General features: G+C 70.7%; 48 protein-coding genes (2 of these 48 cut by a window edge). 18 read left to right on the forward strand and 30 right to left on the reverse strand.

Annotated elements, in window-relative coordinates; genetic code table 11:
• From sufD to ABD224_RS03300, 3 genes are all read right to left on the reverse strand, one after another.
• A protein-coding gene (sufD, locus tag ABD224_RS03290) for a Fe-S cluster assembly protein SufD (RefSeq protein ID WP_344046529.1) crosses the window boundary here: on the reverse strand, positions 1–521 show its 5' end (the start). The gene continues 700 nt to the left of window position 1, outside the view; 521 of the gene's 1,221 nt are visible here — the first part of the coding sequence; the start codon lies at positions 519–521; the stop codon falls past the left edge of the window.
• Between the two features lie 84 nt (positions 522–605).
• On the reverse strand, positions 606–2,027 hold the full coding sequence (sufB, locus tag ABD224_RS03295) for a Fe-S cluster assembly protein SufB (RefSeq protein ID WP_344046531.1): 1,422 nt from the start codon (positions 2,025–2,027) through the stop codon (positions 606–608).
• Positions 2,024–2,782 carry a helix-turn-helix transcriptional regulator gene (locus ABD224_RS03300; RefSeq protein WP_344046533.1) on the reverse strand — a complete coding sequence of 253 codons (759 nt, stop codon included), beginning with the start codon at positions 2,780–2,782 and terminating at the stop codon, positions 2,024–2,026. Before ABD224_RS03300 ends, sufB begins: the two co-directional genes overlap by 4 nt.
• 281 nt (positions 2,783–3,063) lie before the next feature.
• On the opposite strand from ABD224_RS03300, the gene ABD224_RS03305 reads away from it, so the two are divergent.
• From ABD224_RS03305 to ABD224_RS03315, 3 genes are all read left to right on the forward strand, one after another.
• Positions 3,064–3,987, forward strand: a complete 924-nt coding sequence (locus ABD224_RS03305) for an ABC transporter ATP-binding protein (protein WP_344046535.1) — start codon at positions 3,064–3,066, stop codon at positions 3,985–3,987.
• Entirely contained in the window at positions 3,984–4,763 is a 780-nt protein-coding gene (locus ABD224_RS03310) for an ABC transporter permease (protein WP_344046537.1), read from the forward strand. Before ABD224_RS03305 ends, ABD224_RS03310 begins: the two co-directional genes overlap by 4 nt.
• A gap of 66 nt (positions 4,764–4,829) precedes the next feature.
• Positions 4,830–5,837 (forward strand): COX15/CtaA family protein, encoded by a 1,008-nt coding sequence (locus ABD224_RS03315; protein ID WP_344046727.1) that lies wholly within the window; start codon positions 4,830–4,832, stop codon positions 5,835–5,837.
• Between the two features lie 206 nt (positions 5,838–6,043).
• Here the strand turns inward: ABD224_RS03315 and ABD224_RS03320 are convergent, their stop codons facing one another.
• Positions 6,044–6,376 carry a hypothetical protein gene (locus ABD224_RS03320; protein ID WP_344046539.1) on the reverse strand — a complete coding sequence of 111 codons (333 nt, stop codon included), beginning with the start codon at positions 6,374–6,376 and terminating at the stop codon, positions 6,044–6,046.
• Between the two features lie 109 nt (positions 6,377–6,485).
• Positions 6,486–7,439, reverse strand: a complete 954-nt coding sequence (locus ABD224_RS03325) for a heme o synthase (protein ID WP_344046729.1) — start codon at positions 7,437–7,439, stop codon at positions 6,486–6,488.
• Positions 7,440–7,800: 361 nt separating this feature from the next.
• Between ABD224_RS03325 and tkt the strand changes: the two genes are divergently transcribed.
• Genes tkt through pgl form a run of 5 tightly spaced genes read left to right on the forward strand, consistent with a single transcriptional unit; the run spans position 7,801 to position 14,384 of the window.
• A complete protein-coding gene (gene tkt / locus ABD224_RS03330; protein WP_344046541.1) occupies positions 7,801–9,888 on the forward strand; it encodes a transketolase in 2,088 nt (695 codons plus the stop codon).
• Positions 9,889–9,922: 34 nt separating this feature from the next.
• Positions 9,923–11,041, forward strand: coding sequence for a transaldolase (tal, locus tag ABD224_RS03335; RefSeq protein ID WP_344046543.1), 1,119 nt, complete (start codon positions 9,923–9,925; stop codon positions 11,039–11,041).
• Between the two features lie 6 nt (positions 11,042–11,047).
• A complete protein-coding gene (gene zwf / locus ABD224_RS03340) occupies positions 11,048–12,586 on the forward strand; it encodes a glucose-6-phosphate dehydrogenase (RefSeq protein ID WP_344046545.1) in 1,539 nt (512 codons plus the stop codon).
• Positions 12,583–13,605 carry a glucose-6-phosphate dehydrogenase assembly protein OpcA gene (gene opcA, locus ABD224_RS03345; RefSeq protein ID WP_344046547.1) on the forward strand — a complete coding sequence of 341 codons (1,023 nt, stop codon included), beginning with the start codon at positions 12,583–12,585 and terminating at the stop codon, positions 13,603–13,605. Before zwf ends, opcA begins: the two co-directional genes overlap by 4 nt.
• A 38-nt stretch (positions 13,606–13,643) precedes the next feature.
• A complete protein-coding gene (pgl, locus tag ABD224_RS03350) occupies positions 13,644–14,384 on the forward strand; it encodes a 6-phosphogluconolactonase (RefSeq protein WP_425580907.1) in 741 nt (246 codons plus the stop codon).
• A 204-nt stretch (positions 14,385–14,588) separates the two neighbouring features.
• Here pgl and ABD224_RS03355 read toward each other — a convergent pair whose 3' ends face one another.
• The 5 genes from ABD224_RS03355 to ABD224_RS03375 all read right to left on the reverse strand — a co-directional run bounded on the left by ABD224_RS03355 (position 14,589) and on the right by ABD224_RS03375 (position 21,293).
• Positions 14,589–15,428, reverse strand: a complete 840-nt coding sequence (locus ABD224_RS03355; RefSeq protein ID WP_344046551.1) for a carbohydrate ABC transporter permease — start codon at positions 15,426–15,428, stop codon at positions 14,589–14,591.
• Entirely contained in the window at positions 15,425–16,795 is a 1,371-nt protein-coding gene (locus ABD224_RS03360) for an ABC transporter permease (RefSeq protein ID WP_344046553.1), read from the reverse strand. Before ABD224_RS03360 ends, ABD224_RS03355 begins: the two co-directional genes overlap by 4 nt.
• A 6-nt stretch (positions 16,796–16,801) precedes the next feature.
• On the reverse strand, positions 16,802–18,142 hold the full coding sequence (locus tag ABD224_RS03365; protein ID WP_344046555.1) for an ABC transporter substrate-binding protein: 1,341 nt from the start codon (positions 18,140–18,142) through the stop codon (positions 16,802–16,804).
• 56 nt (positions 18,143–18,198) lie between these two features.
• Complete coding sequence (locus ABD224_RS03370) at positions 18,199–19,830, reverse strand: glycoside hydrolase family 13 protein (protein WP_344046557.1); 1,632 nt, start codon at positions 19,828–19,830, stop codon at positions 18,199–18,201.
• A gap of 191 nt (positions 19,831–20,021) precedes the next feature.
• The gene (locus ABD224_RS03375; protein ID WP_344046559.1) at positions 20,022–21,293 is read right to left on the reverse strand and encodes an ABC transporter substrate-binding protein; all 1,272 of its coding nucleotides are present in this window, start codon (positions 21,291–21,293) and stop codon (positions 20,022–20,024) included.
• A 135-nt stretch (positions 21,294–21,428) separates the two neighbouring features.
• Between ABD224_RS03375 and ABD224_RS03380 the strand changes: the two genes are divergently transcribed.
• Genes ABD224_RS03380 through ABD224_RS03390 form a run of 3 tightly spaced genes read left to right on the forward strand, consistent with a single transcriptional unit; the run spans position 21,429 to position 25,031 of the window.
• Positions 21,429–21,944 (forward strand): PadR family transcriptional regulator, encoded by a 516-nt coding sequence (locus ABD224_RS03380; protein WP_344046561.1) that lies wholly within the window; start codon positions 21,429–21,431, stop codon positions 21,942–21,944.
• The gene (locus ABD224_RS03385) at positions 21,941–22,696 is read left to right on the forward strand and encodes an ABC transporter ATP-binding protein (protein WP_344046563.1); all 756 of its coding nucleotides are present in this window, start codon (positions 21,941–21,943) and stop codon (positions 22,694–22,696) included. The genes ABD224_RS03380 and ABD224_RS03385 overlap by 4 nt, the downstream gene beginning before the upstream one ends.
• 52 nt (positions 22,697–22,748) lie before the next feature.
• Entirely contained in the window at positions 22,749–25,031 is a 2,283-nt protein-coding gene (locus ABD224_RS03390; protein WP_344046731.1) for an ABC transporter permease, read from the forward strand.
• Between the two features lie 158 nt (positions 25,032–25,189).
• Here ABD224_RS03390 and pgi read toward each other — a convergent pair whose 3' ends face one another.
• From pgi to uvrC, 11 genes are all read right to left on the reverse strand, one after another.
• Entirely contained in the window at positions 25,190–26,845 is a 1,656-nt protein-coding gene (pgi, locus tag ABD224_RS03395) for a glucose-6-phosphate isomerase (protein WP_344046565.1), read from the reverse strand.
• Between the two features lie 58 nt (positions 26,846–26,903).
• A complete protein-coding gene (locus ABD224_RS03400) occupies positions 26,904–28,172 on the reverse strand; it encodes an MFS transporter (protein ID WP_344046567.1) in 1,269 nt (422 codons plus the stop codon).
• A 151-nt stretch (positions 28,173–28,323) separates the two neighbouring features.
• Positions 28,324–28,611 (reverse strand): RNA polymerase-binding protein RbpA, encoded by a 288-nt coding sequence (locus ABD224_RS03405; protein WP_344046733.1) that lies wholly within the window; start codon positions 28,609–28,611, stop codon positions 28,324–28,326.
• Positions 28,612–28,862: 251 nt separating this feature from the next.
• The gene (secG, locus tag ABD224_RS03410; protein WP_344046569.1) at positions 28,863–29,099 is read right to left on the reverse strand and encodes a preprotein translocase subunit SecG; all 237 of its coding nucleotides are present in this window, start codon (positions 29,097–29,099) and stop codon (positions 28,863–28,865) included.
• A gap of 118 nt (positions 29,100–29,217) precedes the next feature.
• A complete protein-coding gene (gene tpiA / locus ABD224_RS03415) occupies positions 29,218–29,994 on the reverse strand; it encodes a triose-phosphate isomerase (RefSeq protein ID WP_344046572.1) in 777 nt (258 codons plus the stop codon).
• Between the two features lie 6 nt (positions 29,995–30,000).
• Positions 30,001–31,212 carry a phosphoglycerate kinase gene (locus tag ABD224_RS03420; RefSeq protein WP_344046574.1) on the reverse strand — a complete coding sequence of 404 codons (1,212 nt, stop codon included), beginning with the start codon at positions 31,210–31,212 and terminating at the stop codon, positions 30,001–30,003.
• Between the two features lie 174 nt (positions 31,213–31,386).
• Entirely contained in the window at positions 31,387–32,394 is a 1,008-nt protein-coding gene (gene gap / locus ABD224_RS03425; protein WP_344046576.1) for a type I glyceraldehyde-3-phosphate dehydrogenase, read from the reverse strand.
• A 537-nt stretch (positions 32,395–32,931) separates the two neighbouring features.
• Positions 32,932–33,921, reverse strand: coding sequence for a DNA-binding protein WhiA (gene whiA / locus ABD224_RS03430; protein WP_344046578.1), 990 nt, complete (start codon positions 33,919–33,921; stop codon positions 32,932–32,934).
• Complete coding sequence (locus ABD224_RS03435; RefSeq protein WP_344046580.1) at positions 33,912–35,009, reverse strand: gluconeogenesis factor YvcK family protein; 1,098 nt, start codon at positions 35,007–35,009, stop codon at positions 33,912–33,914. The genes whiA and ABD224_RS03435 overlap by 10 nt, the downstream gene beginning before the upstream one ends.
• The gene (rapZ, locus tag ABD224_RS03440; protein WP_344046582.1) at positions 35,006–36,028 is read right to left on the reverse strand and encodes an RNase adapter RapZ; all 1,023 of its coding nucleotides are present in this window, start codon (positions 36,026–36,028) and stop codon (positions 35,006–35,008) included. Before rapZ ends, ABD224_RS03435 begins: the two co-directional genes overlap by 4 nt.
• Positions 36,025–38,094, reverse strand: a complete 2,070-nt coding sequence (uvrC, locus tag ABD224_RS03445; RefSeq protein ID WP_344046584.1) for an excinuclease ABC subunit UvrC — start codon at positions 38,092–38,094, stop codon at positions 36,025–36,027. The genes rapZ and uvrC overlap by 4 nt, the downstream gene beginning before the upstream one ends.
• A gap of 308 nt (positions 38,095–38,402) precedes the next feature.
• On the opposite strand from uvrC, the gene ABD224_RS03450 reads away from it, so the two are divergent.
• On the forward strand, positions 38,403–39,350 hold the full coding sequence (locus tag ABD224_RS03450) for a hypothetical protein (protein ID WP_344046586.1): 948 nt from the start codon (positions 38,403–38,405) through the stop codon (positions 39,348–39,350).
• Between the two features lie 25 nt (positions 39,351–39,375).
• On the opposite strand, the gene ABD224_RS03455 is transcribed toward ABD224_RS03450, so the two are convergent.
• On the reverse strand, positions 39,376–39,804 hold the full coding sequence (locus ABD224_RS03455) for a Rieske (2Fe-2S) protein (RefSeq protein ID WP_344046588.1): 429 nt from the start codon (positions 39,802–39,804) through the stop codon (positions 39,376–39,378).
• A gap of 165 nt (positions 39,805–39,969) precedes the next feature.
• Between ABD224_RS03455 and ABD224_RS03460 the strand changes: the two genes are divergently transcribed.
• Positions 39,970–40,878, forward strand: coding sequence for a carbohydrate kinase family protein (locus tag ABD224_RS03460; RefSeq protein ID WP_344046590.1), 909 nt, complete (start codon positions 39,970–39,972; stop codon positions 40,876–40,878).
• 42 nt (positions 40,879–40,920) lie between these two features.
• On the opposite strand, the gene uvrA is transcribed toward ABD224_RS03460, so the two are convergent.
• Positions 40,921–43,860, reverse strand: a complete 2,940-nt coding sequence (gene uvrA, locus ABD224_RS03465) for an excinuclease ABC subunit UvrA (protein WP_344046592.1) — start codon at positions 43,858–43,860, stop codon at positions 40,921–40,923.
• Positions 43,861–44,093: 233 nt separating this feature from the next.
• On the opposite strand from uvrA, the gene ABD224_RS03470 reads away from it, so the two are divergent.
• Together ABD224_RS03470 and ABD224_RS03475 are read left to right on the forward strand one after the other, a co-directional pair.
• A complete protein-coding gene (locus ABD224_RS03470; RefSeq protein WP_344046594.1) occupies positions 44,094–44,780 on the forward strand; it encodes a maleylpyruvate isomerase family mycothiol-dependent enzyme in 687 nt (228 codons plus the stop codon).
• A gap of 80 nt (positions 44,781–44,860) precedes the next feature.
• Positions 44,861–45,517 (forward strand): MBL fold metallo-hydrolase, encoded by a 657-nt coding sequence (locus ABD224_RS03475; protein ID WP_344046596.1) that lies wholly within the window; start codon positions 44,861–44,863, stop codon positions 45,515–45,517.
• Between the two features lie 69 nt (positions 45,518–45,586).
• On the opposite strand, the gene aroQ is transcribed toward ABD224_RS03475, so the two are convergent.
• From aroQ to ABD224_RS03510, 7 genes are all read right to left on the reverse strand, one after another.
• The gene (aroQ, locus tag ABD224_RS03480) at positions 45,587–46,069 is read right to left on the reverse strand and encodes a type II 3-dehydroquinate dehydratase (protein ID WP_344046598.1); all 483 of its coding nucleotides are present in this window, start codon (positions 46,067–46,069) and stop codon (positions 45,587–45,589) included.
• Positions 46,070–46,135: 66 nt separating this feature from the next.
• Entirely contained in the window at positions 46,136–47,236 is a 1,101-nt protein-coding gene (locus ABD224_RS03485) for a calcium:cation antiporter (RefSeq protein ID WP_344046735.1), read from the reverse strand.
• A gap of 67 nt (positions 47,237–47,303) precedes the next feature.
• Entirely contained in the window at positions 47,304–48,302 is a 999-nt protein-coding gene (locus ABD224_RS03490; protein ID WP_344046600.1) for a TerC family protein, read from the reverse strand.
• A gap of 285 nt (positions 48,303–48,587) precedes the next feature.
• Positions 48,588–50,684 carry a TerD family protein gene (locus ABD224_RS03495; protein ID WP_344046602.1) on the reverse strand — a complete coding sequence of 699 codons (2,097 nt, stop codon included), beginning with the start codon at positions 50,682–50,684 and terminating at the stop codon, positions 48,588–48,590.
• Positions 50,685–50,710: 26 nt separating this feature from the next.
• Complete coding sequence (locus ABD224_RS03500; protein ID WP_344046604.1) at positions 50,711–51,289, reverse strand: TerD family protein; 579 nt, start codon at positions 51,287–51,289, stop codon at positions 50,711–50,713.
• Positions 51,290–51,463: 174 nt separating this feature from the next.
• On the reverse strand, positions 51,464–53,635 hold the full coding sequence (gene uvrB, locus ABD224_RS03505) for an excinuclease ABC subunit UvrB (RefSeq protein WP_344046606.1): 2,172 nt from the start codon (positions 53,633–53,635) through the stop codon (positions 51,464–51,466).
• Positions 53,636–53,675: 40 nt separating this feature from the next.
• Positions 53,676–54,569 (reverse strand): MHYT domain-containing protein, encoded by an 894-nt coding sequence (locus ABD224_RS03510; protein ID WP_344046608.1) that lies wholly within the window; start codon positions 54,567–54,569, stop codon positions 53,676–53,678.
• A gap of 319 nt (positions 54,570–54,888) precedes the next feature.
• On the opposite strand from ABD224_RS03510, the gene ABD224_RS03515 reads away from it, so the two are divergent.
• The 3 genes from ABD224_RS03515 to ABD224_RS03525 form a co-directional block, all read left to right on the forward strand.
• Entirely contained in the window at positions 54,889–55,764 is an 876-nt protein-coding gene (locus ABD224_RS03515) for a glycerophosphodiester phosphodiesterase (RefSeq protein WP_344046610.1), read from the forward strand.
• Positions 55,765–55,864: 100 nt separating this feature from the next.
• Positions 55,865–56,416, forward strand: a complete 552-nt coding sequence (locus ABD224_RS03520; RefSeq protein WP_344046612.1) for a methylated-DNA--[protein]-cysteine S-methyltransferase — start codon at positions 55,865–55,867, stop codon at positions 56,414–56,416.
• A gap of 736 nt (positions 56,417–57,152) precedes the next feature.
• Positions 57,153–57,671: the 5' end (the start) of a GMC family oxidoreductase gene (locus tag ABD224_RS03525; protein WP_344046614.1), read on the forward strand. Its footprint extends 1,068 nt past the window's final position; 519 of the gene's 1,587 nt are visible here — the first part of the coding sequence; its start codon is at positions 57,153–57,155; the stop codon falls past the right edge of the window.

A 57,671-nucleotide genomic window follows, 5' to 3' on the forward strand; every position in this document is an offset into this window, starting at 1 on the left:
TGGTCGATGACGACGACGGCCTCGGCGAAGGCACCGAGTTCCACCACCTGGTGGCCGTAGGCGACCCCGCCCTCACCGTGCACCGTGATGCGGATCGGCTCGGTCAGGACGGTCTCCTTCGGGACGGTCACGACCGAGGCCTTCTCGAAGGAGGAGTAGGCCTGGGCGGCGACACGGTCCACCGGGGTTCCCGCCCTGCCGACCCGCGCGTCGTCGCGGCCGACGGTCTCCACGGTGACGCCCTCGGGGGCCTGGATGTCCACCTTCACGCCCTCGCCGGTGGCGACCGCGGTGCCGTCGTGCAGCCCGCGCAGCCGCTCCAGCGGTGTGAAGCGCCATTCCTCCTCACGGCCGTGCGGGACCGGGAAGTCCGCCACGTCGTAGGAGGGCGGCGCGCTCATGCGGGTGGCGACGGTCGACTCGGCGGCCACCGCGATCGCGCCGGTGGTCGCGGAGCCCACCGGTGGGGGGCCTCCCGCCCGAGCGGCGTCGGGGGCGGGAGAGTTCTGAGCCTCGGCCATGGCTGTCGTAATGCTCGCTTTCCGTTCGGGTAGGGGGCTTGACGGAGGCGGCGGGCCGGAGTCGCCTCCGGCCCGGGTCGGTGCTCAGCCGACCGCGCCCTCCATCTGCAGCTCGATCAGCCGGTTGAGCTCCAGCGCGTACTCCATGGGCAGTTCCTTGGCGATCGGCTCGACGAAGCCGCGCACGATCATCGCCATCGCCTCGTCCTCGCTCAGACCGCGGCTCATCAGGTAGAAGAGCTGGTCCTCGGAGACCTTGGAGACCGTGGCCTCGTGGCCCATGGACACGTCGTCCTCGCGGACGTCGACGTAGGGGTAGGTGTCCGACCGGGAGACGGTGTCGACGAGCAGCGCGTCGCACAGCACGTTCGACTTGGAGCCGGCCGCGCCCTCGGCGATCTCGACCAGACCGCGGTACGAGGTACGGCCGCCGCCGCGCGCCACGGACTTCGACACGATGTTGGACGAGGTGTTCGGCGCCATGTGGACCATCTTGGAACCGGCGTCCTGGTGCTGCCCCTCGCCCGCGAAGGCGATGGAGAGGGTCTCGCCCTTGGCGTGCTCGCCCATCAGGTAGACGGCCGGGTACTTCATCGTCACCTTGGAGCCGATGTTGCCGTCGATCCACTCCATGGTCGCGCCCTCGTAGGCCACGGCGCGCTTGGTGACCAGGTTGTAGACGTTGTTCGACCAGTTCTGGATGGTCGTGTACCGGCAGCGGGCGTTCTTCTTGACGATGATCTCGACGACCGCGCTGTGCAGGGAGTCGCTCTTGTAGATCGGGGCGGTGCAGCCCTCGACGTAGTGCACGTAGGCACCCTCGTCGACGATGATCAGGGTCCGCTCGAACTGGCCCATGTTCTCGGTGTTGATGCGGAAGTAGGCCTGGAGCGGGATCTCCACGTGGACGCCCGGCGGGACGTAGATGAAGGAGCCTCCGGACCACACGGCGGTGTTCAGAGAGGCGAACTTGTTGTCACCGACCGGGACGACGGTGCCGAAGTACTCCTTGAAGAGGTCCGGGTGCTCCTTCAGCGCGGTGTCGGTGTCGAGGAAGATGACGCCCTGCGCCTCCAGGTCCTCGCGGATCTGGTGGTAGACGACCTCCGACTCGTACTGGGCCGCGACACCGGCGACGAGGCGCTTCTTCTCGGCCTCGGGGATGCCCAGCTTGTCGTAGGTGTTCCTGATGTCCTCGGGCAGGTCCTCCCAGGACTGCGCCTGCTTCTCCGTGGAGCGCACGAAGTACTTGATGTTGTCGAAGTCGATCCCCGACAGGTCCGAGCCCCAGTTCGGCATGGGCTTCTTCTCGAAGAGCCGCAGGCCCTTCAGGCGCAGCTTGGTCATCCACTCCGGCTCGGACTTCTTCGCCGAGATGTCGCGGACGACCTCCTCGTTGAGACCGCGCCTGGCCGAGGCACCCGCCTCGTCGGGATCGGCCCAGCCGTATTCGTACGTGCCCAGGCCCTCGAGCTCGGGGTGGGCAGTCTCCGTGGGGAGAGTCATGCGGGGTTCCTCCCGGCGGTGCTTGCGGATGCGTTGGTGCTTCGGTCGTCGTTCTGGGACAGCTTGGGAATGAACGTCGTGCAGACGCCGTCGCCGTGCGCGATGGTCGCCAGCCGCTGGACGTGCGTCCCCAGCAGCTCGGCGAAGATCTCCGTCTCCGCCTCGCACAGCTGCGGGAACTGCTCCGCGACATGGACCACCGGGCAGTGGTGCTGGCAGAGCTGCTCACCCTTGTGCGGGAGGGGCGCGCTGCGTGCCGTAGCAGCGTACCCGTCCGCGCTCAGGGCCTTCGCCAGTGCTTCCGTCCGTTTGCCGGGACCGGCTGCCTCGATGGCCTTGCGGTAGGCGTGCGCCTGCGCGGCCACACGGGCCCGGGCGAAGGCGGCGACCGCCTGCCCGCCCTCCCGCTCGGCGATCCAGCGGAGCGCGTCCACGGCGAGCTTGTCGTAGGACTGTTCGAAGGCGTCCCGGCCGCAGTCGGTGAGCGCGAAGACCTTGGCGGGACGGCCGCGTGTCCGCGCACCGTAGACCCGCTGCTTGCGCGCTTCCACCACGTCGTCGGCGACCAGGGCGTCCAGGTGGCGCCGTACGGCCGCCTGGGTGAGCCCGAGCCGGCCGGCCAGCTCGGCGACGGTCGACGGGCCGTGGTCCAGGATGGACCGCGCGACCCGGTTACGCGTGGAGCGCTCCCCGGCCACGAACTCCTCCTGCGGGGCCCCGGCGGGGGACTCCCGAGACTCGCCGACTTTTTTCACAACGCCATTGTTGCGTAATTCCTGGAGGGGTGACAAGCGACGTCGGGCCGGACGGGCGTGCACTGCGTCACTTAGGGTTACCTAATCCGACCTGCGGAAACGATTCCTCGGACGGCGCCCGGGGAACGCCTCCGGCCCTGTTCACCGCACCCGTCGCACCGCCCTGGGCAGGGAGCGGGCACGGAGAGGGAGGGGAAGGGGAGGGAGGGGAGAAGGAGGGGAGAAGGACTTCGCGCACCCGCCCGCAGGGGACACACGGCGCGTCCCTAGACTCTGGGTCCATGCGAAGCGAGCCCGTGGTGCAGGTGCAGGCTCTGGTCAAGCGGTACGGCACGAAGACCGCGGTGGACGGCCTCGACCTGGTGGCCCAGGCGGGTGTGACCGCCATCCTCGGCCCCAATGGCGCGGGCAAGACGACGACGGTCGAGATCTGCGAGGGGTACCGGCGGCCGGACTCCGGCACGGTGCGCGTCCTGGGCCTCGACCCCGTCGGGCAGTCGGCCGAGCTGCGGCCCCGGATCGGCGTGATGCTGCAGTCCGGGGGGGTGTACTCGGGGGCGCGGGCGGACGAGATGCTGCGGCACATCGCCGCGCTGCACGCCCATCCGCTGGACGTGGACGCCCTCATCGAACGGCTCGGGCTCGGCAGCTGCGGACGGACCCCCTACCGCCGGCTGTCCGGCGGGCAGCAGCAGCGGCTGGCCCTGGCCATGGCCGTCGTCGGACGGCCGGAGCTGGTGTTCCTGGACGAGCCGACCGCGGGACTCGACCCGCAGGCCCGCCGGGCCACCTGGGACCTCGTGCGCGATCTGCGCGCGGACGGCGTGTCCGTGATCCTCACCACCCATTACATGGAGGAGGCCGAGCAGCTCGCCGACGACGTCGCCATCATCGACGCGGGCCGGGTCATCGCCCAGGGCTCCCCGGAGGAGCTGTGCCGCGGCGGCGCCGAGAACACCCTGCGCTTCACCGGCCGCCCCGGGCTCGACATGGGCTCGCTGCTCAAGGCGCTGCCCTCCGGCTGCACCGCCGCCGAGCCGGCCCCGGGCACCTACCGGGTCGTCGGCACGGTCGATCCGCAGCTGCTCGCGACCGTGACGTCCTGGTGCGCGCAGCACGGGGTGATGCCGGACCGGATCTCGGTCGAGCGGCACACCCTGGAGGACGTCTTCCTGGAACTGACCGGCAAGGAGCTGCGCTCATGACGCCCGCCACCGGTACGGGTACGTACGCCCCGAAGCCCGGAGCGGCCCCGCTGCCCCGGATGATCGCGGCGCAGGCGGCGCTGGAGACGAGAATGCTGCTGCGCAACGGCGAGCAGCTGCTGCTGACCGTCGTCATCCCCACGCTGCTGCTGGTGCTGTTCAGCTCCGTGGACATCGTGGACACCGGCGCGGACAAGGCCGTGGACTTCCTCGCCCCCGGCGTCCTCGCCCTGGCCGTGATGTCGACGGCGTTCACCGGACAGGCCATCGCGACCGGTTTCGAGCGGCGCTACGGCGTGCTCAAGCGGCTGGCCGCCTCGCCGCTGCCGCGCTGGGGGCTGATGACCGCCAAGACGGTGTCCGTGCTGGTCACCGAGGTCCTGCAGATCGTGCTGCTGACCGTGATCGCCTTCGCACTCGGCTGGTCCCCGCACGGCGGTCCGTTCGCCGTGCTTCTGCTGCTGGTCCTCGGTACGGCCGCCTTCTCCGGGCTGGGCCTGCTGATGGCGGGCACGCTGAAGGCCGAGGCAACCCTGGCCGCCGCCAATCTGGTCTTCCTGCTGCTGCTGGTCGGCGGCGGAGTGGTCGTACCGCTGGAGAAGTTCCCGGCCGGCGTGCAGGACGTGCTGGGCCTGCTGCCCATCTCGGCGCTGTCCGGCGGACTGCGGGACGTGCTCCAGCACGGGGCCGGGACGCCCTGGGGCGACCTGGGGATCCTCGCCGTATGGGCGGTGGCGGGCCTCGCCGCCGCCGGGAAGTTCTTCCGCTGGGAGTAGAGCCGGGAGCAGAGGGAGCAGGGCGTGACGGACCCTCGTGAAAGCGTGCACAAGCGGCGGCCTACGATGGACGGCGTGTCGAACCTGACCCGCGCCGGCGCCGTGTCCGTCGCGCGCAACCCGCTCGCCTTCATCGCCGCACGCTGGACCCCGCGGCCGAGAACCGTCCAGCGGGCGGCCCTCGCCTCGCTCGTCGTGCAGGTCGTCATCGTCGTCACCGGTGGCGCCGTCCGTCTGACCGGCTCGGGCCTCGGCTGCCCGACCTGGCCCAAGTGCACCGCGGACTCGCTGACCACCACCAGCGAGATGGGGCTGCACGGCGTGATCGAGTTCGGCAACCGGCTGCTGACGTACGTGGTGTGCGCGGCCGTCGGCTGGGCGATCGTCGCCGCGCGCTCCCACAAGCCGTGGCGGCGCAGTCTCACCCGGCTGGGCTGGGCGCAGTTCTGGGTGGTCATGGGCAACGCGGTGCTCGGCGGCATCGTCGTCCTCGTCGGCCTGAACCCGTACACCGTCGCCGGGCACTTCCTGCTCTCCTCGGCCCTGATCGCGCTCGCCACGGTGATGTGGCAGCGCGCCCGCGAGGGCGACGCGGCACCGCGCCCGCTGGTCGGCAGGCCGATCCAGCAGCTGGTGTGGTTCCTCGTCCTCGCGAGCGGACTGCTGCTCGTGGTGGGCACGGTGGTGACCGGCGCCGGGCCGCACGCGGGCGACTCCCGTGAGGTCCCCCGTATCCCGGTGGACTGGCAGACGGTCGCCCGGCTGCACGCCGTGCTGGCCTGGGTCGTGGTCACGCTGACGTTCGCCCTGTGGTTCTTCCTCAAGGCCGTCGACGCGCCGAGGGGCCCGCTGGCCCGGACCCGTGAGCTGTTCCTGATCCTGCTGGCCCAGGGCGTCCTGGGCTATGCCCAGACCTTCCTGAACCTGCCCGAGCTCCTGGTGGGCCTGCACATGCTGGGCTCGTGCCTGATGTGGATCTGGGTGCTGCTGGTCCTGCTGTCGCTGCGCGAACGCCCCGCGGAGGCGGCCGGCCTGCCGGGCCCGTCGGCCGAGCCCACTCTGACGAAGACCTGAGCGACGAGGACGAGGGACTACGAGGGACTACGAGGGACTACGAGGGACGAGGACCTGCCCAGGGTCCGAGGCCACGGCTCGGGGCCTGTCCGGCACGACCCCGCCGGACAGGCCCCGAGCCGTACGTGCTCGTGCGCGGTACCGCCCTGTGCGCGGTGCGCGGCCCCGCTGTACGTGCGGGGAGCCCTGGAGGCGGGGCGCCCGGTTCAGCGGTTCCTCGGGCCGCCGATCTGGAGGCCCGCCATACGGGTCCACTCGTACGGGCCCGTCCTCACCTTGGCCGCGAACTCGCCGTCGAACGTCTCGTGAACGGTGATCCCGGACTTCTCCACCGCCGCCTTCGCGATGGCGTAGGTGGGGGCCACGAGGTCGCCCCAGGTGCCGTCCTCGCCGACGAGGACGATGCGGGCGCCGCGCTGCCCGATGTACGCGACCTGGCCCTCGGCACCTCCGTGGGCCTTGGCGAAGGAGCCGATCCGCCGGGCGAGGCGGGTCGCCTTGCGCTCGGCCTGGGGGTCAACCTGCTGCGTGTCTGCCATGGACAGGATGCTACCGGCGAGTAGACCGAACGGCGACGGGCGGGGCGAGTGGCCTGGGCCACCCACCCCGCCCATCGCTCAAACCATCACTCGAAAGCGGTACGGGACGTCAGCGCAGGAACGGGTCCACCGCCACCGCCAGGAACAGCAGCGAGACATAGGTGATGGACCAGTGGAACAGCCGCATCTCCTTCAGCTTCGCGCCCGTCACCCCGGCCTTGGCCCGGTTCTGCAGGGCGTGCGCCTCCCACAGCCACCAGCCGCCCACCACGAGCGCCACCACCGTGTAGAACCAGCCGGTGTAGCCGAGCGGGGTCAGCAGCAGCGAGATCGCCACCATCGCCCAGCTGTAGATCACGATCTGCCGGGCGACCACCTTGTTGGAGGCGACGACCGGCAGCATCGGCACGCCCACGCGCGCGTAGTCCTCCCGGACCTTCATCGACAGCGGCCAGTAGTGCGGCGGCGTCCAGAAGAACATGACGAGGAAGAGAACGACCGGCGCCCAGGACATCGAATTGGTGACCGAGGACCAGCCGATCAGCACCGGCATGCAGCCGGCGATACCGCCCCACACGATGTTCTGCGACGTACGCCGTTTGAGGATCATCGTGTAGACGACGACGTAGAAGAGCAGCGCTCCGAGCGCCAGCCACGCCGACAGCCAGTTGACGGTGAGGCCGAACAGCAGCGTGGAGACGACCGCCAGGGTGATCCCGAAGGCGAGGCACTCGCGCGGGCTGACCATGCCGGTCACCAGGGGCCGCTGCGAGGTGCGGTCCATGAGCGCGTCGATGTCCCGGTCGATGTACATGTTCAGCGCATTGGCGCCGCCCGCGGACAGATAGCCGCCGATGCAGGTGAGCAGCACCAGCGTCAGGTCGGGCACACCCTGCTGTGCCAGGAACATCACCGGAACGGTGGTGATCAAGAGCAGTTCGATGATCCGCGGCTTGGTCAGCGCCACGAAGGCCTTGACCCGGGCCCCGAACGGCCGGTGGCTCGGGCTCCGGCTCGAAGCGAGCACGCCCGCTGGACGGGATTCGACGGCCGTCACGCACACCCCTGACAGAGACATCCCAGCGAGCCCTGCCCCGGAGGACCCACGGCAGGGGCTCGCGCGTACCACGCCACTGTAGACGCTGCCCAGATCCGGACATTCGCGGGGGTGGGATCGTGTGGGGACGGTCCGCCGAAAGGCTCGATTGAGCGATCGGGTGAACGGCTGCGTATTGAGTTGCCGAGTGCCGTTCCAGCCGGTCCGGAGGCGGATGGTGAACAGTCCCGGAAGTCTGCATCAACGCGAAAAAACGCACGTCCTCGCGAGGGTAGGCTCGGCAAAGGCCCGCCGACGCCCAGAATGCCGGCAGCCGGTGCACATGCCGTACCGGCACCCGACTTGTGGAGAGGAGCCCTGACCCAGGGTGAGTACCAAGCCGACCACCACAGACCTCGAGTGGACCGAGTTGGACCAGCGCGCGGTGGACACCGCGCGCCTCCTGGCCGCCGATGCCGTACAGAAGGTCGGCAACGGCCATCCCGGCACGGCGATGAGCCTGGCGCCCGCCGCCTACACCCTCTTCCAGAAGGTGATGCGCCACGATCCGTCCGACCCGCAGTGGGTGGGGCGCGACCGTTTCGTGCTGTCCGCCGGCCACTCCTCCCTCACGCTCTACACCCAGCTGTACCTGGCCGGCTTCGGCCTGGAGCTGGACGATCTGAAGTCCTTCCGGACGTGGGGCTCCAAGACGCCCGGCCACCCGGAGTACGGGCACACCCAGGGCGTGGAGACCACGACCGGCCCGCTCGGCCAGGGTGTCGCCAACGCGGTGGGCATGGCGATGGCCGCCCGCTACGAGCGCGGCCTGTTCGACCCGGAGGCACCGGCCGGCGCATCCCCGTTCGACCACTTCGTCTACTGCATCGCGGGGGACGGCTGCCTGCAGGAGGGCATCGCCGCGGAGGCGTCCTCGCTGGCCGGCCACCAGAAGCTCGGCAACCTGATCCTGCTGTGGGACGACAACCACATCTCGATCGAGGGCGACACCGAGACGGCCGTCTCGGAGGACACGGTCAAGCGGTACGAGGCCTACGGCTGGCATGTGCAGCGCGTGGAGCCGAAGGCGAACGGCGACCTCGACCCGCACGCCGTCTTCGAGGCGATCCAGCGGGCCAAGGCCGTCACCGACCGGCCGTCCTTCATCGCCATGCGCTCGATCATCGCCTGGCCGGCCCCGAACGCGCAGAACACCGAGGCCGCGCACGGCTCGGCGCTGGGCGAGGAGGAGGTCGCGGCCACCAAGCGGGTCCTCGGCTTCGACCCCGAGAAGCACTTCGACGTCTCCGACGAGGTGCTCAGCCACACCCGCAAGGCGGTGGAGCGCGGCCGGCGGGCCCGGGCGGAGTGGGAGAAGTCCTTCCAGGCCTGGCGCGAGGCCAACCCCGAGCGGGCCGCCGAGTACGACCGCATCGCCCGGGCGGAGCTGCCCTCCGGCTGGGACGAGAAGATCCCGGTGTTCGAGGCGGGCAAGAGCGTGGCCACGCGTGCGGCCTCCGGCAAGGTGCTCCAGGCCATGGGCGAGGTGATCCCGGAGCTGTGGGGCGGCTCGGCGGACCTGGCCGGCTCGAACAACACGACGATCGACAAGACGTCGTCGTTCCTGCCCGAGGGCAACCCGCTGCCGGAGGCGAACCCGTACGGGCGCACGATCCACTTCGGCATCCGCGAGCACGCGATGGCCGCGGTGATGAACGGCATCACGCTGCACGGCAACACCCGTGTCTACGGCGGCACCTTCCTGGTGTTCTCCGACTACATGCGCAACGCGGTGCGCCTGTCCGCGCTGATGCACCTTCCGGTGACGTATGTGTGGACGCACGACTCCATCGGTCTGGGCGAGGACGGTCCGACCCACCAGCCGGTCGAGCACCTGGCGAGCCTGCGGGCCATCCCGGGGCTGAACGTCGTCCGTCCGGCCGACGCCAACGAGACCGCGATCGCCTGGCGCGAGATCATGCGCCGCTGGACCAAGGAGTTCGGCAAGGGCACCCCGCACGGTCTGGCGCTCACCCGTCAGGGCGTGCCGACCTACGAGCCGAACGACGAGGCCGCGCGCGGCGGCTATGTGATGGCCGAGGCCGAGGGCGGCGACGCGCAGGTCATCCTGATCGCCACCGGTTCCGAGGTGCATGTGGCGGTCGAGGCGCGCAAGCAGCTGCAGGCCGAGGGCATCCCCACACGCGTGGTGTCCATGCCGTGCGTGGAGTGGTTCGAGGAGCAGGATCAGGGGTACCGGGACAGCGTGCTGCCGCCGGCCGTCCGGGCGCGTGTCGCCGTCGAGGCGGGTGTCGGACTCACCTGGCACAAGTACGTGGGGGACGCCGGCCGGATCGTCTCCCTGGAGCACTTCGGTGCGTCCGCCGACGCCAAGACGCTCTTCCGCGAGTACGGATTCACCCCCGAGAACGTGGTCGCGAAGGCCCGGGAATCTCTCGCCGCCGCCCAGCGCTGACGCTCACACACGACACGTAGGAGATGCATTTTCCATGACAGACGCACTCAAGCGCCTCTCCGACGAAGGCGTCGCGATCTGGCTGGACGACCTGTCGCGCAAGCGGATCACGTCCGGCAACCTCGCCGAGCTGATCGACCAGCAGCACGTCGTGGGCGTCACCACCAACCCGACGATCTTCCAGAAGGCGATCTCGCAGGGTGACGGGTACGAGCAGCAGCTCTCCGATCTGGCCTCCCGCGGGGTCACCGTCGACGAGGCCATCCGCATGATCACCACGGCGGACGTCCGGGACGCCGCCGACATCCTGCGCCCCGTCTTCGACGCCACCGACGGCCAGGACGGCCGGGTCTCCATCGAGGTCGACCCGCGTCTGGCCCACAACGCCAGGGCGACGGTCGCCGAGGCCCGCCAGCTGGCCTGGCTGGTCGACCGTCCCAACACCCTCATCAAGATCCCGGCCACCAAGGCGGGCCTGCCGGCGATCACCGAGACCATCGCGAGCGGCATCAGCGTCAATGTCACGCTGATCTTCTCCATCGAGCGCTACCGCGCGGTCATGGACGCCTACCTCAGCGGTCTGGAGAAGGCGCGCGCGAAGGGCCTGGACCTGTCGAAGATCCACTCGGTGGCGTCGTTCTTCGTCTCCCGCGTGGACACCGAGATCGACCGGCGTCTCGACGCGCTCGGCACCGACGAGGCCAAGGCACTGCGCGGCAAGGCGGGCGTGGCCAACGCGCGTCTGGCCTACCAGGCGTACGAGGAGGTCTTCGCCTCCGACCGGTGGAGCGCGCTGGAGCGGGAGGGCGCGAACCGGCAGCGTCCGCTGTGGGCGTCGACCGGGGTGAAGGACAAGGCGTACAGGGACACCCTGTACGTCGAGGAGCTGGTGGCGCCGAACACGGTGAACACCATGCCGGAGGCCACGCTGATGGCCACCGAGGAGCACGGCGAGATCCGCGGCGACACCGTCCGGGGCACCTACGGACAGGCCCGCGCCGACCTGGACGCCCTGGAGAAGCTCGGCATCTCCTACGACGAGGTGGTCCAGCTTCTGGAGGACGAGGGCGTCGAGAAGTTCGAGGCGTCCTGGAACGACCTGCTGAAGTCGACCGAGGCAGAGCTGGAGCGCCTCGCTCCCGCGAAGGGATGAGAGATCTTGGCTCCCCTTTCCGTCATTGGGGCGAACCCGCTCCGTGACCCCGCCGACCGACGGCTCCCGCGTATCGCGGGGCCGTCGGGCCTGGTCATCTTCGGGGTCACCGGCGACCTGTCGCGCAAGAAGCTGATGCCCGCGGTGTACGACCTCGCCAACCGGGGTCTGCTGCCGCCTGGCTTCTCCCTGGTCGGCTTCGCCCGCCGCGACTGGGAGAACGAGGACTTCGCCCAGGTGGTGCACGACGCCGTCAAGGAGCACGCGCGCACGCCGTTCCGCGAGGAGGTCTGGCAGCAGCTCCTCCAGGGGATGCGCTTCGTGCAGGGCACCTTCGACGACGACGACGCGTTCGAACGGCTGCGCGGGACGATCGAGGAACTGGACAAGGCGCAGGGCACGGGCGGCAACTTCGCCTTCTATCTGTCGGTGCCGCCGAAGTCCTTCCCCGTCGTCATCAAGCAGCTGAAGAAGCACGGCCTGGCCGAGCAGCCGCCCGGCTCCTGGCGGCGCGCGGTCATCGAGAAGCCGTTCGGCCACGACCTGAAGTCGGCCGAGGAGCTGAACAAGGTCGTGCACGAGGTCTTCGCCCCGGAGCAGGTCTTCCGCATCGACCACTACCTGGGCAAGGAGACCGTCCAGAACATCCTGGCGCTGCGCTTCGCCAACCAGATGTTCGAACCGATCTGGAACCGGTCCTATGTGGACCATGTGCAGATCACCATGGCCGAGGACATCGGCATCGGCGGCCGGGCCGGCTACTACGACGGCATCGGCGCCGCCCGTGACGTGATCCAGAACCATCTGCTGCAACTGCTCGCGCTGACCGCGATGGAGGAGCCCGCCTCCTTCGACGCGGACGCGCTGGCCGCGGAGAAGACCAAGGTGCTCGGCGCGGTGAGGCTGCCGAGCGACCTGGGCAAGTACACGGTGCGCGGGCAGTACGCGGCCGGCTGGCAGGGCGGCGAGAAGGTGATCGGCTACCTCGAGGAAGAGGGCATCGACAAGCAGTCGAAGACCGACACCTACGCGGCCGTCAAGCTGGAGATCGACAACCGCCGCTGGGCGGGCGTCCCCTTCTATCTGCGCACCGGCAAGCGGCTGGGCCGCCGGGTCACCGAGATCGCGGTGGTGTTCCAGCGGGCCCCGCACTCCCCCTTCGACACCTCGGCCACCGAGGAGCTCGGGCAGAACGCCATCGTCATCCGGGTCCAGCCGGACGAGGGCGTCACCGTCCGCTTCGGCTCCAAGGTGCCGGGCACGTCGATGGAGATCCGGGACGTGTCGATGGACTTCGCGTACGGCGAGTCCTTCACGGAGTCCAGCCCGGAGGCGTACGAGCGGCTGATCCTGGACGTGCTGCTCGGCGACTCCAACCTGTTCCCGCGCACCGAGGAGGTCGAGCTGTCCTGGAAGATCCTCGACCCCATCGAGGAGTACTGGGACAAGCACGGCAGGCCCGCGCAGTACGCGTCGGGGACGTGGGGGCCGGCCGAGGCGGACGAGATGCTCGCACGAGACGGACGGAGCTGGCGGCGGCCATGAAGATAGACCTGACCGACACCACGTCCAGCAAGATCAACAAGGCGCTGGTGCGGGGCCGCCGGGCGATCGGCACCCCGGCCGTGGGCATGGTGCTCACCCTGGTCATCGTCACCGACGAGGAGAACGCCTACGACGCGCTGAAAGCCGCCGGCAACGCCTCGCGGGAGCACCCCTCGCGCATTCTGCTGGTCATCAGGCGGGTCTCGCGCACCCCGCGAGACCGCACGTCCTCGCGGCTGGACGCCGAGGTGCGGGTGGGCGCGGACGCGGGCACCGGCGAGACGGTGGTGCTGCGGCTGTACGGCGAGGTCGCCGACCAGGCCCAGTCGGTGGTGCTGCCGCTGCTGCTGCCCGACGCGCCGGTCGTGGTGTGGTGGCCGGTGAACGCCCCGCTGAACCCGGCCGGGGACCCGCTGGGCTCCCTGGCACAGCGCCGGATCACCGACACCTACACCTCCGAGCACCCGGTGCAGGAGCTCTCGGCGCGCGCCCAGGCGTACACCCCGGGGGACACGGATCTGGCGTGGACCCGGATCACGCCCTGGCGTTCGATGCTGGCCGCCGCCCTCGACCAGGTCACCTGCACGGTGGAGTCCGTCGAGGTGGAGGGCGAGGAGTTCAACCCGAGCTGCGAGCTGCTGGCGATGTGGCTCGCGGACCGGCTGGGCGTACCGGTGAAACGTTCCCCGTCCGGCGGGCCGGGGCTGACCGCGGTCCGTCTGGCCACCAACCGCGGTCCGATCACCCTGGACCGGGCCGACGGCCGCCTGGCGACCCTGTCCATCGAGGGTCAGCCGGAGCGCGCGGTGGCCCTGAAGCGGCGCGACACGGCCGAGCTGCTCGCGGAGGAGCTGCGCCGGCTGGACCCGGACGACATCTACGCCTCGGCGCTGAAGTTCGGCGTGGAGAAGCTGAACGCGCCCGTGGCGTCCCCGGTGTCCGCGGCGGCCCCGGTTTCTCCGGCCTCCCCGCAGGAGCCGGCCGCGCTGCCCGTGCCGCGGGAGGAGGCGGTGCAGTGAGCACTCCCCAGCTGGTCGTCCACCGGGACAAGGAGCTGATGGCGCAGGCCGCCGCGGCCCGTCTGATCACCCGGATCGTGGACGCGCAGGCGTCCAGGGGCTCGGCGTCCGTGGTGCTCACCGGCGGCCGCAACGGCAACGGCGTCCTGGCCGCCCTGGCGGCCGCGCCCGCCCGGGACGCCATCGACTGGAGCCGTCTGGACCTGTGGTGGGGCGACGAGCGGTTCCTGCCGGAGGGCGACCCGGAGCGCAATGTCACCCAGGCCCGCAAGGCCCTGCTGGACTCCGTGCCCGTGGACCCCAAGCGGGTGCACGCCATGCCCGCCTCGGACGGCCCCTGGGGCGCGGACGTCGAGGCGGCGGCGGAGGCCTACGCCGAGGAGCTGGCCCGCGCGGCCGGGCCCGAAAGCCACGGTCCGGTCCCGGCGTTCGACGTCCTGATGCTGGGCGTGGGTCCGGACACCCATGTGGCGTCGCTCTTCCCGGAGCACCCCGGGGTGCGGGAGACCGAGCGCACGGTCATCGGCGTCCACGGCTCCCCGAAGCCGCCGCCGACCCGGATCTCGCTCACCCTTCCCGCCATCCGCTCGGCCCGCGAGGTCTGGCTGCTGGCGGCGGGCGAGGACAAGGCGAACGCGGTGGCCATCGCCCTCTCGGGCGCGGGTGAGATCCAGGCCCCGGCAGCGGGCGCGTACGGCCGGGCCCGCACCCTGTGGCTCCTGGACACCGCGGCGGCCGCACAGCTTCCGAAGTCGCTGTATCCGCCGGCGCTGGCGTGAAAGAAGCCCGTCAAAAGGCCCGTCAAAAAGGCCCGTGAAAAGGTCCGTCCGGCGCTCGAGACGAGAGCCCAGGAGTCGTCGAGCGCCGGACGGGAGGTGGGGTGCGCCCCGGGTCGGGAACGGGGCGTACCCCGGACCGGGAGCAGGAGGGGGCGGCGGGGCGGGAAACCCGGGCCGTCGTCCCCGCCGGCCGTTCTCACCTTCCTACTTCACCGATCCCGCCATCACTCCCTGCACGAAGTGCCGCTGGAAGGCGAAGAACACGATCACCGGCACCACCAGGGACAGGAACGCCCCCGGCGCCAGCACGTCGATGTTGCTTCCGAACTGCCGGATCTGCGACTGCAGTTCCACCGTCAGCGGCTGCGACGAGGTGTCCGCGAACAGCAGGGCCACCAGCATGTCGTTCCACACCCACAGGAACTGGAAGATGGCGAGGCTGGCGATCGCCGGCCGGCCCACCGGCAGCACCAGCCGGGTGAAGATCCGCCACTCGGTGCCGCCGTCCATCCGGGCCGCCTCCAGCATCTCCTTCGGTATCTCGGCGAAGTAGTTCCGCAGCAGGAACACGGCGAACGGCAGCCCATAGGCCACGTGGAAGAGCACCACGCCGGGGATCGTGCCGAACAGGCCCAGCTGCCCGAAGAGCTTCGCCACCGGCAGCAGACCGATCTGCACGGGCACCACCAGCAACGCCACCACCAGCAGGAACAACGGGTCCCGCCCCGGGAAGTCCAGCCAGGCGAAGGCGTATCCGGCCAGCGCCGCGATGATGACGACCAGCACCGTCGCCGGCACCGAGATGAGCACGGTGTTCCAGAACGCCTGCGTCATGCCCGCGTTCTTCAGCAGCGCCGAGTAGTTCTCGAACGACAGCTGCGCCGGGTCGGCGAACACCGTCCACCAGCCGCCCCTCGCGTTGTCCTCCGGCGACCGCAGCGACGACGCGAGGAGTCCGACGAGCGGGGTCAGCCAGAGCAGGCCGACCACCACGAGGAACGCCTGGACGAGCCAGTGGCCCAGGCCCCGCCTGATCGCGTTCATCGCTGACTCCTTCGGAAACGGCGGATGTTGAACACCATCGCGGGGATCACCAGGACCAGCAGCAGCACACCGAGCGCACTGCCGAGACCCTGGTTGTTGCCGCCGCCGAAGGACACCAGCCACATCTGGGTCGCCAGCACGGTGGCGTCCTCCTGCACCGGGCCGGGTGCGATGATGTAGACGAGGTCGAAGACCTTCATCACGTTGATCACGAGGGTGACGAAGACGACCGTCAGGACGGGGGCCAGCAGCGGCACCGTGATCCGGCGGAAGATCTGCCATTCGTTCGCCCCGTCGATGCGCGCCGCCTCCAGCGCGTCCCGCGGCAGCGTGGACAGTCCGGCCCCGATCAGCACCATCGAGAACCCGGTCCAGATCCACAGGTACGCCCCGATGATCATGGGGGTGACCAGCGTCGGGCCGAGCCAGGAGATGCCCTGGTAGGGTGGGTCGAAGTTGGACTTGGGCAGCTTCACCTGGTACGACCCGGCCTCCAGGCCGGTGAAGCGGAAGGAGCCGTCGGAGGCGGTCGTGGTGCTCGCGACGGTCTTCCCGTCACGCACGGCCTCGACCTTCATGCCGGGCAGTCCGCTCTCGTTGCTGTCGACCTCGCCCTGGGTGCCGCCTCCACCGGGGGTGAAGTCCAGGTAGACGACACCGCGCAGCTCGTCCCCCGCGGCCTCCTTCCCGGCCGCCGCGTACGCCGGCTTGGCGTCACCCGGCAGCTCCTTGGGCGGCACGCCGACCATCGGCAGATGCACCGTGTCGCCCGGCGACAGGCCGGCACGGGTGGTGTACGAGCCGTCGTCGCCCCGGGTCAGCCCGTGTCCCTCGCGGGCGCGGGCGGCGGGATACGACGAGGAGTCCTCGAAGAGGTCGTGCACGGCGACCACCGCGGCGTTGAGCACGCCCTTGTCCGGGTCCTCGTCGTAGGCGAGCCGGAAGATGATGCCGGCGGCCAGGAAGGACACGGCCATCGGCATGAACAGCAGCAGCTTGAACGCCGTCGCCCAACGGACCTTCTCCACCAGGACGGCGAGGATCAGTCCGAGTCCGGTGAGCAGCACCGGGGCCACGACCACCCAGATCGCGGTGTTCCGGATGGCCTTCAGCGTCGCCGGGTTGCTGAACATCTCGGTGTAGTTGTCCGCCCCGACGAACCGGGTGCCGGAGGCGTCGAAGAGACTCCGGCCGATGGAGAACAGCACCGGGTAGACGACCAGCGCGCCGAGCAGCAGCAGCGCGGGGAGCACGAACAGCAGGGCGATGACCTGCCCCCGCCGCCGCGCCCGGCGACGCGCCTGGGCGTCAGGGGCGGGCGACGGGGGGCTCACGCCCTTCTTCTTCGTGAGCGTGGTGGACGACATGGCAGGTCAGCCCTGGTCCTTGTAGGCCTTGGCCGCCGCGGCCTCGAGCTTCGCCGCCGTGCCCTTCGGGTCCGACGGGTCGCGCAGGAAGTCCTGCAGGATCTTCCACTCACCGGCCCCGCTGGTGCCGCCGAAGGCCGCCGGGGCCTGGTCGGACATGTCGAACCGGACCGCGTCCGCGTCACCGGCCTCGACCAGGGACTTGGCGGTGGCACGGGTGACGTCGTCGCCGTAGGAGGCGAGGTCGAGGTTCTTGTTCGGGGACAGGAAGCCGCCGGCCTTGGCCCACACGGCCGCGGCCTCCGGAGTGGCCAGGAACTCCACGAGCTTCATACCGGCCTTGGGGTTCTTGCCGTCCTTGAGGACGACCGCCGCGTCACCGCCGCTGACCACCGGCGCGTTGCCGCCGTCGACCGGCGGGAACGGGAAGAAGTTCGCGTCCTCGCCGATCTTCTTGCCGAACTGGTCGTGGGCGACACCGGCGACGAAGTCGCCCTCGTAGACCATGCCCGCCTCGGGCTTGGGGCCGAACACCTTCTCCACCGAACCCGGGAAGTCGGTGTTCAGGGCCTCCTTCTGCCCGCCCGCGATCAGCTGCTTGTCCTTGAACAGCTTGCCGAGCGTGGTGAGCGCCTTGACCACGCTGTCGTCGGTCCACTTCAGCTTGTGCGCGGCGAGGGCGTCGTACTTCTCGGCGCCGGCCTGGGAGAGGTAGATGTTCTCGAACCAGTCGGTCAGGGTCCAGCCGTCCTGTCCGGCGACCGCGAAGGCGGCGAGCCCGGAGTCGGAGATGGTGCGTCCGGCGTCGAGCATCTCGTCGTACGTCTTGGGCGGCTTGACCCCGGCCTGGTCGAGTGCCTCGGGGCTGTACCAGACGGTCGACTTGTGGGCGGCCTTGAAGTACAGGCCGTACAGGGTGTTGTCGACGCTGCCGTACTGCTTCCACACGGGCGCGAAGTTGGCGTCCACCGACTTCTGGGCGGTGTCGGACAGCGGCTCGAGCCAGCCCTTCCTGGCGAACTGCTGGAGCACGCCGAGCTGCGGGACCATCACGACGTCGGGGGCGTTGCCGCCCTCGATCTTGCTGCCGACGACGGTGGAGACATTGTCACCGGTCGACATGAACTGCGTCTTGGCGCCGGTCTTCTCCGAGAACGCGTCCAGCACCTTCTGGAAGTTCTTCTGCTCACTGCCGGACCAGACGCCGGCCACGGTGACCGTCTGACCGCTGAGCGACTTGTCGCCGCCGCTCGCGGGGACGGGGTCGGAACCACCGCAGGCGGTCGTGCCGAGCGCCAGAGCGAGAGCGATGCAGCCGGTGAGGAGGGTGGTACGTCGTCGCATCATCGTTGATGTCCCTTCATCGGATGGGAAAGTGACGGTTCTTACAAGCCGGCGGCACCTCAGGGCTCGGGGGTCTCGTCGGTGACCCACCAGGCGGCGGTCGATCCGGCGAGCACTCCGGGCGGACAGGGACCGCTGGTCAGCAGCGGAACGCCGGGGACCGGCGCGGGCATGGGGGCCGTACCGAAGTTGACGGCGCAGACCAGGTCGTCGCGGGCGAAGGCGAGGACGTCCGGCGGGGTGTCCAGCCAGCGCAGCGTGCCCTCGCCCAACTGGGGCAGCGAGGAGCGCAGTTGCAGGCCGTCGCGGTACAGGTGCCAGAAGGAGCGGGTGTCGGCGAGGGCACGCTCGGTGACGTACTCGGCGAAGTAGTCCGGCTGCGGCAGCCAGGGCTTGGCGTTCTGCTCCCCGGTGGTGAAGCCGAACGGGGAGGCCTGGCCCGACCAGGGCAGCGGCACCCGGCAGCCGTCGCGGATGCGGGCCCGGCTTCCGGTGCGGTGGAAGATCGGGTCGGTGAGCACGTCGTCGGGCAGGTCGACGACCTCGGGCAGGCCCAGTTCCTCGCCCTGGTAGATGTACGCGGCTCCGGGCAGCGCCAGCATCAGCAGCGCGGCGGCGCGGGCGCGGGCGGCCCCCAGTCCGCTCCCCCCGGTGGCGGGTTCGCCGTAGCGGGTGACGGCGCGGACCTGGTCGTGGTTGTTGAGGACCCAGGTGACCGTGGACCCGGTGCCGGCGATGTCCTTCATGGCCTCGGAGATGACCTTGCGGAAGGCGTCGGCGTCCCAGGGAGCGCCGAGCAGGTCGAAGAAGAAGGCCTGGTGCAGCTCGTCGGGGCGGACGTACTTGGCGTGCTCGCGGGCGCTGGGCACGGACACCTCGCCGACCAGCAGGCGTTCGCGGCCGTCGCGTGCGGTGTACTCCTCGCACACCGAGCGCCAGTGCCGCCACACGTCGTGCACCTCGGGCTGGTTCCAGGCGAGCGGGTTGACCGAGTCGCGGGCGCGGGCGTCGGCCTCGGGGTCGTCCGCGTCGGGCAGCTCGGGGTGCTTGTAGAGGCCGGCGGCGACGTCGACACGGAAGCCGTCGACACCCCGGTCGAGCCAGAAGCGGAGGATCCGGTCGAACTCGGCGGAGATCTCGGGGTTGCGCCAGTTCCAGTCGGGCTGCTCGGGCGTGAACATGTGCAGGTACCACTGGCCGGGGCGGCCGTCCGGCTCGGTGACCCGGGTCCAGGCGGGGCCGCCGAACATGGCGTGCCAGTTGTTGGGCGGCTCGGAGCCGTCGGGGCCGCGGCCGTCGGCGAAGTGGAAACGGGCGCGGGCGGCGCTGCCGGGTCCGGCGGCCAGCGCCTCGCGGAACCACGGATGTTCGCTCGAGCAGTGGTTGGGGACGATGTCCAGCAGCACCTTGATGCCGAGCCGGTGGGCGGCCGCCACCAGCCGGTCGAACTCCTCGAGGTCCCCGAAGACCGGATCGACGTCGCAGTAGTCGGCGACGTCGTACCCGTGGTCGTGCTGCGGAGAGGGGTAGAAGGGGCTCAGCCAGATCCCGTCGACGCCCAGCTTCTTCAGATAGGGCAGTCCCGCGCGGACGCCGGCCAGATCGCCGATGCCGTCACCGGTGCTGTCCAGAAAACTCCGGACGTACACCTGGTAGATCACGGCGTCGCGCCACCAACCATGCCTGTTCAACCCGTTGACCTGTTCCTGTGGGAAGGGCACTTGTTATGCATGCATGTTAAGTATCGGTGTCGGGAGAGTGTCAATGAATTGTGCGGCAGTTACCGGGTAGTTGGCCCTCTTAATCCGGATATTTCTGGGCGTATTGCACGCAGTCGAGACCCCCGCGTTACCTAACATGTAAGTAGGGAGATGGCTGAGACTCAGCGAGGGGAGACGGACGCGAGCTCACGGGCGAGCCGCCGTACGGCCGCCTCGGGCGTCTGCTGTCCGGTCAGGGTGTCGTGCACGACCGCCTGCACCACCAGACTGACCTGGTTGTAGTGCGCGCTCTTGGGGCGCGGCGCGGCCGCCAGCACGACCTTGCGCAGGGTCGGCAGATAGGGGAACTGCCGCACGAGTGCGGGGTCTTCGTAGAGCGCGGCGCGCACCGGCGGCAGCGCGCCCTCGGTGAGCACCTGGCGCTGGACGCGCTCGCTGGTGAGGTACGCGATCAGACGTGCGGCGGACTCGGGGTGCCGCGCATGGGTGGTGACGGCGAGGTTGGAGCCGCCGAGGACACTGGTCCCCGGCCCCTCGGGCCCGGGCAGCGGCACGGCACCGACCTTCCCGGCGACCGGGGAACCCGGCGCGGAGGCGACGGCGTAGGCGTACGGCCAGTTGCGCAGGAAGAGCAGCCGGCCGTCCCGGAAGGCCTGCTTGGACTCCTCCTCCTTGTACGTCAGCGCCTCCTTCGGGATCCAGCCCTCACGGAAGCCGCGTGCCAGGAAGCCGATGCCCTCGCGGGCGGCGCCCGAGTCGACGGTGACGCGCTCGCCCTCGTCGCCGAGGATCGTGCCGCCCGCCGAGTACACGGCCTCGGCCGCGTTGACGGTCAGCCCCTCGTACGGCAGGAACTGGCCCGCGTAGCCGTCCAGTCCGTACTTCGGTGCGATCGTCCTCGCGGCGTGCTCCAGCTCGGCCCAGGTGCGCGGCGGCGGGACGCCCTCCCGGTCGAGGATGTCCTTGCGGTACAGCAGGAGCCCGGCGTTCGTGACGTACGGCACCGCGTACAGCCGTCCGTTGTACGTGGCCGTGTCCACGACCGGCGGCAGGAAGTCCTCCAGCGGGAAGCGGTCGCGGGGCAGCGGGCGGATCCAGCCGGCGGCGGCGAACTCCGAGGTCCAGTTGACGTCGATGTTCAGCACGTCGAACCGGCTGCGGTTGCCGCCGCGCAGATCGGTGGTCATCTGCGCATGGGTCTCGTCGGCGGAGTCCGGCAGCTCGACGAGGGTGACCCGCTCGTCGGGGTGGGTGCGGTTCCAGCCCTCCAGAAGCGGACCGAGATAGCCGGTGAGATCGCCGGCGGTGGCCAGGGTGAGCGGTCCTCTGCCGTCGCCGCGGCCCTCGTCGGCACGGGCGCCGGAGGCGACACAGCCGACCATGACCATCACCAGGACAAGAAGGCCCCTACCGGCGGCACGTATCCACCGCATAGGTTCCTCCTTGCACACAGTCCAGGCGCCTTCGCCGGAAGTCAGGCCATGTATACCTGTTAGGTATGGGCGATACTAGGGGTTGGAGCACATTGCGTATGACGCGTCCGACGAGGCCCTAGGAGGAGAGCACGCGTGCGCCTGCCCCTCCTGGCCCTCCTCGCACGTGGTCCCGCCCACGGCTACGAGCTGAAGCAGGACCTTGAGCAACTGCTGGGCTCCGCGTACCCTCAGCCCAACATCGGCCAGATCTACGTGACCCTCGGCCGCCTCGAGAAGTCGGGACTGATCGAGGGCGAGGAGGTCGAACAGACCGGCCGCCCCAACAAGAAGATCTACCGCCTCACCGACGCCGGGCGCGAGGCGGTGAGTGCCTGGTTCCAGAAGCCCGAGGACGAGCCGCGGGTGCGGGACGAGTTCTTCCTGAAGCTCGCCCTCGCCCCGCAGACCGGCCTCGCGGACCAGATCGCTCTGATCAACAAGCAGCGGCGCCAGTACCTCAACACCATGCGCCAGCTGTCGAAACTGGCGGCGGCCGAGGACCGGGACAACAGAATCGCCCATCTGCTGATCGAGGGCGCCATGCTGCACCTGCAGGCCGACCTGGACTGGCTGGAACGGTGCCAGGAGGAACTGGAGGAGCTGGAGTGAGCGACGTCCGGGCTCCGGAGCTGCTGCGGGCCGAGGGGCTGGTGAAGACGCACTACGGCGAGGGTGCACCCGCACGTGCCGTGCGCGGGGTGGACCTGTCGGTGACGCGCGGCGAGTTCGTGGCGATCACCGGTCCCTCCGGGGCCGGCAAGTCCACGCTGCTGCATCTGCTCGGCGGGCTGCAGCGGCCGGACGAGGGCAGCATCTGGCTGGACGGCCGGTGCACCGACTCCTACAGCGAGGCCCGCTGGGCCGAGGAGCGCCGCAGCGGCATCGGCATCGTCTTCCAGTTCTTCAACCTGGTCTCCAATCTGTCCGTCGCCGACAATGTCGAGCTGCCCGCCCTGCTCGCCGGCCGCACCCCGAAAGAGGCCCGCGCCGAGCGGGAGGCCCTGCTGGCCGAGCTGGGGCTCGAGGACAAGGAGCGCAGCATGCCGGGCGAGCTGTCCGGCGGCGAGCAGCAGCGGGTCGCGCTCGCCCGCGCCCTGGTCAACCACCCGCCGCTGCTGCTGGCCGACGAACCGGCCGGCAGCCTCGACAGCAGGGGCACCCGTGAGGTGATGCGGCTGCTGTCCCGCTTCCACCAGCGGGGCCAGACGATCGTCATGGTCACCCATGACGCCCGGCTGGCGAGCTCCGCGGACCGGGTGATCAGCTTCTTCGACGGCCGGATCGTCGACGACATGACCCTGGACGGGACGACACCGTCACGGGGGCCGGGAATCTCGGATGTGCTGGAGCTGAGGGACTGAGTGCGGTGAAGTGCTGGGTGACGCACGCGCCCCGGGCGAGGGGCTGAGTCCGGTGCGGGCCATGTTGCGCTGGGCGCACTCGGATCTGCGCGCGCACCGCGGGGAGGCGCTGTTCTTCGTGCTGGCCACGGCCGGCATCGTCGCCTCGCTGCTGCTGGCCGCCGCGCTGTTCGGCTATGCGACCAACCCCTGGCAGCGGGTCTTCACCCAGTCCCACGGGGCCCATGTGTGGCTGCACACGGCGAGGTCCGCCGACACGGACCGGCTCGCCTCGCTGGACGGTGTGGAGGAGGTCACCGGCGCGTACCCCACCGAGACCGCCACCGTCTCCTCCCGGGGCATCCGCGCCCTGGTGGAACTGCGCGCCACGCCCTCACGGCCCGCTGTGGGCCGGCCGCTGCTCGTCGCCGGGCGCTGGCTGGACGCCCGGCAGCCGGACGGCGTGGTCCTGGAGAGCCGGCTGGCCCAGGCGCTGCTGGCCGAGCCCGGGGACGTCCTCACCCTGCCCGGGACCGCGCGCACCCTGACGGTGGTGGGCATCGCGGACAGCGCGGAGCCGCGCTACCGGCCGGGTGAGCGGGAGGGGGTGGTGTGGGCGCACCCGTCCGCGGTGCGCAACCCCAACAGCCGGGTGATCGGGCTGCGGCTGACCGACCCGGAGGACACCGACTACGCCGTCCAGCGCGCCGTCACCGTGCTGGGTGCGGGCGCGGTCGGCGAGGTGTCCACCTGGCAGCAGGCGTGGGCCGAGGCGCAGGGCGACAACCGGCTGCTCGGCCAGGTGCTGGGCCTGTTCGGCCTGGGCGCGCTGATCGCGGCCGGGCTGGCGGTGCACGGCGCGATCGGCACCCGGATCAGGGGGCACCTGCGGGACATCTCGGTGCTGAAGGCGATCGGCTTCACGCCCGATCAGGTGGTCCGGATCTTCCTGTTCCAGCATGTGGCGTACGCCGTGCTCGGCGCGGCGGCCGCGGCGGTGCTGACCCAGTCGCTGGGGGCGAGGATCCCGGGCCGGCTGGGCGACGCGGTCGGGGTGTGGCAGGGGCTGCCGAGCCACCCGGTGACGCTGTTCGCGGTGCCGGTGGGCGCGGTGCTGTTCATCGGCGCCGTGACGGGGCTGGCGGCCTGGCGGGCGGGACGGGTGCCGCCGGTGCCCGTGCCGCGGCCCGCGGCCGCGCCAGCCGTCCGGCTGAGGAGTCTGACCCGCCGGGTCCTGGGACTGGGGCTGTCGCCCGCGCTGGTGCTGGGCTGGCACAAGGTGGTCACCCTCCGGGTGCGCACCCTGGCCACGGTGGGACGGCTGGCGCTGCCGCTGCTGCTGATCGTGGTGGCGATGAGCGCGTGGTCGACGATCGACCGGTTCCACAGCAGGCCGGAGGAGGTGGGGCTGCCGGCCGCGTTGACCGTCCGCGCGGACAGCACTCTGAGCGACGAGGAGGCCCGGGCGCTGCTGGCCCGTGAGCGGGGGGTCGCCGCCGTCCACCCCGGGGTGGAGGTGGCCGCGCTCGTCCCCGGCCAGACGGCCACGATCGCCCTGCGGGGCCTGGGCACCCGTGAGGAGCCCTACCCGTACGCCCTGGCCGAGGGCCGCCGGCCCGACGGCCCCGACGAGGCGGTGGCCGGTCAGGGTCTGCTGGACCTGCTCGGCGTGCAGGTGGGCGACTGGGTCCGGATGATGGTGGGCGACCGGCCGCAGATCCTGCACATCGTGGGCCGCAGCCTGGAGCCGGAGAACGCCGGACGGGTGATCTCGGCCTCCCTGGAGACCCTCCGGGAGAACGATCCGGACCTGCGTCCCACGCTGTACCACCTCCGTCTCGCCCCGGACGCGGACCGCGACGCGGTCGCACGGTCCCTGGTCACCGCGGGGGGCGGGCACCTGGAGGTGCACGCCGTGCCCAATCCGGCCGACGGCCTGTCCCCGCTGGACGCGGTCGTCGTCGGTCTGGTCTGTGTGCTGGCCCTCATCGGTCTCATCGAGCTGCTGACGGCGATCGGCGGCACGATCCGTGAGAGCGAGCGGGACCTTCTGGCCCTGAAGGCCATCGGTCTCTCCCCCCGCCAGATCACCGCGATCACGGTCACGGCCACCGCTCTGTCGGCGCTGGCGGCCGCGCTGGCCGCCATCGCCCTGGGGCTGCCGCTGGCGCGCTGGCTGATCGACGCCCAGGGCAGATCGAGCGGCATCGGCACGGGAATCGCCCAGGAGCCGCCCCCGCTGCTCCTGCTGCTGCTCGGGGCGGCCGCCGTGCTGGGCGCCGCCGCCCTCGCCGCCCTCCCGGCCGCCCGGGCGGCCCGCCGCCGTCTGGCGGACACCCTGAGCGCGGTCGCCTGACTCCTTTCCGGGCCGCCGGCACACCGCCGGCCCGCCGCGTACGCGTGCGCGGCCTTCCGTGCTCCCCCGAGCGCTCGCCGTCACGACCGCCCGGGGACCGCATCACCCGGAGGGCGCCGGGGAAGCGGGCGACGGGTGCCGCCCGCTTCCCCGCCTTCTCACTGCCTGCCGCGCAGCTTCCGGTAGGTGGCGACCAGAGCCTTGGTGGAGGGGTCCAGGCCGGGTACCTCGGCGCCCTCGGTGAGCGCGGGCTCCACCCTCTTGGCCAGGACCTTGCCGAGCTCGACACCCCACTGGTCGAAGGAGTCGATGTCCCAGATCGCGCCCTGCACGAAGACCTTGTGCTCGTAGAGCGCGACGAGCTGGCCGAGCACCGACGGCGTCAGCTCGCGTGCGAGGATCGTGGTCGTGGGGTGGTTGCCCTTGAACGTCTTGTGCGGCACCAGGTCCTCGGGCACCCCTTCGGCGCGCACCTCGTCCGGGGTCTTGCCGAAGGCCAGCGCCTGCGTCTGGGCGAAGAAATTGGCCATCAGCAGGTCGTGCTGGGCCTTGAGTTCACCGTTCAGCTCGGCGACGGGCTCGGCGAAGCCGATGAAGTCCGCCGGGATCAGCTTGGTGCCCTGGTGGATCAACTGGTAGTACGCGTGCTGCCCGTTGGTGCCCGGCGTGCCCCACACAATGGGCCCGGTCTGCCACTCCACCTCGCGTCCGTCCCGGCCGACGTACTTGCCGTTGGACTCCATGTCGAGCTGCTGCAGATAGGCCGTGAACTTCGACAGGTAGTGCGAGTACGGCAGGACGGCGTGCGACTGGGCGCCGTGGAAGTTGTTGTACCAGATGCCCAGCAGGCCCAGCAGCAGCGGCACATTGGACTCGGCGGGCGCCGTGCGGAAGTGCTCGTCGACGAGGCGGAAGCCGTCGAGCATCTCCCGGAAGCGGTCCGGGCCGATGGCGATCATCAGGGACAGGCCGATCGCGGAGTCGTAGGAGTACCGTCCCCCGACCCAGTCCCAGAACTCGAACATGTTGGCCGTGTCGATGCCGAACTCGGCGACCTTCTGCGCGTTGGTCGACAGCGCCACGAAGTGCTTCGCGACGGCCTCCGGGCCGGCCTTGAGCTCACTGAGCAGCCAGTTCCGCGCCGAGGCGGCGTTGGTGACCGTCTCGATGGTGGTGAACGTCTTGGAGGCGATGATGAACAGCGTCTCCGCCGCGTCCAGGTCGCGGGTGGCCTCGTGCAGGTCGGCGCCGTCCACATTGGACACGAAGCGGACCGTGAGATCGCGGTCGGTGTAGGAGCGCAGCACCTCGTACGCCATCGCGGGGCCGAGGTCGGAGCCGCCGATGCCGACGTTGATCACATTGCGGATCCGCCGGCCGGTGTGGCCGGTCCACTCGCCGGAGCGGACACGGTCGGCGAAGTCGGCCATCTTGTCCAGCACCGCGTGCACCTTCGGTACGACGTTCTCCCCGTCGACCTCGATCACCGCGTCCCGCGGGGCGCGCAGCGCGGTGTGCAGCACGGCCCGGTTCTCGGTGACGTTGATCTTCTCGCCGCGGAACATGGCGTCCCGCAGGGCGAACACATTCGTCGCGGCGGCCAGCTCCCGCAGCAGCCGCAGCGTCTCGTCGGTGATCAGGTGCTTGGAGTAGTCGACGTACAGATCGCCGACCTGGAGGGTGTACGCCTCGCCGCGCTCGGGGTGGGCGGCGAACAGATCCCGCAGATGGGTGTCGGCGAGCTCCTCCCGGTGCTTGGCCAGGGCGGTCCACTCGGGCCTCTGGTTGAGCCTGGTACGGCCGTCTGCGTTCATTCGGACTTTCAGCCTCTTTTCTCGCTGTCCTGCCCCGCTGCCGGTCCAACCTAGTTGATCAGCGAGCGGCATGGGTCGTCGTGACGCCGTCGTCCGGCGTACCCACCTTTACGTCCACCGCTCGCACGGGTGTCAGCGCGGCCACGGACAGGACGAAGAACCCGGCCGTGAGCAGGGCCGGAAGGTTCGGTCCCCACGCGGCGGCGACCGCCCCGCCGAGCACCGCCCCGAGCGGCGCCCCGGCCACGGAGAAGGTGCGGAAGGCCGCGCTGATCCGGCCCAGCATCCCGGCGGGGCTGCGCTGCTGCATCAGGGTGGTCGTGTTGACGTTCCACACCATGCCCATCAGCCCGAACACGGCCAGTGCGGCCACCGCCACGGGCAGACTGCGCACCACTCCCATCACCACCAGCGCGGCGGTCTGCACCGTCCCGGCCAGCAGCACGGTCCGCACCCGTCCCAGCCGGGCCACGATCCGGCCGCCCGCCACTCCCCCGGCCAGGCTGCCGGCCGTGTACGCCGTCAGCGCCGCCGCGTATCCCTTGGTTCCGGCGCCCAGCCAGCCGGTCACGAGGATCACCAGGGTGGCGATGAGGGCGCCCATCCCGACGTTGCACAGCGCGGTGGCCGCGCACAGCCCGCGCAGCACCCGGTCCCGTCCCAGGGCGCGCAGTCCCTCGGCCGTCTCACGCCGCAGCGTGCTGCCCGCCGGTCTCGGCGGCCGTTCGGGTCCCGGGATCCGCAGGGAGGCCACGAGCGCGGCGGCCGCCAGATAAGTGGCGGCGTTGGCGGCGAACGGGGCCGCGGCACCGGCGGTGAGCAGCAGCGGCACGGCCGGGCCGCCGAGCAGCCCGCCGGCCACGCGCTGTCCGGTCATCAGCCGGGCGTTGGCGCTGCCCAGTGCCTGCGGCTCCACCAGGGCGGGCAGCAGGGCCGTGGCCGCGTTGTCGAAGAGCGTCTGCAGAGTGGTCAGCGCGAAGGCCAGGGCGAGAAGCAGGCCGATCGAGGCGTGCCCGAGGGCCACGGCCACGGCGAAACCGCCGACCAGCAGGGCCCGTACCGTGTCCACCGCCCACATCGCGCGCCGCTGGTCCACCCGGTCGGCGACGGCGCCGCCGAGCAGCCCGAAGACGATCCAGGGCAGCTGGCCGCAGGCCGCGACGGAGGAGATGAGCAGCGGGTCGTCGGTCAGCGACACGGCGAGCAGCGGCAGCGCGGCCGTACGCAGCGCATCACCGAAGCCGGACAGCACGGCGGCGCTCCACAGCCGCCCGAATCCCCCGCGCCAGGCGGGCCCACCCGTGCCCGCGGTCCCGCCCGATGCCATGGCTCTCCCCTCGGCGATTCACCTGTGCGGCACACCGTAGGGGGCGGCACTGACAACCGGTCCGCGGCGGCCGGTCGCCCGAACGCACGACGATTCCGGCCCGTCCGCGAGCGGCACAGGCCGGAACCGGCTTCTGGAACTGCTCCTGGATCTAGATCTCGCCCCGCAGCTTGGCGAGCGCCTCGGCGAGGATCGCCTCGCCGTCCGCGTCGCTGCGCCGCTCGCGCACATAGGCGAGGTGCGTCTTGTAGGGCTCGGTGCGCGGCGGTGCCGGCGGATTGTCCCGGTCCTGACCGGCCGGGAAACCACAGCGCGGGCAGTCCCAGGTGTCGGGGATCTGCGCGTCGGTGGCGAAGCTCGGCTGAGTCTCGTGCCCGTTGGCGCACCAGAAGGAGACGCGCACACGCGGCGCGGACTCACCGCGCTCGGCCTCGCCCATCGGCCCCGCCCCGACCCGGCTTCCTCGGATCGCGTTGCCACTTGCCACGGTGTAACTCCCTGCGTAATGGTGCCGCGAAGCGAGTCGGCGTACCGCTTCGCTGCGAGCGCCTCAGTCTACGTAAGGCCCAACGCGCGTCCAGTGACTGGAGTTACAGCCCCCCGCACACAGACGCAGGCCCCATGATAAGACGCGCCCGGGAGCGCGTACCGACCATGGGACCTTACGTACGGATTCTGTGGGGCGGTTGTTCAGTTGCCCGTCTTCATCAGAATGCCGAGCACCACGATGCATGCCACCCACAGCAGCCCGACCGCCACGGTGATGCGGTCGAGGTTGCGCTCGGCGACCGAGGAGCCGCCGACGGAGGACTGGACGCCACCACCGAACATGTCGGAGAGGCCGCCGCCCTTCCCCTTGTGCATCAGCACCAGCAGCATCAGCAGCAGGCTGAAGAAGATCAGGAGGATCGAGAACACCAAAACCACGGCCGGACCAACTTCCCCGGATTCGGACGGACGACGGGGGCACGGCGGTCACCGTGCCCCCGCAAGAGTACGACGGATCGCCGCTGCCGCATACTCACGGCCCGGCTCACCGCCTCGCTCACTGCTCGTGAAAACGCACGATCCTGACGAACTCGTCCGCGTCCAGCGAGGCACCGCCGACCAGGGCGCCGTCGATGTCGGGCTGCGCCATGATCTCGGCGACGTTGCCCGACTTGACGGAGCCGCCGTACTGGATGCGGACCTGGTCGGCGACCTCCTGCGAGTACAGCTCGGCGATCTTGCCGCGGATGGCGGCGCAGACCTCCTGGGCGTCGTCGGCACCGCAGACCTTGCCGGTGCCGATGGCCCAGACGGGCTCGTAGGCGATCACGAGGTTCCCGGCCTGTCCGGCCGGGATGTCCTTCAGGCCGGCCTCGACCTGGGCGAGCGTGTGCGAGACGTGGTTGCCCTCCTCGCGGACCTCCAGTTCCTCGCCGACGCACAGGATCGGGGTCATGCCGTGCTTGTAGACGGCCTTGATCTTGGCGTTCACGAGCTCGTCGGTCTCGTTGTGGTACTGCCTGCGCTCGGAGTGCCCGACCAGGACGTAGGTGCACCGGAGCTTGGCCAGCATCGGACCGGAGACCTCGCCGGTGTAGGCGCCGGAGTCGTGCCGTGAGATGTCCTGGGCACCGTACTTGATCTTGAGTTCGTCGGCCTCGACCAGGGTCTGCACGGAGCGCAGATCGGTGAAGGGCGGCAGAACGGCGACCTCGACGGCCTCGTAGTCCTTGTCGGCCAGGGCGAAGGCGAGCTTCTGGACGTGCGTGAGAGCCTCGAGGTGGTTGAGGTTCATCTTCCAGTTGCCCGCCATCAGCGGCGTGCGCGTGCTCATGCGGTGTCAGTCCTCCAGTGCGGCGAGGCCGGGGAGCGTCTTGCCCTCGAGGTATTCGAGGGAGGCGCCGCCTCCGGTCGAGATGTGGCCGAATGCCGACTCGTCGAAGCCCAGCGTACGGACGGCCGCGGCGGAGTCGCCGCCGCCCACGACGGTGAAACCGCCGGAGTCGGCCAGGGCCTGGGCGACCGCCTTGGTGCCCTCGGCGAAGTCGGGGTGCTCGAAGACGCCCATCGGGCCGTTCCAGAAGACGGTGGCGGCGTCGGCGAGCTTCGAGGCGTACAGCTTGCGGGTCTCGGGGCCGATGTCCAGGCCCTCCTGGTCGGCCGGAATGGCGTCCACGGACACCGCGGTGGGGTGGGCCGGGGCCTTGGTCCTCAGATCCGGGAAGCCGGACGCGACCATCGTGTCCACGGGCAGGACCAGCTCGACGCCGGTCTTCTCGGCGCGCTCGATGTACTCCCTCACGGCCGGGAGCTGGTCCTCCTGCAGCAGGGACTTGCCGACCTCGTATCCCTGGGCCTTGAGGAAGGTGTACGCCATGCCGCCGCCGATGAGCAGCCGGTCGGCCTTGCCGAGCAGCCGGTCGATGACGGCGAGCTTGTCGGAGACCTTGGCACCGCCGAGCACGACGGCATAGGGCCGCCGGACGTCCTCGGTGAGCTTCTTCAGGACGCCGACCTCGGTGGCGATGAGGTGGCCGGCGTAGTGCGGCAGACGGGCCGGGAGGTCGTAGACGGAGGCGTGCTTGCGGTGCACGGCGCCGAAGCCGTCGCCGACGTAGACGTCCGCGAGCGCGGCGAGCCGGTCGGCGAACTCGCCGCGCTCGGTGTCGTCCTTGGAGGTCTCGCCGGGGTTGAAGCGCAGGTTCTCGATGACCGCGACCTGTCCGGGCCGAAGGCCGTCCACGACCCCGCGGGCGGCGGGGCCGACGGTGTCCTCGGCGAACGCCACCGGGGTGCCGAGGAGTTCGCCGAGCCGCTCGGCGGCGGGCCGCAGGGAGAACGCCGGGTCCGGGGCGCCCTTGGGGCGGCCCAGGTGGGAGGCCACGACCACCTTGGCGCCCGCGTCGGCGAGCGCCTTGACGGTGGGCAGTACGGCGCGGATGCGGCCGTCGTCGGTGATGACGCCGTCGGCCAGCGGCACATTGAGGTCGGCGCGGACGAAGACCCGCTTGCCGTCCACGCCTTCGGAGAGAAGTTCGTCGATCGTCTTCATGATTCGGACTCCTGGAAAGGGGCTCTTGATCGTACGAGGGCCGGCCGCCCGGCACGCGGGCCGGTCCGGTTCCCGCGGGCGGGTCCCGCCGTGCGTACGTGCGTCAGGGCCCGGGCGACGCGGCGTGCGCGCTGCCCGAGCCCTGATGTCACATCGACGTGCCCGCTCTGGCGATCAGAGCTGGTTGCCGACGAAGACCGTCAGGTCGACGAGACGGTTGGAGTAGCCCCACTCGTTGTCGTACCAGCCGACGACCTTCACCTGCTTGCCGTCCTGAACCATCGTCAGGGAGGAGTCGAAGGTGCAGGACGCCGGCGCGTTGACGATGTCGGAGGAGACGATCGGGTCCTCGGTGTACTCGAGGATGCCCTTCAGCTCGCCCTCGGCGGCCTTCTGGAAGGCGGCGTTGACCTCTTCCTTGGTGACCTCGCGGGAGAGCTCCACGACGAGGTCGGTGACGGAACCGGTGGGCACCGGGACGCGCATGGCGATGCCGTCCAGCTTGCCCTTGAGCTGCGGCAGCACCAGGGCGGTGGCCTTGGCGGCGCCGGTGGTGGTGGGAATGATGTTCTGCGCGGCGGCACGAGCGCGGCGCAGGTCCTTGTGCGGGAAGTCCAGGATGCGCTGGTCGTTCGTGTACGCGTGCACAGTGGTCATCAGGCCCTTGACGATGCCGAAGTTCTCGTCGAGGACCTTCGCCATCGGCGCCACGCAGTTGGTGGTGCAGGAGGCGTTGGAGATGACGTGGTGGTCGGCGGCGTCGTACGTCTCGTGGTTGACGCCCATGACGATGGTGACGTCCTCGTTCTTCGCCGGGGCGGAGATGATGACCTTCTTGGCGCCGCCGGCGAGGTGCTTCTCGGCGTCTTCCTTCTTGGTGAAGATGCCGGTGGACTCGATGACGATGTCGACCCCGAGCTCGCCCCACGGGATGTCGGCGGGGTTGCGCTCGGACAGCACCTTGATGGTGTGACCGTCGACGGTGATGGAGTCCTGGGTGTGCGTGACCTCCTGCTTGAGGCGGCCGAGGATGGTGTCGTACTTCAGCAGGTGAGCGGTGGTCGCGGTGTCACCCAGGTCGTTGACAGCCACGACCTCAATGTCTGCACCCTGCTCCAGCAGCGCGCGGAAGTAGTTACGGCCGATGCGGCCAAAACCATTGATGCCTACGCGGATCGTCACGAACCGATCTCCTCGTTGGTACGCCGGTTTCGACACCGGCGAGCTGTATGGGATGTCCCCGACCACCTCCGACCCTACCGCTCCGAGACCCCCTCGGTGACATCAAGGCGGCACAGTGTCCTATACCCGCCGGTAGCCTTGCGGCCCCTTCGGTTCGGGCGCCCGGATCATCCGGATTTCATGCGGTTTTCTCATACCAATTGCCCCTGTTGATCACTCATCCGCGCCCCCGCGGGCTCACTTGTGAAACCGGGCATTTCGGGCGCTCACAAGTCCGGCATATCCCCTGTCCGAGGGCTGCCGTCACCGGGGTGCCGACGGCCGCCGGCCGGTCGTCACAGCACCCCTCACCGCACCCCTCACCGCGCCTCTCGCAGCGCCCCGGGCGCACCGGCGGGACGCCTGCGGACAGGGGGACGGGGCGCGGCCCGCACCCGCCTCCCGGCCGGAGGCGGGTGCGGACACGGAGCGCGCGCAACGAGAACGCGGCCGGCCCCGGAGGGCAGGCCGCGTCCCGGTCCCACGGCGCCGGCCGGGTCAGCCGGCCAGGTTGTCCGCCAGGTCCTCCGTGAGGTTGGCCTCGGTGCCCGGGATGCCGAGGTCCGCGGCGCGCTTGTCCGCCATGGCGAGAAGACGGCGGATGCGGCCCGCGACCGCGTCCTTGGTCAGCGGGGGGTCGGCGAGAGCGCCGAGCTCCTCCAGGGACGCCTGCTTGTGCTCCATGCGCAGACGTCCCGCGGCGGCGAGGTGCTCGGGGACGTCGTCGCCGAGGATCTCCAGGGCGCGCTGCACCCGGGCCCCGGCCGCGACGGCCGCGCGGGCCGAGCGGCGCAGGTTGGCGTCGTCGAAGTTGGCGAGGCGGTTGGCCGTGGCACGGACCTCGCGGCGCATCCGCCGCTCCTCCCAGGCCAGCACGGACTCATGGGCGCCCAGACGGGTCAGCAGGGCGCCGATCGCGTCGCCGTCGCGGACGACGACCCGGTCGACGCCGCGCACCTCGCGGGCCTTCGCCCCGATGGACAGCCGGCGGGCGGCACCGACCAGGGCGAGTGCGGCCTCCGGGCCGGGGCAGGTCACCTCCAGGGAGGAGGACCGGCCCGGCTCGGTGAGCGAGCCATGGGCCAGGAACGCCCCGCGCCAGGCGGCCTCGGCGTCGCAGGTCGCCCCCGACACCACCTGCGGCGGCAGGCCGCGGATCGGGCGGCCCCGCCCGTCGACCAGCCCGGTCTGGCGGGCCAGTTGGTCACCGCCCGCGACGACGCGCACCACATAGCGCGAGCCGCGCCGCAGCCCGCCCGGCGCCATCACGATCAGCTCGGAGCTGTGGCCGAAGATCTCCAGGACGTCCCGTTTCAGACGCCGTGCCGCCATGGCGGTGTCCAGCTCCGCCTCGATCACGATGCGCCCACTGACCAGGTGAAGGCCGCCGGCGAACCGCAGAACGGCGGAGACCTCCGCCTTTCTGCAGCAGGTCCGGGTGACGGGTAGCCGGGAGATCTCGTCCTTCACCGCTGCCGTCATCGCCATGGGCCGATCCTTCCATGCATCCGAAAAATACGGTCGTACGCGGCGGCCAGCAGCTCCGGGTCGTGCCGCGGAGTTCCGTCCCTCCGGGCCACCGGCGCGAGTTCGACCGCGGCGCCCAGTCGCTCGGCGGCCTCGCTGAGCCCTTCGCGGTCGGGCACGGCGGCCTCGTCGGCCAGCACCACGTCCAGGGCGAGTTTAGGGGCGTGTCGTCCCAAAACCTCCAAATGACGCTGCGGGGAGAAGCCCTCGGTTTCCCCCGGTTGCGGCGCGAGGTTCAGCGACAGCACCCGCCGCGCCTTGGTCTCGGTGAGCGCGTCGCGCAGCTCCGGCACCAGCAGGTGCGGGATGACCGACGAGAACCAGGAGCCGGGCCCGAGCACCACCCAGTCCGCGTCCAGGACCGCCTCCACCGCCTCCGGCACGGCGGGCGGGTCGTTCGGCACGAGGTGCACGGACTGCACCTCCCCCGGGGTGAGCGCGACCGTGGCCTGCCCGCGGACGAGGCCGACCTCCTCGGGCCGCCGCGGATCGTGCCCCTTGACCAGTGCCTGCAGCTCCAGGGGCACGGCCGACATGGGCAGCACGCGCCCGTGGGCGCCCAGCAGCTTGCCCACCAGGTCCAGTGCCTGCACATGGTCGCCGAGCTGCTCCCACAGGGCGACGATCAGCAGATTGCCCACCGCGTGGTCGTGCAGATCGCCCTGCGAGGTGAAGCGGTGCTGGATGACCCGGGCCCAGGTCTGGCCCCACTCGTCGTCACCGCACAGCGCGGCCAGCGCCTTGCGCAGGTCGCCGGGCGGCAGCACCCCCAGTTCGTCGCGCAGGCGCCCGCTGGAGCCGCCGTCGTCGGCCACGGTGACGACGGCGGTCAGATCGCCGGTGATCCGGCGCAGTGCGGCGAGCGAGGCGGACAGACCCATGCCGCCGCCGAGGGCGACCACCTTGGGCTGGGTCCCGCGCCGGCGCGCCCGCGCGCCCCGGGCCTCCACGGTGCGCCCCGCGTGTGCACCGGTCGCCCGGCGCACCGCACGCCCCCCTGGTACCACCCGGCGCAGTCCGCTCAGCCGCGGAGTACCTCTTTTGTTCACTCGCGCCCCACGTCCCGGTGGACGACGACGGTCTCCACGTCCTCGGCCGCGAGCCGCGCGGCCAGCTTCTCGGCCATGGCCACCGAGCGGTGCTTGCCGCCCGTGCAGCCGATGGCGATGGTCACGTACCGCTTGCCCTCGCGGCGGTAGCCGGCCGCGATCAGCCGCAGCAGCTCGGAGTAGCGGTCGAGGAACTCCTTGGCGCCGGGCTGGTTGAAGACATACGTGGCGACCTCCTCGTTCAGCCCGGTGTACGGGCGCAGCTCGGGCACCCAGTGCGGGTTGGGCAGAAACCGCATGTCCGCGACCAGGTCGGCGTCGACCGGCAGGCCGTACTTGAAGCCGAACGACATCACCGTGGCCCGCAGCTCGGGCTCCTCCTCACCGGCGAACTGGGCGTCCATCTTGGCGCGCAGCTCGTGCACGTTGAGGCCGGAGGTGTCGATCACCAGGTCGGCGTCGCCGCGCAGCTCCCGCAGCAGTTCCCGCTCGGCGGCGATGCCGTCGACGATACGGCCGTCGCCCTGGAGCGGATGGGGGCGGCGCACCGACTCGAAGCGGCGCACCAGGGCCTCGTCGGAGGACTCCAGGAAGACGATCCGCCGTGTGACGTTCTTGGCGTCCAGGTCGGCCAGGGACTCGCGCAGGGCGTCGAAGAAGCGGCGGCCGCGGACGTCGACGACGACCGCGATACGGGCCACGTTGCCCTGCGAACGGGCGCCGAGCTCCACCATCGTGGTGATCAGCGCCGGTGGCAGGTTGTCGACGACGAACCAGCCGAGGTCCTCCAGGCACTTGGCGGCCGTGGACCGGCCGGCCCCGGACATGCCGGTGATGATCACCAGCTCGGGAATGGCCGTGTCGGGGAGACCGGCCGTGTCGATGCTCACCTGTTCTCCGTCTTCCTTGGCTTCCTGGGCTTCCTTGGCTTCCTGGGCCGCGTGCCGCTGCTCGGCACGGGTCTCCTCGTGGGTCTGATCCTTCTCGGCGTTCTGCCGTCGTGCCTCGTGCTCGGTCATGTCTCCTGCCCCCGTCGGTCGTCCGGGACGCCCGTGGTCGCGGGCTCCCTCGCGCCGCTCGCCCCCGCCTCGAGCGGCACTTCCTCCACGTCTTCCATGATCTCTCCCGTCGCCGTGTTGACGGCGGGGGCGGCCGGGGCCGCCTGGGCGAGGGCCGCGGCGATCGTCTCGGCCGTCTTGCGGCCTATGCCGGGTACCTCGCAGATCTGGTCGATTGTCGCGGACCGCAGCCGCTTCACCGAGCCGAAATGCTTGATCAGCGCCTGTTTGCGCGTCTCGCCCAGGCCGGGTACCTCGTCCAGGGGACCGGACCTCAGGCGCTTGGCCCGCCGGGTGCGCTGGTAGGCGATCGCGAACCGGTGGGCCTCGTCGCGCACCCGCTGCAGCAGGTACAGGCCCTCGCTGCTGCGGGGCAGGACCACCGGATCGTCCTCACCGGGCAGCCACACCTCCTCCAGGCGCTTGGCCAGCCCGCACACGGCGATGTCGTCGATGCCGAGCTCGTCCAGGGCCCGCTGGGCGGCGGCGACCTGGGGCCGGCCGCCGTCGACGACGACGAGCTGCGGCGGATAGGCGAAACGCCTGGGGCGTCCGTCGTCCTCGGTGAGCGCGCCCGGCGAGCCGTCGGCGCGGGCGCCCTCGCCGTCGGCCCACCCCCCGCTCCTCTCCTGCTCGGCGAGGTACCGCTTGAAGCGGCGGCTGATCACCTCGTGCATGGAGCGGACGTCGTCCTGGCCGGCGAAGCCCTTGATCCTGAAGCGGCGGTACTCGCTCTTGCGCTGCAGACCGTCCTCGAAGACGACCATGGAGGCCACCACGTCGTCGCCCTGGAGGTGGGAGATGTCGTAGCACTCGATCCGCAGAGGGGCGCTGTCCAGGCCGAGGGCCTCGGCGATCTCCTCCAGGGCACGTGAGCGCGTGGTCAGGTCCGAGGCACGTCTGGTCTTGTGCAGGGCGAGCGCCTGCCGGGCGTTGCGCCGCACGGTCTCCAGCAGGTCCTTCTTGTCGCCGCGCTGCGGGACCCGCAGCGAGACGTTCGCCCCGCGGCGGCCGGTGAGCCACTGCTGGACCGGCCCGGCCGGGTCGGGCAGGGCCGAGACCAGGACCTCCCTGGGTACGGCGTCCCCGCTCTCCTCGCCGTACAGCTGCTGCAGGGCGTGCTCGACGAGGGCGCCGGTGGTGACGTCCTCCACCTTGTCGGTCACCCAGCCGCGCTGGCCGCGCACACGCCCGCCGCGCACATGGAAGATCTGCACGGCGGCCTCCAGCTCGTCCTCCGCGACGGCGACGAGGTCGGCGTCGGTGGCGTCGGCGAGCACGACCGCGTTCTTCTCCATGGCCGTGCGCAGGGCCTCGATGTCGTCGCGCAGACGGGCGGCCCGCTCGTACTCCAGCGCCTCGGCCGCCTCGGTCATCTCCTTCTCCAGGCGGCGCAGGTGCGCGCCCGTGCGGCCGGCCATGAAGTCGCAGAACTCCTCGGCCAGCTTCCGGTGCTCCTCGGCGGAGATCCGGCCGACGCAGGGCGCGGAGCACTTGCCGATGTAGCCGAGCAGGCAGGGACGGCCGGTGCGGGCGGCGTTCTTGAAGACACCGGCCGAGCAGGTGCGCACCGGGAAGACGCGCAGCAGCAGGTCGACGGTGTCGCGGATGGCCCACGCGTGCGCGTACGGCCCGAAGTAGCGCACGCCCTTCTTCTTGTGGCCGCGCATCACCTGCGCCCGCGGGAACTCCTCGTTCATCGTCACCGCGAGATACGGATAGCTCTTGTCGTCGCGGTACTTGACGTTGAACCGGGGGGCGAACTCCTTGATCCAGGAGTACTCCAGCTGCAGCGCCTCGACCTCCGTGGACACCACGGTCCACTCCACGGACGCGGCCGTGGTGACCATGGTCCGGGTGCGCGGATGGAGGTTCGCCAGGTCCTGGAAGTAGTTCGCCAGGCGCTGGCGCAGACTCTTCGCCTTTCCGACGTAGATCACCCGGCGGTGCTCGTCACGGAATTTGTAGACCCCGGGAGAGTCCGGGATGTCTCCCGGTCTGGGGCGGTAGCTGGAGGGGTCGGCCATGTCTCACACCCTACTGTCGCGCGCCGGCACGGCGGTGGGCCTCCAGCTCCGTCCCCTTCCCGGCGCCTTCCGGCCCGCTTCGGGCGGGGTGCGCACATGGCCGGGAGTACGCGTCCGGCTGTCTGAAGTGTTGTCGGGACTTGATCCACACGCTTCAATGCGGGGGGAACTCGGGGCCGTCGACGGCGGCGCACGGAAGTGCGTACGGGGGCGTCTTCTGTTGTGCCCGCGCGCGGGGGTGGTGGCCCCGGGGGACCCGTGTGAACGGTCCCGACCAGCCGTCCGCACCCTCACAGAAAGGTCCGTGCATGGCGTACGCCCCGCAGCAGGCGGACACCACGGCCGCCGAACTGGACGCGGCCCTGCGCGGCGGCCCCTTCCATGTGGCGCTGCGCGCCGCGATCGCCGCCCGTGGACTGCCCCTGCAGCGCGTGCAGCACCACCTGTCGCGCTACGGGGTCAGGGTGGGGGTCACCAGTCTGAGCTACTGGCAGCAGGGCGCGCGGCGTCCGCAGCGGCCGGAGTCGCTGCGGGCCGTACGGGCCCTGGAGGAGATCCTGCGACTGCCGGACGAGTCGCTGATCCGGCTGCTGGCCGAGAGCGAGGAACGTCCGGGCCCCCGGCGGCCCGGTGCGCGCTCCTACCGTTCCCTCATGGAGGCGTCGGACGTGCTGCGCGGGCTGCTGGCCGAACTGGGCTGCCCGCACGGCAGCGGTCTGCACACCCTGGTCCACCACGAGCGGGTGCGGATCGGGGCGCGCCGGGAGCTGGCCGAGCGCGAGTCCCAGTACGTCGTGCGCGCGCACCGGGACGGTGTGGACCGCTTCGTGGCCGTCCACCACGGCGACCCGGGGTGCGTGCCGGGTCGGATGACCGTGCATGCCCTGGAGAACTGCCGTACGGGGCGGGTACGGCGGCACCACGGCACCGGGGTGCTGGTGGCCGAGCTGCTCTTCGACACCCGGCTGCGGGCCGGTGACACGTTCCTGTTCCGGTACCGCGTCGAGGACGGCACCGCCGGGGTGGCGCGCGAGTGCTTCCGGGAGTTCGACTCGGCCGGCGGGCAGTACGTCCTTCAGGTGCGGTTCGGCACCGACGCCCTGCCCGTGCGCTGCCACCGGTTCACCCAGGCCTCGGTGGTGGCCCCGCGCGGCGGCCGCCAGGAGCTGCCGGTGAGCGCGCGGCACCGCTCGGTCCACCTCGTGGAGGCGCGGGTGCGGTCGGGGATCGTGGGGATCGGCTGGGACTGGGAGTGAGCGGGCCGGGGACGGCGGCCCGCCGTCAGGCCTCGGGTCCGACGACGATCTTGCCGCCCTCCACCCGTACGGGCACCTCGGGCAGCGGGACGGAGGCCGGGGACCGCGTCACCTGCCCGGTGGTGGCGTCGAACTCGCTGCCGTGGCAGGGACAGATCAGCTTCGTCCCCTCGAGCTTGTTGATCACGCACTGCGCGTGCGTGCACAGCGCGCTGTACGCCTTCAGAGTGCCGTCGTCGCCCCGGCTGACCACCACTTTGTGGTCCCAGTAGAGCTTGGCGCCGCCCTTGGGTATCTCGCTCTCGGCGCCGAGGGTGACCGGTGCGGTGGGCGTGGGGGCAGAGTAGGAGCCGGTGCCGTCCGGTCCGCAGGCGGTGAGCCCGAGCGCGGCGACAGGGGTGAGGGCCGCTCCCCGAAGGACGGTACGGCGACTCGCGGCAGGACGGCCGGACATGAAAGTCCTCCACTGGTCGGAAAGCCGGACGGCTCGACGATACCCACCGGCCCGGCACCAGCAGGAACGGGGGGTGGGGGCCCTGTGCCGGCACATGGACCCGGCATTTACCTCCGGCGCGGAATGGGATAACTTCCCGCCCGAACTGCCGAAAGGAACCGACTCGTGATCGTTGTCGCCGGTGAAGCCCTGATCGACCTGGTACCGCGGGGCACGGGTGCCCTCGCGGATCTCAAACCGGCGCTCGGCGGCGGCCCGTACAACACGGCCGTCGCGCTCGGCCGCCTCGGTTCCCGTACCGCCTTCTGCTCCCGTCTGTCGTACGACGCCTTCGGTGAGGCACTGCTCGACGGGCTGCGGCGGGCCGGGGTGGACGTCTCGGGTGTGCAGCGCGGCAGCGAGCCGACCACGCTGGCGGTCGCCACGGTCGGCGCCGACGGCTCGGCCGGATACTCGTTCTACGTCGACGGCACCGCCGACCGCCTGTTCACCGCGCCCGCCGAGCTGCCCGCCGGGACCCGTGCGGTGTCCTTCGGCACCTGCTCACTGGTCCTGGAGCCGGGGGCGAGCGCGTACGAGGAGCTGATGCGGAAGGCGGCCGGGCAGGGCGTGTTCACCGCGCTGGACCCGAACATCCGGCCCGGTCTGATCGGGGACGCGGACGCCTACCGGGCGCGTTTCGCCGGCTGGCTGCCCTCGGTGTCGCTGCTGAAGCTGTCCGAGGAGGACGCACGGTGGCTGGGCGGCACCCCGCGCGAGTGGCTGGCCGCCGGGCCGTCGGCCGTGGTGATCACGCACGGGGGCGACGGGCTCACCGCCTACACCAAGGACGGCGAGTACTCCGTGCCGGGCGAGAAGGTCGAGGTCGTGGACACCATCGGCGCGGGCGACACCGTGAACGCGGCGCTGCTGCACGCCCTGTCCGTGCGCGACGCCCTCTCCCCGGAGGGCATGGCCAGGCTGGGTGCCTCGGGCTGGACGGGGCTGCTGCGGTTCGCGGCCCGCGCGGCGGCCGTCACCTGCTCGCGCGCGGGCGCGGAGCCGCCGTACGCGTCGGAGGTCGGCGAGCCGTAGGCAGCCCCCGGGCCGGCACGGCAGCCCCGTCCGGGCGGTGGCTCAGGCGCCGCGGGCCCGGGCCGCCCTCCGGGCGGCCGGAACCTTCCCGGCCGCCGTGCCGCCGCCGGCCCCGGGTGAGGACGCGGCGTCGCTGATGCTGTCCGGCCGCAGGATCTCGCGCAGGAACTTCCCGGTGTGGCTGGCGGGGACGCCGGCCACCTGCTCGGGCGTGCCCTCGGCGACGACCCGGCCGCCGCCGGCGCCGCCCTCCGGGCCCATGTCGATGATCCAGTCGGCGGTCTTGATCACGTCGAGGTTGTGCTCGATGACGATGACCGTGTTGCCCTTGTCGACCAGGCCGGACAGCACCTTGAGCAGCTTGTTGATGTCCTCGAAGTGCAGACCGGTGGTGGGCTCGTCCAGGACGTAGACGGTGCGGCCGGTGGAGCGGCGCTGCAGCTCGCTGGCGAGCTTCACACGCTGTGCCTCACCGCCGGACAGGGTGGTCGCGGACTGGCCGAGCCGGACGTAGCCGAGGCCGACGTCGTTGAGCGTCCTCAGGTGACGGGAGATCGCCGGGACGGCCTCGAAGAAGTGCAGGGCCTCCTCGATCGGCATGTTCAGCACATCGGCGATGGACTTGCCCTTGTAGTGGACCTCCAGGGTCTCCCGGTTGTACCGGGCGCCGTGGCAGACCTCGCACGGGACGTAGACGTCCGGGAGGAAGTTCATCTCGATCTTGATCGTGCCGTCGCCCGCGCAGTTCTCGCAGCGGCCGCCCTTGACGTTGAAGGAGAAGCGGCCGGGCAGGTAGCCGCGGACCTTCGCCTCGGTGGTCTCGGCGAACAGCCTGCGGATGTGGTCGAACACCCCGGTGTAGGTCGCCGGGTTGGACCGCGGGGTGCGGCCGATGGGCGACTGGTCGACGTGCACCACCTTGTCGACGAGGTCGTCGCCCTCCACCCGCGTGTGCCGGCCGGGCACGTTCCGCGCGCCGTTGAGCTCGCGGGCCAGGTGGGTGTAGAGGATGTCGTTGACCAGGGTGGACTTGCCGGAGCCGGAGACGCCGGTGACGGCCGTGAACACGCCCAGCGGGAAGGACACGTCGATGTCCTTGAGGTTGTTCTCGCGGGCGCCGCGCACGACGAGCTGCCGGGCGGGGTCGCGGGGACGCCGGACCTCGGGCACCGGGATGGACTTCCTGCCCGACAGGTACTGGCCGGTCTGCGACTCGGTGTTCGCCAGCAGCTCCTTCAGGGGGCCGCTGTGCACGACCCTGCCGCCGTGCTCGCCCGCTCCGGGGCCGATGTCGACGATCCAGTCGGCGGTCTTGATGGTGTCCTCGTCGTGCTCGACGACGATGAGCGTGTTGCCCATGTCGCGCAGCCGGACCAGAGTCTCGATCAGCCGGTGGTTGTCGCGCTGGTGCAGTCCGATGGACGGCTCGTCCAGGACGTACAGCACGCCGACGAGGCCGGAGCCAATCTGAGTGGCCAGGCGGATGCGCTGGGCCTCGCCGCCGGAGAGCGTGCCGGCCGCGCGGTTGAGGGAGAGGTAGTCCAGACCGACGTCGACCAGGAACCGCAGCCGCTCGTTGACCTCCTTGAGCACACGCTCGGCGATCTTCTTCTCCCGGGCGTCCAGCTTCAGCTCGCGCAGGAAGTCGGCGCAGTCGCTGATCGACATCGCGGAGATCTCGGCGATCGACTTGCCCATGAGCGTGACCGCGAGGACGGCCGGCTTCAGCCGTGTGCCCTTGCAGCCGGGGCAGGGCACCTCGCGCATGTAGCCCTCGAAGCGCTCGCGGCTCGTGTCGCTCTCGGCCTCGCTGTGGCGGCGCTTGACGAACGGTACGGCGCCCTCGAAGGGCGTGGTGTAGACGCGCTCGCGCCCGTACCGGTTGCGGTAGCGGACCTCGATCTGCGTCTTGTGCCCGTACAGCAGGGCCTTCTTGGCGCGCTGCGGCAGGCCCGCGAAGGGGATGTCGGTGCGGAAGCCGAGGGCGTCGGCGAGGGCGCCGATCAGCCGGCCGAAGTACTCCTTGGTGTGCCCGTGCGACCAGGGGTGGATGGCGCCCTCGTCGAGGGTCTTCTCCTCGTCGGGGACGATCAGCTCCGGGTCGACCTCCATGCGCGTGCCGATGCCGGTGCACTCGGGGCAGGCGCCGAAGGGCGAGTTGAAGGAGAAGGAGCGTGGCTCCAGCTCCTCGAAGGACAGGTCGTCGTACGGGCAGTACAGGTGCTCGGAGTACATGCGCTCGCGCTCGGGGTCGTCCTCGGGCAGGTCGACGAAGTCGAGCACGACCATGCCGCCCGAGAGGCCGAGCGCGGTCTCGACGGAGTCGGTCAGGCGGCGCTTGGCGCTGTCCTTCACGGTGAGGCGGTCGACGACCACCTCGATGGTGTGCTTCTCCTGCTTCTTCAGCGTGGGCGGGTGGGCGAGCTGGACGATCTCGCCGTCCACGCGCGCGCGGGAGTAGCCCTTGGCCTGGAGGTCGGCGAAGAGATCGACGAACTCGCCCTTGCGCTCGCGCACCAGCGGCGAGAGCACCTGGAAGCGGCTTCCCTCCGGCAGCTCCAGGACCTTGTCGACGATGGCCTGCGGCGACTGGCGGGAGATCGGGCGGCCGCACTCCGGGCAGTGCGGCTTGCCGATGCGGGCGTAGAGCAGGCGCAGGTAGTCGTAGACCTCGGTGATGGTGCCGACCGTCGAGCGCGGGTTGCGCGAGGTCGACTTCTGGTCGATGGAGACCGCCGGGGACAGGCCCTCGATGAAGTCGACGTCCGGCTTGTCCATCTGGCCGAGGAACTGGCGGGCGTACGAGGAGAGCGACTCCACGTAGCGCCGCTGGCCCTCGGCGAAGATGGTGTCGAAGGCCAGGGAGGACTTGCCCGATCCGGACAGGCCCGTGAAGACGATGAGCGAGTCCCGGGGCAGGTCGAGCGAGACGTTCTTCAGGTTGTGCTCACGTGCACCACGGACGATGAGACGGTCGGCCACGCCGGTCCGCACCTTTCTTGAGAGAAGTGACAGGGGCGGGGCCCCCGCGTTCCTCAGACTAGGGGGAGCCACTGACAACGCCGGGCGGGATTCCCGGATGCGCCCGGACATTCAACGATCCCGGATGCTCCAGCATGCCCGATGCCGCACCCGACTTTATAGGACGTGCATTCGATTTACGGGTACGGTTCGCCGTCTTCACCCGATGGTGTGACGCGGCTAAGGTCGGCGTCATGATTGATCACGTACGCGACCTGGCATCCGTACAGGACGCAACCGAGCGGCTGCTGACCGCGGTCGCCCTCCTGGACGACGCGGCTGTGACCGACCCCTCACGGCTGCCCGGCTGGACCCGGGGCCATGTCCTGGCCCATCTGGCCCGCAACGCGGACGCCCTGGTGAACGTGCTCGAGGGGCGCCCCATGTACGCCTCCGCCGAGGCCCGGGACGCCGACATCGAGCGGGGCGCCCCGCGTCCCCTTCAGGCGCAGCTCGCCGACGTGCGCGAGAGCGCGGCCCGGCTGCAGCGGGTGGCGGCCGAGCCCGCGGACTGGTCCCGCACCGTGGAGCTGCGCAACGGCGTCACCGACTCCGCCTCCCGGGTGCCGTTCCGGCGCTGGGTGGAGGTGGAGCTCCACCATGTGGACCTGGGGATCGGCTACGAGCTGGAGGACCTGCCGGACGAGTTCGTCGAGCGGGAGATCGAGTTCCTGGCCCAGCGGTTCACCGGGCACCCGGAGGTGCCGTACACCCGGCTGACGGACGGCACCCGCACCTGGGAGACCGGCCGGAAGGCGGAGAAGCCCGCCGTCACCGTCACAGGGGGACGGGCGGACCTGCTCGGCTGGCTCGCGGGGCGCCGCGACGGATCCGCCCTGAAGGTGACGGACGGCGCGCTGCCGGCCCTGCCCCCGCTGTAGCCGCGCACTCGCTCCGGCGGCCTTGCCCGCCGCTGCAGCCGCGCACGCCCCCGGGCCGCTCCCGCTATAGGCTGACGACCATGACGTACAGCGGAGAGGTGACGGTCGGCGGCCCGGCGGACGTGCGCGAGCTGAAGGACCTGATGATCACCAAGATCGCGGTCGGTCCGATGGACAACAACGCCTATCTGCTGCGCTGCCGCGCCACGGACGAGCAGCTGCTGATCGACGCGGCGAACGACGCGCACACCCTGCTCGGCATGATCGGCGACGACGGCATCGCCTCGGTCGTCACCACGCACCGGCACGCGGACCACTGGCAGGCACTGGCGGAGGTCGTGGAGGCCACGGGCGCACGCACCCATGCGGGCCGGGAGGACGCCGAGGGCATCCCCGTACCGACCGACGTCCTCGTCGACGACGGCGACACGATCCGGGTGGGGCAGGTGGAGCTGACCGCGCGTCGCCTCGTCGGTCACACCCCGGGCTCGATCGTGCTGATCTACGACGACCCGCACGGGCATCCGCATGTGTTCACCGGGGACTGCCTCTTCCCCGGCGGGGTGGGGAACACCCACAACGACCCGAAGGCGTTCGCGAGCCTCATCCACGACGTCGAGACGAAGATCTTCGACGTGCTCCCGGACGAGACGTGGGTGTACCCGGGCCACGGCAAGGACACCACGCTGGGCGCGGAACGCCCGCACCTTCCGGAGTGGCACGAGCGCGGCTGGTGAGCCGGCACACGGACGCCCCGCGCCCCGGCTCTCTTCGCATGCCTCCGGCCGCTCGCTCCGGTGCGCGGTCTACGCGTCCGCCCGCCCCGCGCCGACCAGGGCCGCCACCCGCTCCACCGCGAAGGCGTACCCCTGCACCCCGCACCCGGCGATGACGCCGTCGGCGCGCAGCGAGACATAGGAGTGGTGCCGGAACGGCTCGCGCTGGTGGACGTTGGAGATGTGGACCTCCACCACCGGCATCCCGTCGCAGGTGTTGAGGGCATCCAGGATCGCCACGGAGGTGTGCGAGTAGGCGGCGGGGTTGATGACGATTCCGCAGTGGTTCTGCCGGGCCTCGTGGATCCAGTCGACCAGTTCCCCCTCGTGGTTGGACTGGCGGAAGTCGACCGTGCCGCCGTGCGCGGCCGCCGTCCTGGCGCACAGCGCCTCCACGTCCGCGAGGGTGTCGGAGCCGTAGATCTCCGGCTGGCGCTGCCCCAGGAGGTTCAGATTGGGCCCGTTGAGAACCATGATGGGCGCGGTCGCGAGGGTGCGGGTGGAGCGGCTCATGTCGGGCCTCCGGTGAGATCGACGCTTCATCGGAGATCTATCACGGAGCAGCGAGGGCGCGGGGGCTCAGGGGGTGACCGCCAGTTCCAGATAGGCGGCCAGCAGCACCAGATGGACACCGCCCTGCAGAGGGGTGGCCCGGCCCGGGACCACGGTGAGGGTGCCGACGATGAGGGTCAGGGCGAGCAGCACCATGTGCGTGGCGCTGAGGCCCAGGATCAGCGATCCGGGCAGCCAGATCGACGCGATCGCCACCGTGGGGATGGTGAGGCCGATACTGGCCATCGCCGAGCCGAGCCCGAGATTGAGGCTGATCTGCACCCTGTCGCGGCGGGCGGCGCGCAGCGCGGCGATCGTCTCCGGCAGCAGGATGAGCATCGCGATGAGCACACCCACCACGGAGTGCGGCATTCCGGCGGTCTGGATGGCGCCTTCGATGGCGGGCGACACGCCCTTGGCCAGTCCGACGACACCCACGAGCGCCATGCAGAGCAGGAACAGGCTGGCGAAGGCGACCCGGGTGGTGGGCCGTTCGATGTGGTCCTCGCCGTCGATGACCTCGCCCTGACGGGTCAGAGGGAGGAAGTACGAGCGGTGGCGCACGGTCTGGGTCGCGACGAACAGGCAGTAGAGCACCAGGGAGGCCAGCGCGGCGAAGATGAGCTGGGCCGGGGAGTACTCCGGTCCGGGCTTGCTGGTGGTGAAGGTCGGCAGCACCAGGCAGAGGGTGGCCAGGGTGGCGACCGTCGCGAGGGCCGCGCCGGAGCCCTCGGGGTTGAAGACGGCGACTCTGTGCCGCAGTGAGCCCACGAGCAGGCTCAGACCGACGATGCCGTTGACGGTGATCATCACCGCGGCGAACACGGTGTCGCGGGCGAGCGTGGCGCTCTTGGGACCGCCGTCCAGCATCAGGGTCACGATGAGCGCGACCTCGATGACCGTGACGGCGACCGCGAGGATGAGGGACCCGAAGGGTTCACCGACCCGGTGGGCCACCACTTCGGCGTGATGCACGGCGGCCAGGACCGAGCCCGCGAGGACCACCGTCACCAGTGCGACGCCCCAGCCCGGCAGAGAACGCTGCCAGGTGAAGACCAGGAGGACCACCGCGAGCACCGGCACGATGATCGTCCACGCCCCGGTGAGGGCTTTGAGCCGCGTGATCACGGTTCGATCCTCGCAGGGCTCCGGGTCCTTCGCATGCTCGATGAGCACTCGTGCGTCGTCCTGGTGATCAAGCATTCACACGGTCCTTCGCGTCGTGGTTCTCGGACACCTCCTCCGCCTCGGCCCGCTTCCTGGAGGCGATCAGGCTGGTGACCGTGGTGACGGCCAGAACGCCGCAGATCACGCTCAAGGAGACCGGGATGCCGATCTCCGGAACGCCGGCGCCGGACTCGTGCAGCGCGTGCAGCGTCAGTTTGACGCCGATGAAGCCGAGGATCACCGACAGTCCGTAGGACAGGTGGACCAGCTTCTTCAGCAGGCCGCCCATCAGGAAGTACAGCTGCCTGAGCCCCATCAGGGCGAAGGCGTTGGCGGTGAAGACGATGTACGGGTCCTGAGTGAGGCCGAAGATCGCGGGAATGGAGTCGAGGGCGAACAGAATGTCGGTCGTGCCGATGGCCAGCATCACGACCAGCATGGGCGTCATCACACGCTTGCCGTTCTGCTGGATCCACAGCCTGGTTCCGTGATAGCGGTCGGCCACGCCGAAGCGGCGCTCGGCCGCCTTGAGCAGCTTGCTCTCCTCGAATTCGTCCTCGCCGTCCTTCTTGGAACGGGCCTCCTGGACGAGCTTCCAGGCGGTCCAGATCAGGAAGGCCCCGAAGAGGTAGAACACCCACGAGAAGTTCGCGATGATCGCGGCTCCGGCGGCGATGAAGACGGCCCTCAGCACCAGGGCGATGAGGATGCCGGCCAGCAGCACCCGCTGCTGGTACCTCGACGGCACGGCGAACTTCGCCATGATCAGGACGAAGACGAAGAGGTTGTCGACGCTCAGCGACTTCTCGGTGATGAAGCCCGCGAAGAACTCGCCCGCCGGGCGTCCTCCGGCGAAGAAGAGCAGGCCGAGGCCGAAGAGACAGGCCAGGGCGACCCAGACGAAGGTCCAGATGCCGGCTTCCTTGACCGACACGTCATGGGGCCTGCGGCCGACGAGGAAGTCGACCAGGATCAGGGCGGCCAGACCCATGACGGTCAGGGCCCACAGGGTGAGAGAAATTTCCACGGTGCCTCCGGCAGGTGCGTCGCTTGCAAATAACTGGCGTCCTACTGCCGGAGGTCTCTTCCACCCGTGCGGCCGGGCGCGCAAGGCGCCGGGACCCAGCGGGCCGACGCCCCGGGATCCGCTCGGATCCGTACTGACGGGGACGTCGCTACAGACAGGGAATACTCCCCTCCGTACGAAGAAACCGTAACCGATCCACCAAAGAAAGGTAAAGACGTAGGGCGGAAAAGCCTCAGAACCCCAGCTCAGAAGGCTTTACCGTTCCTTGGTCATCTTGCGTCACGGTCAACGGTTCCCGTCACGGCAGGCGGCACCGACCTGGGTGAGCACCAGGAAGAGCACCCGGCTGCCCCGCGGCACCACCGGCGGCTCGTACGTCCAGGCGTGCCCGACCCAGGGGTCGGCGAGGTGGTCGTCGGGCACCGGGGTCAATCGCAACAGGGAACGCCACAGCGGGTCGAGCAAAGGGCCGTAGGCGGCGGCGTCCTCGCGGTCGGCGACCATCATCAGGTGGACGCCCACGGCCGGGCCCTCGTCGGCGAGATAGCGCAGCCGGGTCACGGCGCGGTCGTCGAATCCGTGCGGGAAGTCGTTGACGATCAGCAGCTGCTCGGAGGTGTCGAAGCCGGGCGGCAGCGCATCGAAGGCACCCCCGCGCACGGCCATCTGCATCAGGTCGACCCGCCGGGTGAGCCGGCCCAGGACGTCCGCGACCCCGGCGGGGCCGGCCGCGGGCGGTCCCGCGAGCACCCCCGCCTGCACCAGGGGCGCGAGCGCCTGCGCTCCGGTTCCGGCCGGGTCGACCACATGGACACCGAACTCGCCGGGCGGGTGGACGGCGAGCAGCCGGGCCGCGTGGGCCACGGCCGTCTCCATCGCCAGACGGCGCCTTTCGTCCTTGTCCGCGACGTCCGTGAAGTCCGCGGCGTCCGCGAACCCCGGGAACTCCGGGAACTCCGGGAACGAGCCGTCGGACACCGACGGCCGACGGCCGCTGTCGATCCACAGTCCGCGCTGCAACGGCAGCCGGACCAGCAGGGGGATGCGCAGGGACGGGTTCTCCGGCAGATACAGGTCCCCGAGGCGTACGGCCATCGGCCTCTGCGCCGGCACCCGGTAGCCGTGCCAGACCGGGTTGTCCCAGCGCGCGTACGCCGGTGGCAGCGCCGGTTCGACGACCTCGGACTCGGCGGCGAGCTGGGCCAGGTCGCGGTCGAGGACCGCCCTGGCCTGGTCGACGAGCTGCGTGTACCGGGCACGGGCCGCCTCCCGGGCGGCCTCGGCCCGCCCGTCGGCACGGCTGCGCGGGTCGGCCAGCGCCTGGTCGATCTCCTTCTCCAGCCGTGACTCGGCGAAGTCCACGGCACTGCGATAGGCGGCCGTGGTCCGGGCCAGGTCCTCGAACATGCCCCACACCTGGTTGTAGAGCCGTTCCTCCATGGACCACCCGTTCGCGTCCCCGGCAACGGGCTGCGCGGGCGCGGCCGGCGGCGGCGCGGTCTGCCGTCGTGGATGGCGGTAGTCGATCGGACCTCCTGTGGAAGCCGGGGTGGCCGGGGCACCGGAGCCGTCCGGCCGGGCCGACTGGGCCGGCTGGGCCGGCTGGGTCGACTGGGTCGACTGGGCCGGCTGGGAGGCTCCGTGGCCCGGGGAGGCCACCGGGCCGGTCCGTTCCGGGCCCACGGCCGGTGCCGGGGACTGGCGGAGAGGAGTGCCGTCCGCCGTGCGCGGAGCAACGGCCGGCCGGTCCGGACTCATGCCCTGGGCCGGCGTCCGGCGGGAAGGAACGCCGGGCCGTGTGCGTGAAGGAGGAGGCGCCACGGAACGGGCCAGGCCCCGGGCCACCGCCTCCTCCACGGCGGCCGCCAGACGGTGGGGCTCGGACAGGTGCCGGTCGGCGAGGAGGTCGGGCAGGCCGCCGGCGTAGCCCTGGCCCACCGCGCGTACTTTCCAGGCGCCCTGCCGGCGGTAGAGCTCCAGGGCGATCACGGCGGACTCCGTGTCCAGGCCGATGATCGTGTAGCTGGCGAGTTCGGTGCCGTCCAGGGCCGTGACGGCGACGAAGGGGGCGGGAACCGCGCCGAAGCGGGTCGGACCGCCGCCCGCGACGGGCAGGACGAGCAGGATCTCGACGCGGTGCACCGCCTCGGGCAGGGCGGCCAGGTCGACGGCGAGCCGGTGGTGGGCGGCGGCCTGACGGGAGACCTCCAGGCCGGGCAGCGCGGGGGCGCCGGGGTGGGCCACCCACTCGGCGCCCCGCACCCTGCCGCCGGTGTCGCTGAGCGTGGCCGCGGCCACGACCGGGCTGCCGGCCGAGATCCGGATCTCCAGGCGGGCTTCGGAAAGCGCGTGGTTCTGTCCCCGCACCAGCTCGGCCGTCATCGCCTTCGCCCCCCGGTGTCGTGTGCTTACAGATGCGGCAGGATGACCGGGATCAGATCCTGGAAGGTCCGGCCGTTGGCGGGAATGCCGAGAGCCGTCATCGTCCAGGCGCCGCCCACGCGGTGCACCTTCGCCATGATCTGGGCGGTGTAGTTGCCCCCGCCCGCGAGGGTGTAGCGGGCGAGCTCCTGGCCGTTGGTCTCGTCGACCAGGCGGCAGAAGGCGTTCTGCACCTCCTGGAACGTCTGGCCCGTGAAGGAGTTCACGGTGAAGACGATCTGGTCGATGTGGACCGGTACACGCTGCAGGTCCACGAGGATCGCCTCGTCGTCGCCGCCCTGGCCGGCGCCGCCGACCAGGTTGTCGCCGGTGTGCCGCACCGAGCCGTCGTCGCTCACCAGGTGCCGGAAGAAGACGACGTCGACGGGCTGCTTGTCGGCGAACAGCACGGCGGAGGCGTCGAGGTCGATCTCGCGTGTGCGCGAGCCGAACAGGCCGCGGCGAGGCGCCGCCTGCCAGCCGAGTCCCATGCGGACCGCGGTCAGGCTGCCCCCGTCACCCTTCTGCAGACTGATGGCCTGACCCTTGGTCAAGTTGACGGTCACGGCTGCTTCCCCTCTCGAACGGCTCCCCTGGCGCCGCGGGTCCTGCGGCTTCCCGGGAAGCCTATGCACAGGCGCGGACGCCGTCGCACGCCGATCCGCGTTTTGTGGCGGTCTTGCAACACAGCGCATCCGGTCCGCGCCCCTGCGGCACCTCCGTCACCGCACGACGCGTGGTCAGGCCAGGCCCGCCTCCTGCATCTGGCGCAGTTCCTTCTTCATCTCCGCGACCTCGTCCCGCAGCCGGGCCGCGATCTCGAACTGCAGATCGGCCGCGGCGGCACGCATCCGCGCCGTCATCTCCTCGATCTGCTCGGCGAGTTCGGCCGCCGGCCGGTCGGTGGGCACCTTCTCCTTCGCCTTGCCCCGGGCGGACGCGGCCGGCCCGGCGGCGCCCTTCGCTCCCTTCCCCTTTCCGGTTCCCTTTCCGGCGGATGCCGGTACGGGAGTCCTCGTGCCCCTGCCGTCCTTCTTGCCCTTGCGGTATCCGGTGCCGAGCAGCTGCTCGGTGTCGATCTCCTCGCGGGCGATCTGCGCGACGATGTCGTTGATCTTCTTGCGCAGCGGCTGCGGGTCGATGCCGTGGGCCTTGTTGTACGCGATCTGCTTCTCCCGGCGGCGGTTGGTCTCCTCGATGGCCTTCTCCATCGCCGGGGTGATCTTGTCGGCGTACATGTGGACCTCGCCGGAGACATTGCGCGCGGCGCGGCCGATGGTCTGGATGAGCGAGGTGCCCGAGCGCAGGAAGCCCTCCTTGTCGGCGTCGAGGATCGCCACCAGGGACACCTCGGGCAGGTCCAGGCCCTCGCGCAGCAGGTTGATGCCGACCAGGACGTCGTACTCGCCGCTGCGCAGTTCGCGCAGCAGCTCGACCCGGCGCAGGGTGTCGACGTCGCTGTGCAGATAGCGCACCTGGATGCCGAGTTCCTGGAAGTAGTCGGTCAGGTCCTCGGCCATCTTCTTGGTGAGCGTGGTGACCAGGACCCGTTCGTCCTTCTCCACGCGCTTGCGGATCTCGTGCACCAGGTCGTCGATCTGTCCCTCGGTGGGCTTGACGACGACCTGGGGGTCGACCAGGCCGGTGGGACGGATGATCTGCTCGACCTGGCCGCGGGAACGCGACAGCTCGTACGGCCCGGGGGTCGCCGACAGGTACACCGTCTGGCCGATGCGCTCCTGGAACTCCTCCCACTTCAGCGGCCGGTTGTCCAGGGCGGAGGGAAGCCGGAAGCCGTGTTCGACGAGGGTGCGCTTGCGGGAGGCGTCGCCCTCGTACATCGCGCCGATCTGGGGGACGGTGACATGCGACTCGTCGATGACGAGCAGGAAGTCCTCGGGGAAGTAGTCCAGCAGCGTGTGGGGCGGGGTGCCCGGCGCGCGGCCGTCGAAGTGCAGCGAGTAGTTCTCCACACCGGAGCAGGTGCCGATCTGGCGGAGCATCTCGATGTCGTACGTGGTGCGCATGCGCAGCCGCTGGGCCTCCAGCAGCTTGCCCTGCCTCTCCAGCTCGGCCAGGCGCTCGGCCAGCTCCTTCTCGATGCCGTTGATCGCCCGCTCCATGCGTTCGGGGCCGGCGATGTAGTGCGAGGCCGGGAAGACGTAGAGCTGCTGCTCGTCGCTGACGATCTCGCCGGTGACCGGGTGGAGCGTGGACAGCGCCTCGATCTCGTCGCCGAACATCTCGATGCGGACGGCCAGCTCCTCGTAGACCGGGAAGATCTCGACGGTGTCGCCGCGCACCCGGAAGGTGCCGCGGGTGAAGGACACGTCGTTGCGCGTGTACTGGATGTCCACGAAGCGGCGCAGCAGTTCGTCCCGGTCGATCTCCTCGCCGACCCGGAGCGGGACCATGCGGTCCACGTACTCCTGCGGGGTGCCCAGGCCGTAGATGCAGGAGACGGAGGCGACCACGACGACGTCGCGGCGGGTGAGCAGCGCGTTGGTCGCGGAATGGCGCAGTCGCTCGACCTCCTCGTTGATCGAGGAGTCCTTCTCGATGTAGGTGTCCGACTGGGGGACGTAGGCCTCGGGCTGGTAGTAGTCGTAGTACGAGACGAAGTACTCGACCGCGTTGTGCGGCAGGAGTTCGCGGAACTCGTTGGCCAGCTGGGCGGCCAGGGTCTTGTTGGGCGCCATGACGAGGGTCGGGCGCTGGAGCTTCTCGATCATCCACGCGGTGGTGGCGGACTTGCCGGTGCCGGTGGCGCCGAGCAGGACGACGTCCTTCTCGCCCGCCTGGATGCGCCGGACGAGTTCGTCGATGGCCTGTGGCTGGTCGCCGCTGGGCTGGTAGGGGCTGACGACCTCGAAGGGTGCCACCGTGCGTTCGATGTGAGAGACGGGCCGCATGGCATCCACCGTACGACCCCCCGCTGACAACGGGCGCCGGTCAGCGGTTCTGCGGTGTGCGGAAGCGTTCCCGGGCCGGACCGCGGCGCGGGGCGCGGGCCGGGACACGGCGGCTGCGGGACAGCGGACGGCGGGCGGTGTGAAAGACGTGCTCGCCGGCCGGGACGCCCGGCTTGCGCTCGGCGGGGATCCGGGCGGGCCCGCCCGCGGCCGTCCGGTGGCCAAGCAGGACGACGGCGCCGGCGAGCAGCAGGAAGGAGAGCGGGCCGGCCAGCATCGGCCCGAGCAGGGCGGCCGGTGACTCACCGGCGACGGAGGTGCCGCCGGTGCCGTGCAGGTGGACGCTGACGGCGGCCATGCCGGTGTAGTGCATGCCGCTGACGGCGAGGCCCATGACCAGGCTCGCGCCGACGGTCCACAGCGGTCCCCTGCCCTGTCCGGCCGCCCAGAGGGCGGTGGTGGCGGCGACGACGCCGATGACGACGGAGGCGGCGACGGTGAGGGTGTCGTACTCCAGGGTGCCGTTGAGCCGCATCGCCACCATGCCCAGGTAGTGCATGGTGGCGATGCCCAGACCGGTGATCGTGCCCCCGGTGAACAGCGCGGAGCCGGTCGCCCCCCGGTAGCCGACGATGAAGATCCCCACACCCACCATGGCGACGGCCGCGGCCAGGCTCGTGTACGTCGCCGTCCGGTCGTAGTGGACGGGTGTCTCCTCGACGGTGAAGCCGATCATCGCCACGAAGTGCGCGGTCCATATGCCGGAGCCGGTGGCCGCCGAGGCCAGGGCGAGCCAGCCAGGACGCCAGGAGCCCGCGACCAGCAGGGCACGGGTGGTGCAGTGCAGGCCGAGAGCTCCGCCCAGGCAGGCCATGAGGCAGGCCACCACCGGGGTGACGAGCCCGTAGCTGAATCCGTCGACCGTGCCGTGCATGTGCGGATGCCCTTCCGCCTTCCCGCGTCCCGGAATGCCTTGATACGCCCCCGTCCAGGACCGCCGCGCGGTCAGGGCTGACGCGAGAGTACGACTCCCCCGGACCGGCCGAACGGTTCTGCGGCAAAGAAACACGGCCTCGCCGCAGATGTGTGCCAACGGTGGGCACACAGAAGTCAACCGCATGCACACACGTCCTCCACGTCGCCCCGCGTGTCGTCCCGTGTGTCGTCCTGCGGGTTCTCCGTACGTTCGGGTCTCGTTGACTTTCCGCTGCCACTCTGGTGCTGTCAGTGATTCCCCGTCGCGAGGAGTACGCATGCGCATGCGTGCAGTTGCCGCCCTGGCCACCGCACTGGCGGGGGCCGTCCTGCTGTTGCCCGCATCCGGGGCACAGGCCGCCGGACCCCGTGAACTGTCTCCTGTGGTCGTCGCTCACCGGGGTGCCTCCGCCTACGCCCCGGAGAACACCCTGCCCGCCGTCGACAAGGCCGCCGCGCTCGGCATCTCCTGGGTGGAGAACGACGTGCAGCGCACCAAGGACGGCCGGCTCGTGGTGATCCACGACGACAGCCTGGAGCGGACGACCAACGTCGAGGAGGTCTTTCCCGACCGGGCGCCGTGGAAGGTGAAGGACTTCACCGCCGCGGAGATCGCCCGCCTGGACGCGGGCAGCTGGTTCTCCCCCGCGTACGCGGGCACGCGCGTGCCGACGCTGGAGCAGTATCTGCGCCGGGTCGAGCGCAACCACCAGAAGCTGCTGCTGGAGATCAAGAGCCCCGAGCTGTATCCGGGCATCGAGCAGCAGATCCTGAAGCAGCTGGCCAACGACGGCTGGCTCGACCGGCAACACCTGGCGGACCGGCTGATCGTGCAGAGCTTCAGCGCGGACAGCCTGCGGATCGTGCACGAGCTGAAGCCCGCCGTCACCACCGGCTTCCTCGGCCGTCCGGCCGAGGCGGACCTGAAGCGGTACGCGGCCTTCGCGGACCTGATCAACCCGTCCCACGGCACGCTCTCCGCGGACTACGTGAAGGCCGTCCACGCCCTCACCGGACCGCACGGCAAGCCGCTGAAGGTCTTCACCTGGACGGTGAACGACGCCGCCCGTGCCCGGACCGTCGCCGGGTACGGCGTGGACGGAATCATCACGGACAAGCCGGACGTGGTGCGGGAGGCAGTCGGCGGGTCATGAGCGTCCCCGCCAGGGAATCGTGAGCGTCCCGTGCCCGCCGCCGCGGAAGCGGGCCCGGGACAGCGGGGGCGTTGTCGGTGACGGGCCGTACTGTCGTCCCATGGACAGCCACGAGCGCAGCGAACAGGTCGTGTGGGCCGTCGTCGACACCGGCATCGGCCCCCTGTTGCTGGCCGCGACCCGCAAGGGCCTGGTCAATGTCGTCTTCCACGCCACCAAAGCGGTACGGGACCGGGCCCTGACCCGGCTGGCGTCCCGGCTGGGCGGGGAGCCGGTCGAGGAGCCCGGCTCCCCGCTGCTCGCGGAGCCGATACGCCAGATCCGGGCGTACCTCGCGGGCGAGCGGCGCGACTTCGCACTGCCGCTGGACTGGTCGCTGATCTCGGGCTTCAACCGGCAGGTGCTGCGCGAACTCGCGGCGACCGTGCCGTACGGCACGGTCGTCGGGTACGGCGAGCTCGCCGAGCGGGTCGGGCAGCCGGGTGCCGCGCAGGCGGTGGGCGCGGCGATGGGCTCCAATCCGCTGCCGGTGGTGGTGCCGTGCCACCGGGTGGTCGAGAGCGACGGGGGCATCGGCGGATTCGGGGGCGGCCTGGAGACCAAGCGGAGGCTGCTCGCGCTGGAGGGAGTGCTGCCCGAGCCGCTGTTCTGACGGCGCCCCCGCGCGCCTGCTCGCCCGGTTTCCGGAACCTGCGGACCGCCAGGGGCGGAAAGACCAGGATCAGCACCGCCGGCCGCACTCCCGTCATCAGCAGCGTTGTGCCGTCGTCGAGGGCGCCGCGCCGGGGGTGGAGGCGGCGCACCGGGCCGGGATGCGCCGCATCGCCGTTCCCGCCGACGGGACGGACGTCATGTCATTCGCCGCCGCGGACCCGGTCTTCGCCGAGGAGGTGGAGCACCTCCGTGGCCGAGACGGCCTGACGGTCTGTGCGTGGGTCCTCGGTGGGTCCAGCCCCTCTCACCGGGACATGTCACTGGCGATTGAATCGATCCAAAACCGTCCTCCAGAGCCGCCTCCGGCAGAAGGCGTCGAACCGCCCGGCACCTCGCGCGGCAGGCCGCCGAAGGACCCGGGGGCATCACCGCGGAACCCGCGGGCCGACGGCCGGTCACCTCGGTGCCGGCGTGGCGGCTGCTCACCTCGGTCAGGATGTCTCCGCAGGTGAGAGCCGGTTTGTCGCCGCGAACGGCATCAGGGGCGCGGCCAGGTGTCCGCACGCCGGGACATGCCCGGACCGTCCGGTCGGCCGTCGGACGGACGCGGGAGCCGGGCGGGCCCAGGTTTTTTCGCGCAGCACCCCTTGACGACCCGGGAGTACCACATTTAGATCGCTCCAACGCAGATTTAGACCGATCTAAAAGATCGGTTGCGAGGGAGTGAACGTCACATGGTCGACCGCTTCACCTATGTGGTCGTGGGTGCCGGGGCCGCCGGGTGCGTGGTGGCGAACCGGCTGAGCGCGAACCCCGATCACCGGGTACTTCTCCTGGAGGCCGGCCCGGCGGACCGGTCTCCGCTGATCCACATGCCGGTCGGCTTCACCAAGCTCACCAGTCCGAAGGTCAACTGGCGCTTCGAGACGGTCCCCCAGCGCCATCTCGACGGCCGCTCGATGTACTACCCGCAGGGCAGGACGCTGGGCGGCAGCACCTCGATCAACGCCATGATCTACATCCGGGGCCACCGGCTGGACTACGACGAGTGGCGCGATCTGGGCAACAAGGGCTGGGGATACCAGGACGTCCTGCCGTACTTCAAGAAGTCGGAGGCCAACGAGCGGCTCGCGGACGGCTTCCACGGCACCTCGGGGCCGATGAGCGTCGTCGAGCAGCTCATGCACAATCCCCTGACCAAGGCGTTCGTCCGCGCGGGCCAGGAAATGGGCCTTCCCTACAACCACGACTTC

The organism is Streptomyces thermoalcalitolerans, from assembly GCF_039525155.1.
Classification (GTDB): domain Bacteria; phylum Actinomycetota; class Actinomycetes; order Streptomycetales; family Streptomycetaceae; genus Streptomyces; species Streptomyces thermovulgaris.

Bases quoted from the DNA above. Each gene is read 5' to 3' on its own strand.
- ABD224_RS03475 (WP_344046596.1), top strand. From the start codon at position 44,861: ATGACGTACAGCGGAGAGGTGACGGTCGGCGGCCCGGCGGACGTGCGC.
- ABD224_RS03450 (WP_344046586.1), top strand. From the start codon at position 38,403: ATGGCGTACGCCCCGCAGCAGGCGGACACCACGGCCGCCGAACTGGAC.
- ABD224_RS03495 (WP_344046602.1), bottom strand. From the start codon at position 50,684: ATGACGGCCGAGCTGGTGCGGGGACAGAACCACGCGCTTTCCGAAGCC.
- aroQ (WP_344046598.1), bottom strand. From the start codon at position 46,069: ATGAGCCGCTCCACCCGCACCCTCGCGACCGCGCCCATCATGGTTCTC.
- ABD224_RS03360 (WP_344046553.1), bottom strand. From the start codon at position 16,795: ATGTCGTCCACCACGCTCACGAAGAAGAAGGGCGTGAGCCCCCCGTCG.
- sufB (WP_344046531.1), bottom strand. From the start codon at position 2,027: ATGACTCTCCCCACGGAGACTGCCCACCCCGAGCTCGAGGGCCTGGGC.
- ABD224_RS03310 (WP_344046537.1), top strand. From the start codon at position 3,984: ATGACGCCCGCCACCGGTACGGGTACGTACGCCCCGAAGCCCGGAGCG.
- ABD224_RS03305 (WP_344046535.1), top strand. From the start codon at position 3,064: ATGCGAAGCGAGCCCGTGGTGCAGGTGCAGGCTCTGGTCAAGCGGTAC.
- tal (WP_344046543.1), top strand. From the start codon at position 9,923: ATGACAGACGCACTCAAGCGCCTCTCCGACGAAGGCGTCGCGATCTGG.
- ABD224_RS03405 (WP_344046733.1), bottom strand. From the start codon at position 28,611: ATGGGCGAGGCCGAGCGCGGTGAGTCCGCGCCGCGTGTGCGCGTCTCC.
- pgi (WP_344046565.1), bottom strand. From the start codon at position 26,845: ATGAACGCAGACGGCCGTACCAGGCTCAACCAGAGGCCCGAGTGGACC.
- opcA (WP_344046547.1), top strand. From the start codon at position 12,583: ATGAAGATAGACCTGACCGACACCACGTCCAGCAAGATCAACAAGGCG.
- ABD224_RS03510 (WP_344046608.1), bottom strand. From the start codon at position 54,569: ATGCACGGCACGGTCGACGGATTCAGCTACGGGCTCGTCACCCCGGTG.
- whiA (WP_344046578.1), bottom strand. From the start codon at position 33,921: ATGGCGATGACGGCAGCGGTGAAGGACGAGATCTCCCGGCTACCCGTC.
- ABD224_RS03320 (WP_344046539.1), bottom strand. From the start codon at position 6,376: ATGGCAGACACGCAGCAGGTTGACCCCCAGGCCGAGCGCAAGGCGACC.
- ABD224_RS03355 (WP_344046551.1), bottom strand. From the start codon at position 15,428: ATGAACGCGATCAGGCGGGGCCTGGGCCACTGGCTCGTCCAGGCGTTC.
- ABD224_RS03420 (WP_344046574.1), bottom strand. From the start codon at position 31,212: ATGAAGACGATCGACGAACTTCTCTCCGAAGGCGTGGACGGCAAGCGG.
- pgl (WP_425580907.1), top strand. From the start codon at position 13,644: ATGGCGCAGGCCGCCGCGGCCCGTCTGATCACCCGGATCGTGGACGCG.
- rapZ (WP_344046582.1), bottom strand. From the start codon at position 36,028: ATGACCGAGCACGAGGCACGACGGCAGAACGCCGAGAAGGATCAGACC.
- ABD224_RS03400 (WP_344046567.1), bottom strand. From the start codon at position 28,172: ATGGCATCGGGCGGGACCGCGGGCACGGGTGGGCCCGCCTGGCGCGGG.
- ABD224_RS03365 (WP_344046555.1), bottom strand. From the start codon at position 18,142: ATGATGCGACGACGTACCACCCTCCTCACCGGCTGCATCGCTCTCGCT.
- ABD224_RS03315 (WP_344046727.1), top strand. From the start codon at position 4,830: ATGGACGGCGTGTCGAACCTGACCCGCGCCGGCGCCGTGTCCGTCGCG.
- uvrC (WP_344046584.1), bottom strand. From the start codon at position 38,094: ATGGCCGACCCCTCCAGCTACCGCCCCAGACCGGGAGACATCCCGGAC.
- uvrB (WP_344046606.1), bottom strand. From the start codon at position 53,635: ATGCGGCCCGTCTCTCACATCGAACGCACGGTGGCACCCTTCGAGGTC.
- ABD224_RS03470 (WP_344046594.1), top strand. From the start codon at position 44,094: ATGATTGATCACGTACGCGACCTGGCATCCGTACAGGACGCAACCGAG.
- tpiA (WP_344046572.1), bottom strand. From the start codon at position 29,994: ATGAGCACGCGCACGCCGCTGATGGCGGGCAACTGGAAGATGAACCTC.
- ABD224_RS03375 (WP_344046559.1), bottom strand. From the start codon at position 21,293: ATGCGGTGGATACGTGCCGCCGGTAGGGGCCTTCTTGTCCTGGTGATG.
- ABD224_RS03515 (WP_344046610.1), top strand. From the start codon at position 54,889: ATGCGCATGCGTGCAGTTGCCGCCCTGGCCACCGCACTGGCGGGGGCC.
- ABD224_RS03520 (WP_344046612.1), top strand. From the start codon at position 55,865: ATGGACAGCCACGAGCGCAGCGAACAGGTCGTGTGGGCCGTCGTCGAC.
- ABD224_RS03455 (WP_344046588.1), bottom strand. From the start codon at position 39,804: ATGTCCGGCCGTCCTGCCGCGAGTCGCCGTACCGTCCTTCGGGGAGCG.